This is a genomic window from Brachybacterium sp. FME24, from assembly GCF_014897705.1.
Classification (GTDB): domain Bacteria; phylum Actinomycetota; class Actinomycetes; order Actinomycetales; family Dermabacteraceae; genus Brachybacterium.
In genome coordinates this window covers 1-57,671 of record NZ_JABUXV010000022.1, presented here as the reverse complement: position 1 = coordinate 57,671, position 57,671 = coordinate 1, and the positions used below count along the sequence as shown (strand labels likewise).

Annotated in this window: 45 protein-coding genes and 3 pseudogenes (1 of these 48 running past the window's edge); 25 read left to right on the top strand and 23 right to left on the bottom strand. The window is 65.8% G+C overall.

The window, feature by feature from the left end:
• The 5 genes from INT51_RS19360 to INT51_RS19340 all read right to left on the bottom strand — a co-directional run.
• Nucleotides 1-533: the 5' portion of a carbohydrate ABC transporter permease gene (locus INT51_RS19360; RefSeq protein WP_193107027.1), read on the bottom strand. 418 nt of this gene lie to the left of the window's left edge; only the first 533 of its 951 coding nucleotides appear in the window; it begins with the start codon at nt 531-533; the stop codon falls past the left edge of the window.
• Complete coding sequence (locus INT51_RS19355; RefSeq protein WP_193107026.1) at nt 530-1,834, bottom strand: ABC transporter substrate-binding protein; 1,305 nt, start codon at nt 1,832-1,834, stop codon at nt 530-532. Before INT51_RS19355 ends, INT51_RS19360 begins: the two co-directional genes overlap by 4 nt.
• Nucleotides 1,835-2,030: 196 nt before the next feature.
• Nucleotides 2,031-4,118, bottom strand: a complete 2,088-nt coding sequence (locus INT51_RS19350) for an alpha-amylase family protein (protein ID WP_193107024.1) — start codon at nt 4,116-4,118, stop codon at nt 2,031-2,033.
• The gene (locus tag INT51_RS19345; protein WP_193107022.1) at nt 4,115-4,981 is read right to left on the bottom strand and encodes an NAD(P)-dependent oxidoreductase; all 867 of its coding nucleotides are present in this window, start codon (nt 4,979-4,981) and stop codon (nt 4,115-4,117) included. The genes INT51_RS19350 and INT51_RS19345 overlap by 4 nt, the downstream gene beginning before the upstream one ends.
• Nucleotides 4,978-7,140, bottom strand: coding sequence for an alpha-amylase family protein (locus INT51_RS19340; protein ID WP_304502261.1), 2,163 nt, complete (start codon nt 7,138-7,140; stop codon nt 4,978-4,980). Before INT51_RS19340 ends, INT51_RS19345 begins: the two co-directional genes overlap by 4 nt.
• Before the next feature lie 69 nt (nt 7,141-7,209).
• On the opposite strand from INT51_RS19340, the gene INT51_RS19335 reads away from it, so the two are divergent.
• The 6 genes from INT51_RS19335 to INT51_RS19310 all read left to right on the top strand — a co-directional run bounded on the left by INT51_RS19335 (nt 7,210) and on the right by INT51_RS19310 (nt 14,190).
• Nucleotides 7,210-8,055, top strand: a complete 846-nt coding sequence (locus INT51_RS19335) for a hydroxypyruvate isomerase family protein (protein WP_193107020.1) — start codon at nt 7,210-7,212, stop codon at nt 8,053-8,055.
• Between the two features lie 80 nt (nt 8,056-8,135).
• Nucleotides 8,136-8,804 carry a GntR family transcriptional regulator gene (locus INT51_RS19330; protein WP_193107019.1) on the top strand — a complete coding sequence of 223 codons (669 nt, stop codon included), beginning with the start codon at nt 8,136-8,138 and terminating at the stop codon, nt 8,802-8,804.
• 646 nt (nt 8,805-9,450) lie between these two features.
• Nucleotides 9,451-11,160, top strand: a complete 1,710-nt coding sequence (locus INT51_RS19325; protein WP_193107018.1) for a hypothetical protein — start codon at nt 9,451-9,453, stop codon at nt 11,158-11,160.
• 328 nt (nt 11,161-11,488) lie between these two features.
• Nucleotides 11,489-12,055 (top strand): hypothetical protein, encoded by a 567-nt coding sequence (locus INT51_RS19320; RefSeq protein WP_193107017.1) that lies wholly within the window; start codon nt 11,489-11,491, stop codon nt 12,053-12,055.
• A gap of 144 nt (nt 12,056-12,199) precedes the next feature.
• The gene (locus tag INT51_RS19315; RefSeq protein WP_193107015.1) at nt 12,200-12,961 is read left to right on the top strand and encodes a hypothetical protein; all 762 of its coding nucleotides are present in this window, start codon (nt 12,200-12,202) and stop codon (nt 12,959-12,961) included.
• Between the two features lie 164 nt (nt 12,962-13,125).
• Nucleotides 13,126-14,190 carry a DNA-binding protein gene (locus INT51_RS19310; protein ID WP_193107013.1) on the top strand — a complete coding sequence of 355 codons (1,065 nt, stop codon included), beginning with the start codon at nt 13,126-13,128 and terminating at the stop codon, nt 14,188-14,190.
• A 109-nt stretch (nt 14,191-14,299) separates the two neighbouring features.
• Here the strand turns inward: INT51_RS19310 and INT51_RS19305 are convergent, their stop codons facing one another.
• From INT51_RS19305 to INT51_RS19295, 3 genes are all read right to left on the bottom strand, one after another.
• A complete protein-coding gene (locus INT51_RS19305) occupies nt 14,300-14,845 on the bottom strand; it encodes a hypothetical protein (protein WP_193107011.1) in 546 nt (181 codons plus the stop codon).
• A gap of 6 nt (nt 14,846-14,851) precedes the next feature.
• The gene (locus INT51_RS19300) at nt 14,852-15,928 is read right to left on the bottom strand and encodes an ImmA/IrrE family metallo-endopeptidase (RefSeq protein WP_193107009.1); all 1,077 of its coding nucleotides are present in this window, start codon (nt 15,926-15,928) and stop codon (nt 14,852-14,854) included.
• Between the two features lie 211 nt (nt 15,929-16,139).
• Entirely contained in the window at nt 16,140-17,405 is a 1,266-nt protein-coding gene (locus INT51_RS19295) for an exonuclease domain-containing protein (RefSeq protein WP_193107008.1), read from the bottom strand.
• Nucleotides 17,406-17,518: 113 nt separating this feature from the next.
• Here INT51_RS19295 and INT51_RS19290 point away from each other — a divergent pair, with 113 nt between their 5' ends.
• Both INT51_RS19290 and INT51_RS19285 read left to right on the top strand, forming a co-directional pair.
• Complete coding sequence (locus INT51_RS19290; RefSeq protein ID WP_226985955.1) at nt 17,519-18,481, top strand: hypothetical protein; 963 nt, start codon at nt 17,519-17,521, stop codon at nt 18,479-18,481.
• A gap of 181 nt (nt 18,482-18,662) precedes the next feature.
• Nucleotides 18,663-18,956 (top strand): hypothetical protein, encoded by a 294-nt coding sequence (locus INT51_RS19285; protein ID WP_193107004.1) that lies wholly within the window; start codon nt 18,663-18,665, stop codon nt 18,954-18,956.
• Between the two features lie 40 nt (nt 18,957-18,996).
• Here INT51_RS19285 and INT51_RS19280 read toward each other — a convergent pair whose 3' ends face one another.
• From INT51_RS19280 to INT51_RS19265, 4 genes and pseudogenes are all read right to left on the bottom strand, one after another.
• Entirely contained in the window at nt 18,997-20,472 is a 1,476-nt protein-coding gene (locus tag INT51_RS19280; RefSeq protein ID WP_193107002.1) for a DEAD/DEAH box helicase, read from the bottom strand.
• Nucleotides 20,390-20,764: a hypothetical protein gene (locus INT51_RS19275; RefSeq protein ID WP_193107000.1), complete on the bottom strand. Its 375-nt coding sequence runs from the start codon at nt 20,762-20,764 to the stop codon at nt 20,390-20,392. Before INT51_RS19275 ends, INT51_RS19280 begins: the two co-directional genes overlap by 83 nt.
• Before the next feature lie 479 nt (nt 20,765-21,243).
• Nucleotides 21,244-21,816 (bottom strand): hypothetical protein, encoded by a 573-nt coding sequence (locus tag INT51_RS19270; RefSeq protein ID WP_193106998.1) that lies wholly within the window; start codon nt 21,814-21,816, stop codon nt 21,244-21,246.
• Between the two features lie 454 nt (nt 21,817-22,270).
• Nucleotides 22,271-22,591, bottom strand: a pseudogene (locus tag INT51_RS19265) (transposase); the annotation flags it as partial.
• A 40-nt stretch (nt 22,592-22,631) separates the two neighbouring features.
• Between INT51_RS19265 and INT51_RS19260 the strand changes: the two are divergent.
• Nucleotides 22,632-24,029, top strand: coding sequence for an IS30 family transposase (locus INT51_RS19260; protein ID WP_226985954.1), 1,398 nt, complete (start codon nt 22,632-22,634; stop codon nt 24,027-24,029).
• 1 nt (nt 24,030) lies between these two features.
• Here the strand turns inward: INT51_RS19260 and INT51_RS22435 are convergent.
• From INT51_RS22435 to INT51_RS22770, 4 genes and pseudogenes are all read right to left on the bottom strand, one after another.
• A pseudogene (locus INT51_RS22435) lies at nt 24,031-25,013 on the bottom strand (IS3 family transposase); the annotation flags it as partial.
• Between the two features lie 567 nt (nt 25,014-25,580).
• On the bottom strand, nt 25,581-26,708 hold the full coding sequence (locus tag INT51_RS19245) for a hypothetical protein (protein ID WP_193106993.1): 1,128 nt from the start codon (nt 26,706-26,708) through the stop codon (nt 25,581-25,583).
• Between the two features lie 129 nt (nt 26,709-26,837).
• Nucleotides 26,838-27,026, bottom strand: a complete 189-nt coding sequence (locus INT51_RS19240; protein ID WP_193106991.1) for a hypothetical protein — start codon at nt 27,024-27,026, stop codon at nt 26,838-26,840.
• Nucleotides 27,026-30,451 (bottom strand): DEAD/DEAH box helicase family protein, encoded by a 3,426-nt coding sequence (locus tag INT51_RS22770; protein ID WP_193106990.1) that lies wholly within the window; start codon nt 30,449-30,451, stop codon nt 27,026-27,028. Before INT51_RS22770 ends, INT51_RS19240 begins: the two co-directional genes overlap by 1 nt.
• Before the next feature lie 1,344 nt (nt 30,452-31,795).
• Between INT51_RS22770 and INT51_RS19230 the strand changes: the two genes are divergently transcribed.
• Nucleotides 31,796-32,026, top strand: a complete 231-nt coding sequence (locus INT51_RS19230) for a hypothetical protein (RefSeq protein WP_193106989.1) — start codon at nt 31,796-31,798, stop codon at nt 32,024-32,026.
• Nucleotides 32,027-32,163: 137 nt separating this feature from the next.
• Here INT51_RS19230 and INT51_RS19225 read toward each other — a convergent pair whose 3' ends face one another.
• Together INT51_RS19225 and INT51_RS19220 are read right to left on the bottom strand one after the other, a co-directional pair.
• On the bottom strand, nt 32,164-33,309 hold the full coding sequence (locus INT51_RS19225) for a restriction endonuclease subunit S (protein WP_193106988.1): 1,146 nt from the start codon (nt 33,307-33,309) through the stop codon (nt 32,164-32,166).
• Nucleotides 33,306-34,778 carry a class I SAM-dependent DNA methyltransferase gene (locus INT51_RS19220; protein ID WP_193106987.1) on the bottom strand — a complete coding sequence of 491 codons (1,473 nt, stop codon included), beginning with the start codon at nt 34,776-34,778 and terminating at the stop codon, nt 33,306-33,308. Before INT51_RS19220 ends, INT51_RS19225 begins: the two co-directional genes overlap by 4 nt.
• Before the next feature lie 40 nt (nt 34,779-34,818).
• Here INT51_RS19220 and INT51_RS19215 point away from each other — a divergent pair, with 40 nt between their 5' ends.
• Both INT51_RS19215 and INT51_RS22865 read left to right on the top strand, forming a co-directional pair.
• Complete coding sequence (locus INT51_RS19215; RefSeq protein WP_370540838.1) at nt 34,819-35,631, top strand: DUF429 domain-containing protein; 813 nt, start codon at nt 34,819-34,821, stop codon at nt 35,629-35,631.
• A gap of 420 nt (nt 35,632-36,051) precedes the next feature.
• Nucleotides 36,052-36,764: pseudogene (locus tag INT51_RS22865) on the top strand (C69 family dipeptidase).
• A 1,177-nt stretch (nt 36,765-37,941) separates the two neighbouring features.
• Here INT51_RS22865 and INT51_RS19205 read toward each other — a convergent pair.
• Nucleotides 37,942-38,883, bottom strand: a complete 942-nt coding sequence (locus INT51_RS19205; protein ID WP_193106985.1) for a GlxA family transcriptional regulator — start codon at nt 38,881-38,883, stop codon at nt 37,942-37,944.
• 107 nt (nt 38,884-38,990) lie between these two features.
• Between INT51_RS19205 and INT51_RS19200 the strand changes: the two genes are divergently transcribed.
• From INT51_RS19200 to INT51_RS19190, 3 genes are all read left to right on the top strand, one after another.
• Entirely contained in the window at nt 38,991-39,302 is a 312-nt protein-coding gene (locus INT51_RS19200) for a putative quinol monooxygenase (protein ID WP_033107114.1), read from the top strand.
• A gap of 107 nt (nt 39,303-39,409) precedes the next feature.
• The gene (locus INT51_RS19195; protein ID WP_193106984.1) at nt 39,410-40,735 is read left to right on the top strand and encodes an ISL3-like element ISPfr2 family transposase; all 1,326 of its coding nucleotides are present in this window, start codon (nt 39,410-39,412) and stop codon (nt 40,733-40,735) included.
• Between the two features lie 30 nt (nt 40,736-40,765).
• Nucleotides 40,766-41,521 carry an IS3 family transposase gene (locus INT51_RS19190; protein WP_193106983.1) on the top strand — a complete coding sequence of 252 codons (756 nt, stop codon included), beginning with the start codon at nt 40,766-40,768 and terminating at the stop codon, nt 41,519-41,521.
• A 229-nt stretch (nt 41,522-41,750) separates the two neighbouring features.
• Here the strand turns inward: INT51_RS19190 and INT51_RS19185 are convergent, their stop codons facing one another.
• Nucleotides 41,751-43,022 carry an MFS transporter gene (locus INT51_RS19185; protein ID WP_226985953.1) on the bottom strand — a complete coding sequence of 424 codons (1,272 nt, stop codon included), beginning with the start codon at nt 43,020-43,022 and terminating at the stop codon, nt 41,751-41,753.
• A 353-nt stretch (nt 43,023-43,375) separates the two neighbouring features.
• Between INT51_RS19185 and INT51_RS19180 the strand changes: the two genes are divergently transcribed.
• The 5 genes from INT51_RS19180 (at nt 43,376) to INT51_RS19160 (ending at nt 47,613) form a co-directional block, all read left to right on the top strand.
• Nucleotides 43,376-43,987 carry a PadR family transcriptional regulator gene (locus INT51_RS19180; RefSeq protein ID WP_193106982.1) on the top strand — a complete coding sequence of 204 codons (612 nt, stop codon included), beginning with the start codon at nt 43,376-43,378 and terminating at the stop codon, nt 43,985-43,987.
• Nucleotides 43,988-44,064: 77 nt separating this feature from the next.
• A complete protein-coding gene (locus tag INT51_RS19175) occupies nt 44,065-45,822 on the top strand; it encodes a sulfatase (protein WP_193106981.1) in 1,758 nt (585 codons plus the stop codon).
• A gap of 125 nt (nt 45,823-45,947) precedes the next feature.
• Nucleotides 45,948-46,895 carry a formylglycine-generating enzyme family protein gene (locus INT51_RS19170; RefSeq protein WP_193106979.1) on the top strand — a complete coding sequence of 316 codons (948 nt, stop codon included), beginning with the start codon at nt 45,948-45,950 and terminating at the stop codon, nt 46,893-46,895.
• Entirely contained in the window at nt 46,892-47,254 is a 363-nt protein-coding gene (locus tag INT51_RS19165) for a YidH family protein (protein WP_193106977.1), read from the top strand. The genes INT51_RS19170 and INT51_RS19165 overlap by 4 nt, the downstream gene beginning before the upstream one ends.
• A complete protein-coding gene (locus INT51_RS19160; protein WP_193107078.1) occupies nt 47,251-47,613 on the top strand; it encodes a YidH family protein in 363 nt (120 codons plus the stop codon). Before INT51_RS19165 ends, INT51_RS19160 begins: the two co-directional genes overlap by 4 nt.
• Nucleotides 47,614-47,723: 110 nt before the next feature.
• Here INT51_RS19160 and INT51_RS19155 read toward each other — a convergent pair whose 3' ends face one another.
• Together INT51_RS19155 and INT51_RS19150 are read right to left on the bottom strand one after the other, a co-directional pair.
• Nucleotides 47,724-48,164 (bottom strand): IS3 family transposase, encoded by a 441-nt coding sequence (locus INT51_RS19155; protein WP_370540837.1) that lies wholly within the window; start codon nt 48,162-48,164, stop codon nt 47,724-47,726.
• Nucleotides 48,165-48,471: 307 nt separating this feature from the next.
• The gene (locus INT51_RS19150) at nt 48,472-49,779 is read right to left on the bottom strand and encodes an exo-beta-N-acetylmuramidase NamZ domain-containing protein (protein ID WP_193106973.1); all 1,308 of its coding nucleotides are present in this window, start codon (nt 49,777-49,779) and stop codon (nt 48,472-48,474) included.
• 586 nt (nt 49,780-50,365) lie between these two features.
• Here INT51_RS19150 and INT51_RS19145 point away from each other — a divergent pair.
• From INT51_RS19145 to INT51_RS19125, 5 genes are all read left to right on the top strand, one after another.
• Nucleotides 50,366-51,091, top strand: a complete 726-nt coding sequence (locus tag INT51_RS19145) for an SDR family NAD(P)-dependent oxidoreductase (RefSeq protein WP_193106971.1) — start codon at nt 50,366-50,368, stop codon at nt 51,089-51,091.
• A 275-nt stretch (nt 51,092-51,366) separates the two neighbouring features.
• A complete protein-coding gene (locus tag INT51_RS19140) occupies nt 51,367-52,884 on the top strand; it encodes a DUF4127 family protein (protein WP_304502260.1) in 1,518 nt (505 codons plus the stop codon).
• Nucleotides 52,885-53,077: 193 nt separating this feature from the next.
• Nucleotides 53,078-53,806, top strand: a complete 729-nt coding sequence (locus INT51_RS19135) for a TetR/AcrR family transcriptional regulator (RefSeq protein ID WP_193106967.1) — start codon at nt 53,078-53,080, stop codon at nt 53,804-53,806.
• Nucleotides 53,803-54,588: an SDR family oxidoreductase gene (locus INT51_RS19130; protein ID WP_193106965.1), complete on the top strand. Its 786-nt coding sequence runs from the start codon at nt 53,803-53,805 to the stop codon at nt 54,586-54,588. The genes INT51_RS19135 and INT51_RS19130 overlap by 4 nt, the downstream gene beginning before the upstream one ends.
• Before the next feature lie 372 nt (nt 54,589-54,960).
• Nucleotides 54,961-56,697, top strand: coding sequence for a helicase (locus tag INT51_RS19125; protein WP_193106964.1), 1,737 nt, complete (start codon nt 54,961-54,963; stop codon nt 56,695-56,697).
• 356 nt (nt 56,698-57,053) lie between these two features.
• Here the strand turns inward: INT51_RS19125 and INT51_RS19120 are convergent, their stop codons facing one another.
• Entirely contained in the window at nt 57,054-57,431 is a 378-nt protein-coding gene (locus tag INT51_RS19120) for a PH domain-containing protein (RefSeq protein WP_193106963.1), read from the bottom strand.
• Nucleotides 57,432-57,671 lie beyond the last annotated feature (240 nt).

Below are 57,671 nucleotides of genomic sequence, written 5' to 3'. Positions count from 1 at the left end.
AGGGCGCTGTCCGGGTTCTGCAACCAGTTGGTGCCTTGAATGCCGATCAGGGCGAGTGCCTGATTGACCAGTCCGTCGTGCCCGAAGATCTGCTTCCAGAGCACCGCCACCGCCACGCTGGTACCCAGCAGCGACGGCAGGTAGTAGGCACTGCGGTAGATGGACAGACCCCGCAGGCCGCGATCCAGGACCAGCGCGAGCATCAGCGCGAACACCAGCTGCAGCGGCACCGAGACCAGCACGTACAGGGAGGTCACGCGAGTGGAGGCCCAGAACCTCTCGTCCCCCACCATCCGCTCGAAGTTGTCGAACCCGACGAACGTCGGGGTGGACATGATGTTGTAGTCGGTGAACGAGAGATACAGGGAGGCCAGCATCGGTGCGGCCGTGACCAGGACCAGCCCGATCAGCCACGGCGACATGAACGCGTGCGCCGCGAGCCCCTGACTTCGCCGGCCCCGCCGACGCGGAGGAGACGGGCCGACGGACGGCGACCCGGGCGGTCGCTCCTTCGCGCGGAGGGCGGCCGTCATGCGTCCTCCTCGCCGCTGGCGGCGCGGTCGATGCCCTGGTTGATCTCCTCGATCATCGCGGCCGCTGCCTCCGAGATCGTGGAGCTGCCCGTGGTGACCTCCTCGAGGGTGCGCGTCATGACCGTGCGCCAGGTGCTCGACCCCGGAGGAGCCTCGAAGCGAGGAGAACGATCCGCCTCGCGGTCCTCGGAGACCACCTCGAGCATCGCGGTCTCCGCGGGGGAGGCGAATTCGACGTACTCCTCGGCCACGCGCGGATTCACCGGGGCGCCCATGGTCAGGCCCACGACCTTCAGCATCTCGACGTCACCGGTGGTGAAGTTGAAGACCTCTCCGGCGAGCTCGGCGTTCGCGTCACTGGCCTCGGCGTAGATGGCCTGGCGCGGGAAGTACAGGAACTGGTGACCGTCCGAGGCCGACGGGTCGACCGGCAGGTGGGAGAGCGCGAACTCGAAGTCGGGAAACATCGTCGCGTCGTCGACGATGTGGTTGGAGTTGCTGAACCAGGCCAGGCAGCGGTCGCCCACGTCCTCCCAGCTCGCGCCCACACCGTCCTGCTCGCCGATGGTCGGGGTGGCTCCCGCTTCGCGCAGGTCCTCCCACCAGGCGATCCAGCTCTCCAGGCCTTCCTGGGTGTATCCGATGCGGCCGCCCTCGCTCCACAGCTGCTCTCCGCGCTGGCGCAGCCAGCCCTCGAAGGGCAGGTCCGCATCCGCGGCGTACGCCACGCCCCAGCGGTCTTCGCTCTCGGCGGTGTACTCCTTGGCGAACTCCGCGAAGGCGTCCCAGTCCCAGGACTCCGGCCAGTCCACGCCGTCCTCCTCGACGAAGGTCGCGTTGTAGCGGATCACGGGGACGAAGACGCCGAACGGCATGGTGTTGTGCTCGCCGTCCAGCAGGAAGTCCTGGATGTCGGCGTCGGCGTAGTCCGAGAGGTCGAGGCTCTCCACGCCGTCCAGCGGACGGTAGAGCCCGTTGGAGTAGTAGGTCATGACCTGCGCGGAGGGTATCCAGAAGATGTCCGAGACGTTCCCGGCCGCCATCTGTGTGGTCATCCGTTCCTGGAAGGCGGAGTATTCGGCGAACTCGACCTTGAGGGCGAGATCCTCGTTCCCCTCCGCCATCAGGTCGAAGGCTTCCTGGTAGTTCTCCTGCCTCACGTTGTTGCCCCAGAAGGCGTAGCGGAGGTTGCTGGCGGAGTCACCGCCTCCTCCTCCCACACCGCCGCAGGCTGCCAGGGCGCCGGCCCCGGCTGCTGCTCCGGCACCCATGAAGAGACGTCGTCGGCTCAGGTGACGCATTGCTGTACTCCCGTCGTTGGAAGGAACGGGGGCCTCGTAGCCCCACGCTGACAATCCTCGCTACTGTCAGATTGTCTGTCAAGAACACATGCCTAGTTGTTATCTTCGTATGCATGGGGCGGGCCGGTGGTCGCTCCGGCCGACGAGAGGACGACCGCGCGGGACGGACGTTCCCTGCGCGCTGATGTCCCGTCTCTCAGAAGCGGATGGCGATCGCTTCGAAGACGTCGATCTGCGGCGTACGCAGGTGCACTGTCCCTGCGGACCAGGACCATTCGAGGGCGTGATCGGCGACCAGGGCGTGCACTTCTCGGGGCTCAGCAGGGCACGGGATCTCTATCTCTGCTGGGGCGGTGGGGATCGGGTCCACGAATCTCTGGGGGCGCTCCCCGCTGCGATTGAGCAGGTGGACGAGCAGCCCGCGCGCGGAGCGCCCGGGGACGATGCGCAGGTGCGGGGGCAGGGTGGTGTCCCATCGCAAGTGCGATCCGCCGGTGCTGGTGACCAGTTCGGACAGTGCCTCGCCGACGGCGGACAGTCCCAGCTCGCGCAGGGCCTGTCCGGGCAGCCAGGGCAGCACGGTGACCGTGCCGCCAGTGGGTTCCTGCCAGGAGACGCGTCCGGGATGGCCGGTGTCCTCGTTCCCGTAGCACTTCTCCGGTGGCCCGTAGAGCGCGCGCCCCAGCACCGGCCAGTCCGTCGTCGGCCCGCCGTCGGCTCCCGGAGCACCACTGGTCCCGAGCACGCGGAACTCGCCCAGGGCCGGGACGTGCACCGGCCCGCGGGGCCCGGCTGCCGTTGTGTCCGTCGCGGGGCCGGGGAGGCTGGCGCCGATGTCCAGGTGCAGGGAACGCAGCGACTCCTCGGTGTCGAACACTGCCTTCAGGGTCACCCGGTCGCCGTCGGGGTCGACCTGATGGACGCCGCCGGACCACGCGGAGCTGCCGGTCGCGATGACCGCGCCGCCGTCGGCCACGAAACGCCGGAGCGTGCGGACGGCCGGGTCGGGCAGGGCACCCAGATCCGGCAGGATCACCAGGTCGAAGCGGGCTCGGTCCAGGGTCGCCAGTGCCGAGGCATGGAAAGTGGCAGCAGGGATGTGCGCCTCGGACAGCGCGGAGTGCCAGCCTTCGAATTCGGCGCGGCTGCGGGCGGTGCCTGCGGGCCGCACCAGCGCGGTCCGCGCGATGGAGACGAGCCCGGCGTAGTCCTGCTGGTGGTCGCGGTGGAAGCGGGTGATGCGCCCGCTGCGCTCGAGCGCCGGGAAGGGGCTGTGCGCCGGGGTGCCCATGATGTAGGTGGAGGGTTGGGCGCCGTGGGCGATGGATTGCACGGCGTACTGCTCCAGGTGGCGCGGGTCCTCGCCGGCCCAGCGGTAGGGCATGTCGACGAACGCCACGGCATTGACGAAGACCGGCCGGGCGGGGTTCTCCGAGCGTGCCGCGTCGACAGCATCGGCGGTTCCTTGGTGCCAGAGGTCGCGGCCCACGGCGTTGTTCGCTTCGTGGAAGGTGATGTCCGCGCGGTCGCCCTGGATGAGCGCGGCGTCGGGGGCGAGGTGGCGCACGTGCGCCTGCATCCGGTGATGCAGATCCGAGAGCACCCCGTCGGAGAACTCCTTCCACCGTGCGTAGCCGGCATCCTCGGGACCGTGCGGGAGGGACAGTTCGGGCGCGAAGTGGGCGAAGCCGCGCAGGCAGGCCTCGCAATGGCAGACGCCCCGGTACTGGCGGCTGTAGTCGACCTCGTTGAAGGACATCCAGTTGAAGAAGAACCCGGAGATCGGGTACTTCTCCAGCACCTCGGCCACGATCTCGAACATCTCGCGCTGGTAGTAGTCCCCGCTGGGGCACACGCTGCGATAGCCGTTGTAGATCTGGGGTTCGCCGCGTGGGGAGACGAAGCACCATTCCGGGTGCCGCTCGGCGCGGGGGGCGTCGATCTTGGAGAAGTCCATGCGGGCCAGCACCCGGATCCCGCGGTCGTGGGCGGCGCGGGTGGCGTCCCCGATCAGGTCTCCGGAGGGGCGCTGCGCGAGATGCGGGTTGACGGTCTGGGAGGCGAGGCGGCTGGGGTGGTTGGCGATGATGCCGCCCACGCTCAGCAGCCAGGTATCGGCGCCGTAGCCCTGGATCGCGTCCAGCGCGGCCTGGACGTCCATGCCGGCGTCGATCTCCCGGAGGTTGGTCTGGAAGGTGCGGAACGGGGAATCCCACCAGTGCTTCAGCGCCGAGTTGTCGGGTTCGGCCGCGCCGGGGGCTGACCGAAGATCATGCGCGGTCATCGGGTGTCCTCGATCAGCAGGCGGAACAGGGCCGAGTGGTCGAGGTCCTGCCACTGGCGGGAGAGCGCCTCGTCCATCTGCGCGGCGACGGTCTCGGTGCCCGGCAGGGCGATGCCGCGATGGGAGGCGGAGTCCTGCGCGAGGCGGAGGTCCTTGCGGTGCAGGCGGAGGCGGAAGCCGGGGTCGAAGGCGCGCTCGACCATGCGCGCGCCGTGCAGCTCGAGGATGCGGGAGCTGGCGAATCCGCCGTCGAGTGCGGCACGGACCCGCTCCGGGTCGATCCCGGAGGCCTCGGCGAGTGCGAGCCCCTCGGCGACCGCCTCGATGGTGAGGGCGACGATGATCTGGTTGACGACCTTCGTGGCCTGCCCGGCGCCGGCGGCGCCCATGTGGGTGATGCGGGCGCCGAGGATCTCCAGCAGCGGCATGGCCCGCTCCACGGCGGCGTCCTCTCCCCCGACGAAGATGGTCAGGGCGCCGTCCCGCGCGCCGACCTCCCCGCCGGAGACCGGGGCGTCGACGTACTGGCCGCCGGCCTCGGTGACGGCTGCGGCGAACTGCTCGGTGCGCACCGGGGAGATCGAGCTCATGTCGATCACGAGGGCGCCGTCCTTCAGCGCGTCGAGCACGCCGCCCTCCCCCAGCAGCACCGACTCGACGTCCGGGGTGTCCGGGAGCATGAGGATCACGACGTCGGCGCCGGTGGCCGCCGCGGCTGCGGAAGGTGCCGCCGTCGCTCCGGCGTCGACGAGGTCCTGCGAGCGGTCCTTGACGCGGTGGATCTGCAGCTCGTGCCCGGCTGCGAGGAGATTGCGGGCCATGGGCGCACCCATGACGCCGAGTCCGATGAATCCGATTCTCATGCTTGTCCTCCAGGCTGTGTCGCGGCGGTGTCGGTCGGGGTCCAGGTCACGTGGACGACTTCGAGGTCGTCGATGCGGTCGATCGGGATGTGCAGCTGCCGGCCGCGCACCTCGGTGCGGGCGGGGGCGCCGGCGATGACGAGTGCGGCGCTCTGCAGCTGCGCTCCGTCGGGGATGCGGAGGGTGACCTCCTGGTCGTGCAGAGGGAGAGCGTCGTGGCGCTGGCCGCGCATCGCCATCGGGTCGGTCAGGTTCACCACGGTCACCGCGATCTCGCCCTCTCCTTCGCGCACGGCGAGGTCGACCAGGCCCTTGCCGGTGACCTGCACGCGCGCTGCCCGGTCGCCGAGGGCCCAGGTGACGGCGCCGGCGATGAGGCGGCCGTGATCGGATTGCAGGGCCCGCCAGTAGACCTCGCCGATGTCGAAGGCGATGTAGGCGGTGCGCCCACCGCCGGAGTGAGTCCGGGTCACGACGGCCGGCGGGGTCTCGCCCGGTCGCGGGTAGACCTCCTCCATGGGGAGGTCCGGGTAGTCCGGCACGAAGCGGAAGGCGACGTCGGCGCCGGGCAGCGCCTCGATGTCCAGCACGTGGGCGCCGGCGAGGATGCGCTGCGCGCCGTCATACCCGACCGTCAGCGGATGCCCGGATTCGAGGGTCATGTACTTGTTCTTCAGCGGGCCGCGCAGCCCGCCACCGGTGAGGCGCACGCCGTGCAGATCACCGAAGGCGAGGGCGGGTTCTCCGTCGCTGCTGTGGGTGAGACCGGCATCGAAGGCGGTGACGAGGCTGCCGCCGCGAGATACGTAGGTCTCGATCGTGGTGATGGTTGCCGGATCGAGGTTCGCGCCGGACGGAATGGCGAGCACCCGGACCTCGTCGAGGCGCTCGAGGGTCAGGGCCTCTTCGGCGATGTATTCGAAGGGGATGCGCGCTTCGACGAGGGCCTGGTAGACGCCGTCCTCATGCGCCCCTCCCCCGTGGCCGTGGCCGAAGGGCGTCGCGGCCGCGCGGTTCACGCAGTCCAGCAGCGCGACCTCGGCGGTGTGGCGCAGGTGGCCGGTCGTCTCGTCCACGCGGGCGTGGAGCTGGAAGGCCTCGGCCATGGGGGCGACCCAGCGGTCATCGAAGCGTTCGGCCTTGAACTTGGTGAACCACGGGAGTGCGCCCTGGGCGAAGCCGTCCACGACGAGGCCCCGAGTCTCGTGCGGATCGGCGACGGAGTCCTTCCAGCGCAGTTCGTGGTCCTCCGGGCCGACGGAGGTGATGAGGGCAACGGGCCGATCGGGGTACAGGCCGCGGGCGCGTTTGCCGATCCGGCCCGAGGTCCAGGACGGTTCGATGCCCGAGCGCCCCTGCTTGTCGACGAAGAACATCGGGTAGCGGTCCTCGACCAGGTCCCGGTCGAGATCGCGGGTCAGGGCCGCGCCGCGGTTGGGGATGAAGCGCACGTGCGGGCGGATCGCGCGCACGGCGTCGTCCCAGTGGACCACCAGTTCGCTGAGCCGGCGCTGGCGCCACGTGGTGAAGGCGGGCCAGGCGGGATCGCTCGGATCGGTCTCCACGGGGAGGTCCTGGCCGGTGTCGGCCTGGAATGCGGCGCGGGTGACGGGGTTGTAGCTGACGCGGCGGCGTCCCTCCCACCGGTTGGCGAACACGGCGTCGATGTCGTACTCCCGCACGATCTCCTGGGCGATCTGCGTGGTGAACTCCCAGTGCGAGGTGCTCATGGGGTCGGTCCACCACAGCCCGGGCATGGATTCGTGCTCCACCGGCTTGCCATCGAGGCCGTGGTCGAGCCATTCGGGGTGGGCCTGGGCGGCGTCGGCGTGGACGGCGTGCGGATCCACGCGCGCCATGACGTGCATGCCCAGGCGCCGAGCCTGTTCGACGAGTTCTCCGAAGGAGTCCCGGTCCCCGAGCTGGGCGCTGCGGTAGTGGTACGGGATCTGGGTGGGATAGAAGGCCATGTAGCCGCCGGCGCTGAGGCACAGCGCGTTGGACTTGGTGCGCTTCATGACGTCGACCCAGAAGTCGACATCGAGGACGGGCGGATCGTCCTCGGTGAAGGTGAGCTGGGTCCAGCGGGTGGCGCTGAGGAACCATTCCGGGCTGCGGGTGCTGGGGGTCGTCTCCAGCAGGGCGTCGTCGATCGTCACTGATCTCCTCCAAGGGGATGAATTGTCATACATGCTGACATGTCTAGCGTCCCGTGGCAAGATGTCGCCATGGACTCTCATGGATTCAGCTGGCACGGATACCCGGTGAGCGCGAACGTCTCGCTCCTGTTCACAGAACTCCCCTACCTCGAGCGCTTCGCCGCCGCAGCGGCCGCGGGCTTCAGGACCGTCGAGACCTGGTGGCCCTTCGCGGCGGCCAACCCTCAGCAGGCCGAGCTCGACGAGCTGGTGCGCGCCCTCGACGGCGCCGGGCTCTCCCTGACCGGCATGAACGTGTTCGCCGGGGACATGGCCGCGGGCGAACGCGGCATCGCCTGCCGCCCCGAGCGCGCCGACGAATTGGAGGCGTCACTGGTGGCGCTGCGGTGGATCGCCGAACGCACCGGATGCCGGGGCTTCAACCTGCTGCACGGACAGGTGCCGGACGGCGCAGAGGCCGAAGCGCTCCGAGCAGCGGTGCACTCCTATCGGCGCGCCGCGGAGGTGATGGCGGACCTCGAGGGCGGCCCCGGCGTGATCCTCGTGGAGCCCTTGGCTCGCGGACTCAACGGGGCATACCCCCTGGAGACCGCGGAGGATGCGCTGTCGCTGATCGACGAGGTCGGCGCACCGCACGTGAAGCTGCTGCTGGACACATTCCACCTGGCCAGGAACGGCGAGGATCTGACGGGGCTGATCGAGCGCTCGAGCGGCCGCATCGGTCACGTGCAGCTGGCCGACGCTCCCGACCGCGGCGAGCCCGGCTCGGGAGTCGTGGACTTCGAGGCGATCGGAACCGCGCTGCGCGCCTCGGGCTACACGGGCACGGTCGCCGCGGAGTACAAGCCCACCGGCGAGACGCTCGGCACCCTGGAATGGTTGCATCACTCGACGGCGGCGGAGCCCCTGGCATGATGTAAGCCCGGACAACATGTCCGACATGTTGACCGCAGACGACGTCGCCGGGGATGGCGGCTTGGACGGAAGGAGCTGCCATGGCGACAGCGACAAGCCAGTACAAACTCGGACCCGCCTCCCTCACCGAGGCACTGTTCGCCTCGTTGCGCGAACGCATCATCAACGGAGAGATCTCCCCGGGCGAGAAGGTCACCGAGCAGCGCGTCGCCGACGAGTACGGGGTCGCACGCCCCACGGCGAAGGCCTGCCTCGAGCGGCTCACCTCGTTGGGCCTGCTGCGCCGCACCGCCCACCGCACCGCGTCCGTTCCCCAGTTCGACGCCACCGAGATCGACGACCTCTTCTTCAGCCGCACGACGTTCGAATCCGCGGCCGCCGCGCACCTCGCCCGGGAGAAGACCCTCACCGACGAGATCTCCCGCGCGCAGTCGGCGATGAGCCAGGCCGCGGACCGGGAGGACTTCCGGGCCCAGGTGCAGCACGACATCGACTTCCACTGGGCACTCGTCAACGGCGTGCACAGCGACCGCCTCGCCCGCATGTACGAGATCATCGCCGGCGAGATCCACCTGACGATGGGCCAGTTCGCCGCCCACCGCCGCACCTCCCCCACCACCGTGGTCAGCGAGCACGACTCCATCATGGACGCGATCCGGGCAGGCGACGTGGACGGGGCGCAGGCGGCGCTGACGGAGCATCTGTCCCGGGCGCATGAGCGGGTGCGGGGGCAGATCACGGGGGGCTAAATCTAGTTCATCAGCCGCGGGTCCGGAGAACCAGGCGATCCCGCGACGTACCAGTAGGCAATAGAGCGATCTAGCACATCTCAACGCAGGCCAAGGGCGGACTACGCCCCCTTCTGACTAACGGGTCGGGCAAAACCAACAGACCCGTTGACCCTTTCCGTGCTCGCGTTCTTGTGCGGCGAGCAGCGCATCGGCCTCGTCGAGAGTCGCTCCGTACAGGAAGGTCTCGCGTACCCAGGCAGCGGCCGCGCCCGCGGGAGGGCGGCGGAGATGCGAAACTCGTGGTTGCCGAGGGTGAGACGGTGGGAGGCGTCTACAACCTTTGGGCGCTAGTCATCCTCCGCGCGGATGCTCGTGATACAGCCGCTCGTGCCGACCACTGTCCTGCCCCCGTCCCGAAATTCACCAAGACTAAAACCTACGTGCTGGTCGTCGCCGAAGTCGGATCCTCGGCTTCCAAGGCGAATAGCGCCCCTGAGTGGAGAAGCGGGCGACTACTGCGCAATAGTTCCTGGGGTGAGCCGAGGTGCAGGTCCCCCTCACGCTAATCGCGTAGTCTCGTTCACTGGAAGCCTGCCGCCCAGGCCATCCCCGCAGACCGTCCCACACACACGGGAGTTTGCTTCACGTCAGAAGGGAATGACGAGTGGAACCTGCATGGCGGAAGATCGAGCCCCAGGGATTCGACATGCGAGGCCAGCTCGACGCGGTCTCGCACACGCACTTCCGCTTCGCGAGCAGGCGCGTGCGCGATATCTGGAACAAGTGGGCAGATAGAGTCTCCGAACGAGACTTCGATCTCGCAGACAGCCTCACCCCGGAGATAGACAGCGAGGTGGACATCGCGTTCCAGGAGCTCATGAGAGCCCTTCAGCGCACCCATCCACTGGCCTCCACTTGGATCCTCTTCGGCGAACGCACAGATCCCTTCGATCTGCAGTCCTACGCCACCCCTAAAGGCGGCGAGACCTACTCGCTCGCTCGGGGTGCGTGGATTATCGGCGCCTTCGGCAAAGGGGAGCACGCCGACCGCATGACGGCCTACGCGACCTTCAACAAGTATGTGCGCTGGTGCGCAGCCTTTCTCGCTCAATGGAACCTGAGGTCGCACCGAAACGACCCTGCACAGCATCATTACCTCGGAGAGAAGATTGCGGCTCATCGGATCCTCGGCAGCGAGACCCGCATGCGATGGATCGCGGAGGAGATCTGCGACGCCTTAGGCACCTGGGTCGACGCCAGCCTCGGCGAGACGAAAGAAGTCGTCGGCGCCCACATCATGCACAACATCTCGAGAAATGTGGTGTCGACCCTCCGCAGGCTCGGCTCACTGGCCAACGCACACAGAACGAATCCGGCTCAGATCACTCGACTCGACCGTACAGCGAGCGAACAGCTGCTCCTGGAATTGCCCGAAGAGACGCTAGCCACCGTGACAGCGCCCCCACAGGAGCTCTCGAATCGGTCTCTTACCCTCGCCCTCCAGGGAGAACTCTCGGATCTGTGCCCCTTAGTCCAGGTCGGGGATCGCACCCTCGTTCTGAATCGATCCGCCTGGATCGTCGAGCGCGATCGCTCGATGCTGAATGCTGTCATGGGGATGGCCCCCTCGGACCGCGAGGGGGAGCCTCTCGAGGAGATCAGCCGGGCACTGCTGGAAAAATGGGGGCCCTCCGACCTCGCGTGGTCGACCGGTGACGTCATCGCACCGCGCGGTGGAGGTAACGGTGACGAGACTGACCTCTTCGGCCTTGGCGCGCAGGCGGTCGTGATCGGAGAATGCAAGGCTAATAGGCTCTCAAAGAACGACCGCAGTCTCGATGCCAACTTCGAAGGGCGAATCCTAGACAAGGCCGCTTCTCAGGTCGCTCTGCGGATCTCCCACTGGAAGGCGGGATGGCGTCCCCCGGAGCACCTGAACGCCCCGGCTGAGGCCACGGGACTCATCGTCACCCTCTCAAGCTACGCGGGCGGTGTCTGGTCGGAGCCCCACTTGCACGTTAACGACGAGGTGGTTGACGTCGCGGTGCTGCCGCTCCATTCCCTGATCTTGGCGGCGAGCGTCATCCCGGACGCCGCATCCTTCACGGAGTACGTGAATTGGCGCACCCGCATACTCACGATCGGCCTCGTGGCCCCCGACGAGCTCGAGCTCGCGCTGACTTTCGCGAGCCAAGGATCGACCGTTCCGGAGCAGGCCGCCGAGAACGAACGCCTGACCTTCCGCGGGTACGAACTATCTGCTAACGCAGTCGCGGAACTCGATCCGCGACTCTTCGCAGGTGATGCCAACTGGAGGGAAAGATACTTTACTGAGATCTGGAAACACTCGACCCCCGCGTCCCCTCCGTGGTGACCTGTCTGAGGTGTTCTAGGAAGTCTGATCCAGAGGCCGATCCACCGGTGAGGATTCATGAACGCGAATGCCACAGATGCGCGCCACGGCGTCGTAGAGCGCACGACCCCGCATCTTCGAGATCCTCACCGAGAAGACACAGATCGTCGACGACTACGCCCGCGAATCCACTGCCAAGGGCCTCAACCGCGAGGCGATGAGGACCCAGGCATCTAGGTCGTCGGAGCTGGCGAAGATCGCTCGCAGGAGCACCGCTCCGACGTACAACCCCGTTCCATCACTGTTGCGCCGCTCGTCGACTGTCGGTCCTGGGGTTCAGAATCTGGTCATGGAGATATCGATACCGCCGGACGAACTGTTCCTCACAGTTTCAATCAGCCCCGCAGACGGGGACGATTACGGCGCGCTCCGGCGACTCACTACAAACATCGAGTGCATGCACGACGAGGGATATGCCCGACATCATGCTGGCCGGGTATCCGGCTGGCTCACCTGGGATGCCTACGCCACCGACCTGATAGACGCGGGTGATGCGATCAGCCATGACGCCGTGGTCCTGGCCACTACCGCACGCGAGTTGGTCGACTCTCCCGCCGCCCCGTTCATCGACGCCGTGCTCCTGATCGATCGCATGACGCTCGCCGTTGACCACCGCGGGCACCAGCTGACGGGAACTCTAGTCAATAAGCTGGTGGAGCTCCTGCAACTCGAGCCCGAGGAGACGCTAGTGGTCCTTCAGCCCGAGCCGCAGACAGATAACGGCCCCTACCCCGATGGTCCAGCGAAGGATCGTGCCATGGCTCGTCTTCAGAATTCCTACCGAGTCGCGGGTTTCGAACCATGGGGCTCCTCGGACGTGTGGTGGCGCCCTCTTGGTGACTTCGCGGCATCGTGACCATGGTGTCACTCAGCTCCAGCTACTCGCACCGGGTGGACACTGTTCCGGGTAGCCACAGCCACTTCTTGCCCGGCCCAGGCTGTTGTGCGGGGGTGCCCCGCAGACAAGTGACTTTCGCGAAGCCCACCGAGGAAAGGCCCCATGGAGAACATCCTGAGTCTCATCGGCGCGTTGACCGCCCTGGTCGGCGCATGCATTGCGCTGTCCGCGTTCACCCGGGAATCGAGGTTGCATCGGCGCATCACCCGATTGCACTCCACGATCGAGCTGATGAGGCCGGCATCCAGCCCCATCCTCGAGCGATCGCTTCGCAACAGCCTGGCTGAGCTGCAATCTCGGGAAGCTCTTCAGGAGCAGCAGAAATCCGCACGCCTGCTCAGCACCACTTTCGTGCTGGCGACAGCTCTGCTCGCGTGTGCTCTTGTGACGGCCCTCCTCGCTCGCGCGCTACCAACGCTGAGCGTCGTTGATCCCACATCGCTGCGCGCCCTAGTTCCTGTTTGGGCGGCCATCTCACTAGTCACCGTCGTGGCGCTCGAGTACGGATATCTCCTTGAGTTCAAGAGGAAAGACTTCGAGAGAGCTTTCGCCCTCGGCATAGGACCACCCGACGACAAGGTTGTCCTCGAGTCACTCCGCGACGTCAGAGACAGCAATGTTCGACGCTCCATCATTGCCGCCGTGATGTCCACAGCAGCCGCCGGCTCCGCGGGAGCCTCTCTCAGCTTCATGGCGTTCGCCATCGCAGCCCCGGAGTACGTCATGTTCTTCGTTGCCGTGTCAGGCTCACTGGTGGCCACCGCCGCGAGTCTCTATATGCAGGGGCGCGCTCCGCGTTTCCGCGGCAAAGATGCCATGTTGTCGCCCTGGCCGTCGTCCTCCGACTTCCCAGGCAGGGGATGAGGCGACGGTGCGTTTCCTGTAGCACTTCTGGCATCACCCCATTTGCCTCTGCCCTCAGCGGGGCCACCCTGCCGGAGTAACGGCCACCGCCAGGGAACCCGGCTAAGGTCTGCTTGAGGGCTGCTCTGGAAATCTGCCCAAACCGACAACTGAGGGAGACTTCCATGGCGCACCTTCTCCGCGTCGACCAAGCATCATCACTCCGGGTACCGGTGACGTCGATGTCAGAACAGAACCTCTATGAGGCGCAGCACCTCGAGCGATGGATCGTCGAGCACCCCGAAGTGATCGACGACGGCCTGAAGGTAGTCACGACCCAGTTCAGCAAGTGGGCGTCGCAGGACGGCGGGACGGCTCGCGAGGCTCTGGACATACTGGCGCTATCTTCCAGCGGACAGACCGTAGTGGTCGAGTTAAAGCGCGGTGGCGACCGGAAAGTGCATCTCCAGGTGATTACCTATGGCGCCCTAGTCGCAGGATTCGACCGTGTGATGTTGGCTGAAGCGTATGCCCAATGGCGCCGACGCCGTGGGGCGGTAATCACCGACGAGCAGGCTCTCGACGAGCTCACTGAACATCTCGAGTCCGGGTGGGACGACGAGATCCTCAAATTCCCGAAGCTTGTATTGGTTGCAGAACGCTTCCCGGATCAGGTACTCACAACTGTCGATTGGCTCACATCCACGGTAGCCGAGGCGTTAGAGATCGAATGCCACGAATACACTTTGTTCCAAGATGACACTGGAATCTTTGTGTCATTCCAGAAGCGTTTTCCGGTCGAAACTATCGAGGGGAGCCTCCTTCGTCCGCTCGGAGCGGCGGATTCAGGAGAGGTTAAACAGCGAATCGCGACGATCAAACGCCGCGCCCGTTCCGTCGCCGTAATCACTCAACACCACGGCATCCCCGATGGCGCAAGCATGGATCTCGACGTCGCCACTCTTGTGAAGCCTGCAATCGTCGCGGAATTCGAAGAATGGTTCGACGCCGATCCGGTGCGTAGCGACATCACCTGGGTCACCGATCCGATTCGACCTTTGCGGTGGGCCGCCCACGAGGATCCCTCCGCACGATGGACGCCAACAGCTCTGCGCAATGAGCTCTTTGCGCAAGCAGGTGTCCCCCGCGGAAGCTTTTCCGCAGCTGACGCCTTTCGGTACCGAGGGCGGAACCTGTACTCCATCGCGGCAGAGCTTCACGAGGAAGCCAGCGGTACCGAAGAGGACTAATCCTCCCAGCTGGCACTAAAGTGCGAAAGCCACAGGGGATTCTCTGCCGAGACCGCTGTCGCAGCGTCCAAGGACGACCCTGCTGACAGACACCCTCATCGACGAGGCGTCATTCGAGACCGCCCTCGAACGACGCCCGCGTCGCGATCTCATGAGGTGGTCTTCCGCCTGCATCGACGAACGCCTGCCAGAGCCGCATCGCCTGGCTCGGCGTGACGAGGTCGAGCCGACGCGCGAGCCGGATGAGCTTCCACGTCCCGACGCACTCGATGGGATGTGCCCAACCGATCGCCGCACGGTCATCGGTCACGAACACCGCACGGAGCATGCGCTTCTGGATGAGTGTGATCGACTCCGCCTCCCCCAGATGCTGCTGAGGGTGATCGCCGGGTGGCGCCATCTGTCGGCGCAGCTGCCTGATCGCGGTGTGCTCTCCAGCTTCCGGATAGAGCGGCTCACCGAGCAGCTCGTCTGCGGCATCGACCAGGCCCGGGAGGTCGAGCTGGTGCTGCTTCCGCGCGCATTCGGTACGGATCGAGCCTGTCCACCGCACGTTGTCGCGCAGGAGTGGCCCGAGCACCGGGATCAACCCGGGCCGATGAAAGTTCACAAGGACCGACGTGTCGTGGAAGAACAGAAAGGGCGCGTCAGTCATCGCCGATCACCCGAGCAGCGCGGCGAGCGCGTCGTCGGTGAGCTCCTGGGCAGCTTTCGGCTCGTCCACCTCCAGGGAGTCCGCAGGGACGCCGAGCATCCAGGCGAGCGTCCCCTTTCCGACCGCCCCCTCAGCGATCCGCTCAAGGTGCGCCTCCTGGAGCCAGGCCGGGAAGCGACGCTCGCCGGCCTCCGTCATGCGCCTAGAGATCGGATCCCCGACGTTCGCTCCCTTCCAGTGCCGTCGCAGGAGCTTCTGCGTGGTCCAGGACAGCGCGGTGCCGACTTCGTCAGACGGCTCGAGCGCGTGCGCGTTCAGTCGGCGACGAAGCGCGTCCGTCGAAATCCCCCAGTCCCAGACCAGTTCAGCGAGGGCGGGCAGCCTGATCTGATTCCATGCCGTCTGTCGCAGCTGCGTCTCGGGCAGGAGGAGCTTGGCGGCGAAGGAGTTCGCCGCGCTCTCCTTCGCCTCGAATCCGCTCGAGCCCTCGATGACGCCCTCGTGGCCGAGCGCCAGATGCCCGAGCTCATGGGCGAGCGACCAGTTCTCGCGGAACCAGTTTCCGCTCTCCGGCAGCACGATGACGGGCCGTCCCTCGACTGTGAGTGAGTAGGCCGCGCTGAGGCCGTCGAGGCGCACTACATCCACTTCGATCTCGGCGAGGTGGTCGATGAATCTCCAGACGAACCCCTCAGGGAAGAGCCCTCGCATCTGCTCGACGTCGGAAGGAAGCTCAACACCAGGTCGGGCGGTCCCGGCTTGCGCGAAAGCGAGGCGGACATCATCGAGAAGCGCGCTGTCCCCGCCAAGGCCATCAACGGTGCGGGAACCGGTCTCGTGGTCGAAGGTGTGGCGCGCCGAGAGCACGAGCCGATGTGGATCAGGCGTCCCGGTGATGAGCTCGTGCACATCGGCACGGAGCTCCGTCGCGATGGCAGCAAGCTCGACGGCGGCGAAGCCGCGCTGGTCATTGAGTGCGCGGGACAGCGAGTCGGGGGTCATCCCGACTCGCTCTGCGAGCTGCTTCTGCTGCATCCCGGCACTGCTCATCGCGGTGCGGACGCGGTCGCCGATGGTAGCCATGCCTCCAACGCTACTCGCTGCTTGGGATAATCCCAAGAGGTGTGGACGAACTGCCGCACACCTCACGGAGACGATTCTTCAGCGGCCGGGTGTCGTGGCCAGTTCGCGCGTCCTTCCGGTGCGCTCCTCGCTCGACGGGCAGGGTGAGCACGAGAGGGCGTTCAGGGGGCGAGGGCAGCGGACGCCAGCACAGACGTCGCAATGGTGACGCTCAGCGACGCCCGTACGACTCTGCGTAGGCGGGCGCCTCGGGCCGAGCAATGCCGAGCTTCGACCATTCGCTCTTGGCCTTTCGCTTGAGGGCTTCGTTGCAGTCGCCGGAGCAGACGCGACGCTCGAGGAGCATCCAGTACGTGTCGGTCTCGAAGATCCCTCCGCACCGGATGCACATGTCATCGCCAGATGCCCTCCCCGCCGGGTGCCGCAGCGCCGCGCGGAGCCACGTCTGATAGGTGCTTGCCCCGTCGAGGGCGCGGGCTTGGTCGATGACGTAACTCGGCAGCCATCCGGGGTTCGACAGCACTCGTTGCTCACGCGTTGCCGCCTCGAGCTCGTCGCGGCCCACATCGAGTCGCCGATGGAAGTCGTCCTCCGTCCAGATCTCGACGGGCTGGCCGCCAGCAGCGAGGAGCATCGCCTTCTCCAGCTTTCGGGAGAGCTCGACTCCTGGCCGCAGGCTGCGTGGGTCGAGCTCTCCGGAGACCAGAATCGTCGTCGCCTTCGTGACTCCGGCCTGGGCAGTGCCTCCGAAATGCGTGACCAGTGCCTGCGCCTCGGCCCGACTCGACAACATCAGCGTGCCGGTGAAGACGACCTTCTCGCCTGCGAGTACATCCGTCGCGACGAGCCCGGAGAAGTCGCCTGTGGCGCGAGCCGGCCCTGCCGACGAACCCGTTCTCGGCGTCCGCGCACCGATCTGTGTGCCGGCGTGGAGCTCGGCAAGAGTGCTCATTCCGGCTTTCGCGCAGAGAGCGATGAGGATCTGAGCGGCCTGCAGCGCATCCTCGGAGGCCTCATGGTGGACAGTCTCCGCAAGACCGAGCGCCTGGGCGACGAACGGCAGGGAGTACGAGCCGAGCGTCAGCATCCTCCGCGCGAGCGGAAGGGTGTCGATCCACGTGGATTCGGGCCAGTCGAGGTCATACGCGCTGCACGCCTGGTGGACGACAGAGCGGTCAAAGGGCGCGTTGTGGGCTACGAGGGCATCCGCGCCGACGAACTCCATCATCTGCGGGAAGACCGTGGCCCAGGACGGAGCATCTGCCACGTGTTCCGCGGTGATGCGATGGATCGCAACATTCCGGGGCAAAAAGACATCGTGACCCTCCGGCGGCGCGACGAGCCAGGAGGCGGCCTCCACCACCTGGCCGCCCCTCACCTTCGTGAGCCCGGCGGCGCAGACCGAGGCACGCGAGGAGTTGGCAGTCTCGACATCGATGGCCGTGAAGTCGATAGTTGGAGCAAAAGTGGAGGTCATGACCCGATATTAGAGGACGGTTCGGACAATCCTGCGCCCGGGCACGATTGTCAGACCAGCCGGAAGTTCTGATACCACCCTCCACTGTCTGCCCTGCCCCATATGGTCTGCGCATGACCGCAATCCCGGAGTCCCTCAGTGAAGTCTTCCGCCGCTGGGAGCGCGCAGACTTCCCTTCCCAACCCCGATTCCGCTGGCAGCCGGCCAGCTGGACGAATCGGTTCCAGCGAGTGGACGCACCCGCGATCGCCGGCATCAATCTCGTCGAAGCCGTCGACACCATCGCCAAGACCGCAGCTTCTGTCGCCAACGGCGACCGTGAGCGCATCGACCGCGAGCTGGTCACGAAGCTTCACAGGCCAGAAACGCTGCGGCCTGTAGGCGGTACGTGGGACCGTCAGGCTGTGGTCACCGCATTCCTCGCTGCGATGATCTGGGGGTACGGGACAAGCGGCTACGGGCCGTACCGCACAGCTCGCGTCCTGAAGTCCGACCCACATGCCGTCGAACACCTTGCAGACATAGCACAGACTGCTCAGGTGTCCAACGGCGGGCTGAAGGCGTTCGAAGAGATCGCCACGGCGAAGGGCGCCAGCTATCTGAAGTACCTCGGGCCTGCGTTCGGCACGAAATACCTCTACTTCCTCACGGCTGCCTCCGAGGACGTAGAGACAACTCCCGTAATGGACGCCGTGGTGCGCAGGTGGTTCCGATCTGAGCCCGGTATCTCGCTCAAGACGGGCACGTGGCACGTCCCGAGCTACCGGACGTATCTGCGATACCTCGACGCGTGGAAGGACCTGCTGCCCGCGGGAAGGAATGGCGAGCCGCTGACTCGAGAGGATGTGGAGCTGCTGATCTTCGCGAGTGCCCGAGGCGACGACATCACCTGGGAGAACCCCGGAGAGTCCCCCACTGTCGAGGAGCTGCTCGATCTTCTCCAGTCAGACATCGATCAACTCGCCGACAGCAGCGGGTCCACGAAAGGGCCGGAACTCCTGAACCAGCTGACCGACTGGGTGAACGGCATCGACCCGACCATGCCGAAGATGGTCGATCGCTCCGTTCATCTCTGATGGCTGAGACACCGTCGTCCGCAGCGCGCAGCGCACGCGAAGAAGTTGTCGACACTGTCGCGGTGTATGCGACGGTTGCACGAGAAGTACCGATGAGGAGAAGGGCGGCGCACCGATGCTGGCGTACACAGGCTTTGTAGAGGACGCGACGACAGGGGAACACCTTCCGTCGATCGGTACGTTGCGCGAGATCCCTGGCGTCGGCGAACTCGTCCGGGAAGGCCACCTCGAGCAGACCAGCTGGAGCGGCTACCCGCTCACCTATCTAGGACCTGCCAGCGTTTTCGTCCAATGGCTCGAGACTCTGCGCGAGCACTACTTCAGCTCCCAGCAGGTGCCCGTGGCACGCTCTGCCGAGCACCCTCGCGGGATTCGCACAGCCCCGGCGCTCGAGAGCAAGACGATCGTGCTGGACCAACTGCGAACCCTCGATCCTGGCCGAGTGGTCCAGGTGGATCTGTGGGACCAGAGCTGACGCATTCCCTAGCGTCGTCCCCAGCATCTTCGTGCAGACGTCAGAGACGCCCGTCCCGATACAGCCCCAGCAGCAGCTCCTGCATCTGCGGCGTGTACTCCAAAGAGTTATACGTGCTGCGCTCGACCTCCAGCACGCCCAGCACTGCGGCAAGCCGCGTCGGCGCCCATTCCCCCGGTTTGCCGACGAGCACGCCTGCGTCTGCGAGGCGCAGGTTGAGGGCCGGGGTGCTCAGGTCGGCGTCGTCCCCACGGAGCTCTCCCGCCTCGCGCCACCTGCCGAGCACCGTGGACAGCGTGCCCTGCTGTGCCGCTGCGGTCGCGGTGGCCTGGGCCGGTGCATCTGGGCGGGTCGCTTCGGGTGCTGAAGTGGATGCAGGCTCGGAGATCAATTCGGGCCGCTCGGGGTCCGGGGCGGCGATGCTCGACACCTCGCCCTCGGTCGGGTCCATGAACGTTACGGGCTCCTCCACGTCGGCAGTTTCGGTTCTCACCGCCCTCGCCGTCCGCGTCGCGAAGCGAGACATCACGCTGAATATCTTGCCGTTGTCCCAGCGGATCGGTGACGCGAAGACGACGAGCAGGTCTTTCGCCCGGGAGACGGCGACGTTCATGAGCTCGGGGTTCGCGTCGATGAACCCGGCCTGAGGACTGCCGCTGCCGTAGACCGCGGAGAACAGGATTATCGGGCGCTCGGCCCCCTGCAGGCGGTGCGCCGTGCCCACGGTGATCTTGTCCGCGAGATTCGTCGGGAGATCCGCAGAGGCGTCTGCGTTGCTGGCCGCCTTCCGGATCTCGTCGCTGATGACATCGGCCTGCGCGCGGAAGGGCGTGACGACGCCGATGAGAGCTGCCGCGTCGACCTTCTTGTCTGCCTCATTCTGCTGGTGGTGGTAGAGGTCGTAGAAGCTCGCGAAGTTCTCGACGATCCAGGCGGCGATCGCCTTCGCCTCCGGCTCGTTGACGCGGCTGGAGCCCCGGCGGGAGTCCTCCGAGCCGGCGACGTCGATCCATCCGAACGCCGGACGTATCCCGTCGAGCAACGACTTGTCCGCAGGACGCTTGGGCTCCAGCAACCCGTCGTAGAGCAATTCGTTGTTGAAACCGATGATGCCGGGGTGGCAGCGGAAGTGCTCGCGCAGCAGGAGTCCGGGCTCGTCGTCGCCGAAGCTCCACCGTGAGGCGTGGCTCGCGGCCCGCATCAGGCTCGAGGGCGCGGAGGCGGTCACTCCGCGCTCGCGCAGATCCTCTGCCCACTCCCCCATCTCGATGCCGGCGCCCTCGGCGATCTCCCGGTCGGTCTCCTCGTCGAGGGCCCACACCGGTGCCAGCTGCTTCTCACCCCCCCCCACCACGAGCGCGCGCTGGGCGAGCGCGATTACCGCCAAGCCGAGCGGAGTGTCTACCTGCCCGGCCTCGTCAACGATGAGCAGGTCAATGCGTCCTACGTCGAAGCCCTTGGGCTCGCCCGGCTTCGTGTAGCGGCCGAAGTACTTGGGAACCTGGTACAGGGTCATCACGAAGCAGGGGGGCTGCGGCCTGCGGCCAGACGCGTCGCACCACGCCCCAGGTGTTCTTCCACCGCTCCTTCTCGTCCAAGTGCTCGGCGAGCAACCATTCCACCTCGAAGTAGTGCATAGCGAGCCAGAACTCGGCGTAGCGGAGGGTCGTGTCGAGCGCTTCGTCGAGCTCCTCGAGGCTCGTGCAGTCGCGAAGATCTGAGAGGGCGCCGAGCTCGCGCAGATGCGTGCACTCCTCCGCCTCGGCGCACAGCTTCAGATAGTCCTCAGAACGGCCGTCGGCATTCATGGCTCCCAGCAGCGCGATTCGATAACCGTCGACCTCAGTCAGCGCGTCGTGGAGCCGGTCCTGGACGCGGGCAGGATCCTCGATGCTGCCAAAAAGTGGTGCACCTGGGCCAAGAAGTGATCTCGAGCGGCGGCGAGGTAGTCCGGGCTGCTGTAGTCGGCGTAGAGCTCACTGCGGTCCTACTGCTCCATGAGGTGCTGCTTCTTCGCGGCTGAGAGCTTCGCCTTCGAGGGGCAGTACGCGGCGAGGGAGCGTAGCGGGTCCTCTGTCGCTTCGCCGTCACGCTCCTGGGGCAGCCAGCGCAGATCCAGCGTGCCGGGCCGCTCCTTCGTGACCGACGCGAACGAAGCGATGATGTTCGTGACGGCCCGGTTGTCGATGGAGGTCGATTGACCCCCATCGAATACGAGACCATCACGAACCCGACCGTCTGCCTGGCGGTCTAACCCCAGCTGACATCTGATCGCACATCAGTCCCATCAGCCTCGGAAGTAGGTTCCGCTCTGGTTGATTTTCGGGACGGAGCCTCGGTAGTCCTCGATCTCCACGTCGGTCATACGGGTCACGACGAATGCCTTCCTGAGGCTGAGGGGGTGGACCATGGCGATGGCCTCGATCCAGGCCCCGTTGGTGACGAGACCGCCCGTAACGCCGAGGATCGGGGACCGCTCCTCCACCAGGCGCTCGGCATTGTCGGCATGGACGTTCCACCATCCCGTGAGGAGCTGGCCATCAGTGAGAGTGATCCCCTTCTGCTGGATCGCCTGTCGGGCGAGGCCCGCGTCGTTGGCGTTGGTCAGTTCGAGATCGGGACTGAGGTCGGGGTTGGTGAGCGGGACCGCCAGGCCGAGCCTGTCGATGCCGTCGCGGATGTTCTCCTTGCCGGTGACGAACTCCTTGTGCGTCCAGCTCTCGAGGAGGAGGAGGTCGCCATAGTCGGGATTCTCCTTGATGACGCCCGCCCTCTGGAGCGCTTCCAGTGCGTAGCGCTTGATGCCGGTGAGGCGCTGGATGGCGGCGGCGGAGACTCGCTGTGCGGCTGGTCTCGTCATGTCCTGTAACTCCTTGCGTCCGGGAAGTAGTCTCAGTCAGCACTTTACAGTCAGCAGATTGCAATAGTCAATCTACAGTCAGCACAACTGACTCTCTTCCCGCTCGCCCCGATGTCGATGCACCGTCCCTGAGCAAAGTCGGTATCGCCTCCACCCTCCCGGACGGAACCGGGGGCCAGTCGCGCCCGAGGGAGCGACATCAGATGTTCCAGAGGTCGCCACGACGACCGGCCCGCCAAACAACTCCGAGACCGAGGATGAACCGGCACAGGCTTGATGCCGCTGCCGTTTGAGTCCGAGAGGATAGGCAGCAGAGGCATCAAACCCGTGCCAGTTCAGATCAGAGTTTCACTATGCCCGCTAGGTCGACATGTATGAATCCATGGAATGGCTGATCGCGCGGTAGGGCTTCCGGAGGGGGCGCTATCAGTGAACCGGCCCAGGTTCTCTGCCGCTACTTTGCGGGTTCGGGCTCTCGGGTGAGGGCCTCGTAGTGGAGCGTCTCGAACTCTATCGGCGTGAGCATCCCAAGGGTCCCGTGGAGGCGCCTGTTGTTATACCAGTCGACCCAGCCGGCCGTCGCGAACTCGACCTCAGCGAGGGTCCGATAGGGGCCAGCGTGGAACACGGTGGTGCGGATGCACTCGGCCTTGAACAGGCCATTCACCGTCTCCACCAGTGCGTTGTCGTACGCGTCGCCGACGGTCCCGATCGACGGGGCGATGCCCTCGAGGGCGAGATGCTCGGTCAGACGAATAGCGGTGTACTGGCCGGGCTCAACCGGTGGTCGCAACACCCGAGGTTGGGAGGGTGTTATGGGCAGGACATCGCAGTGGGAGAAAGAGGTCACGAGACGGGCTCCGATGCCGTCTCCGGGGCGCCCGAGACATCGCCGCGTGAAGGAGCGCGAATTCTGGATCGAGGTGGCTACGGGCAAGCTCCCTCGTGAAGCCGCAGTCGCAACAGGTGTGGCGGAAGCTGTCGGACAGCGGTGGTTCCGCCACGCTGGCGGCATGACCCCATATTCCTGGCCGGCTCCTTCTGGCCGTTACCTCTCCTTCGCCGAGCGGGAGGAGATCGCGATCTCGAATGCCCTCGGTAACGGGGTTCGAGAGATCGCCAGACAGCTCGGCAGGAGCCCGTCGACGATCTCGAGGGAGCCGCGTCGTAACGCCGCGACCCGGAGCGGGAAGCCGGACTACCGTGCGTCCGTGGCGCAGTGGAAGGCCGAACTGTTCGCCCGTAGGCCCAAGACTGCGCAGCTCGCGAAGAACCAGCGACTGCGTGAGTACGTCAAGGACCGCCTTTCAGGCCAGATCTCTCTGCCCGGTCGCCCTCCAGTAGACGGCCCGACGGTGCGTACCTGGAAAGGCCAGAACAAGCCTCACCGTCAGGACCGTCGATGGGTCACCGGGTGGAGCCCGGAGCAGATTTCTCACCGACTCAAGCTCGACTTCCCCCGGTCTAAGACCATGAGGATAAGCGACGAAGCGATCTACCAATCTCTATTCATCGAGGCCAGAGGCGGACTCCCGCGAGATCTCATCCTCTGCCTGCGCACCGGGAGGGCTCTGCGAATGCCTCGAGCGCGCTCCAAGCGAGTGGCGTGGGCACACGTCACCGCGGATGATCTGATCAGCGCGAGGCCAGCGGAAGCGACGGGCTGGGCGGTCCCAGGTCACCACGAAGGTGACCTGATCATCGGCATCAACCGGTCCGCGATCGGCACCGTCGTGGAGCGCACGACGGGCTTCACCACTCTCGTCCACCTTCCCAGAGAACAGGGGTGGCGCGAGCAGCCGATCATCAAGAACGGCGTCTCCCTCTCGGGCTTCGGTGCGTCCTCTATGAACTCGGCGTTGGCCGCAGCAATGGCAACGATGCCCACGGCACTGAAGAAGTCCTTGACCTGGGACCGCGGCAAAGAGATGTCGGCACACGCTCAATTCACCCGTGACACCGGTCTGAAGGTCTATTTCGCTGATCGCCGCAGTCCCTGGCAGCGCGGGACTAACGAGAACACCAACGGGCTGCTACGGCAATACTTCCCCAAGGGCACGGACCTCGCCCGATGGGGACCAGATGACCTCGCCGTGGTTGCCCACGCCCTCAACAACCGGCCGCGAAGGCGACTCGGCTGGTGCTCTCCCGCCGAAGCGTGGAATAAGCACCTACACTCACTCGGACACGATCGTGTTGCGACGACCAGTTGAATCCGCCTTGAGACCCGGCGTCGCTGTGGTGGATCAAATTCCCTGGTGAAACGGGGTTCCCTTCCCTCTCGCGCTGCCACAGGGCGATCCGTAGCGGGGTCATCACCAAGTCGACCTTCTTGCTGGTCGACGCGTGCCAGCCCACGATCCGCTGGGCGAACGCGTCCAGGACGAACTCGACGTAGACGAACCCCGCCCAGGTGCGGACGTAGGTGAAGTCGGTGATCCACACCAGGTTCGGAGCGGCCGCGGTGAAGTCGCGATTTAGGAGGTCGCCAGCCCGTTTCCCATCCGGATCGGGATTGGTGGTGCGCAGTTTCTTCGTCCGCCGCACCCCTTCGAGCCCGAGGCTTCGCATCGCCCGGTCCACCGCGCCCCGAGACGTGCCGGCGAGGCCGTCTTGGCGGCGGAGCAAGGCGACCCACTTCCGCCGCCCGTACAGACCTTCCGGGGTAATGTGGATCTGTCCGGTGGCCTCGTTGAAAGTCCAGGCCAGGGCGCGGATCTTGTCTTCAATCAGGGCATCGGTGACGGTGCGGGCTGCGATACGGGCCGGGCGCTTCCACGATCGGTAGGTCCTTGCAGCGATCTTCAGGCCCTGCTGGCGCAGGACGCGGAGGATCGACTCGACTGCGAAACCCTCGGCTCTCATCTCGTCGATGAACGCGATGATCAGCGGTTGCGGGGGTCGAGCTCACCCGCGAAGAAAATCGACGCCTTCCGGAGGATCTCGTTGTCCTCCCGCAACCGCTTGTTCTCGCTCTTCAGGCGTTTGACCTCAGCTGATTCCTCGCTGGTGACACCGGGACGGGTACCGTCGTCGACGTCGGCCTGGGCCAGCCACCGTCGCACAGACTCCTTCGAGACGCCTTCTTGGCGGGCGACCGCGGTCACCGCTGCGAACTGGGAGGGGTACTCCTGCTGGTGCTCGCGCACGAGCCGCACGCATCTCGCGCGCAGCTGGGGATCGATCTTCTTCGGCATGCTGTCCATCCTTCCGGACTCAAACAGCAGCGGCATCAAACCTGGGCCGGTTCACTACTTACGAAGTAGTAGCGCACCATCAGGGTTAGGGAAGCCAACTTTGGACTTGGGTGACGTCGCCCACCTCAAAAGAACTGGCGTCACCGTTGCCACTAGTTCGCCGGGGTCGGCGCGGTTCTCACCAAATCGAACTAGCTCCGCGACGCCACGAACATATCTTTCGAACTCTGTCGACGACCGGACCGAATCTACTGCGATAAGCATTTCTGACCGAAATGCTAGCTCCACAGAGAGCCGATCCAAATTCTCTACGGAACCCCCCACTCCACGATGCATTGCAACCCCAAGCAGAGCCGATGAATAATCCTCAACCAGGTCCATCCGTCGAGCCCTCTGCCTCGCCCTCCCGTCTCGCACAATATTGACTACAAGACTTAGGACTGTTGCGATAATGCCAAGACTCAAAATGACTTCACCGACCGATCCAGCGACCAGCCAGACATGTCCCAGCGCACTACTGAGCCACTGCAGCAATTTATTCACTCCAAATCGTGTACATAGTCGACCCTATATAGTCTCCGCGCAAAGCCTCTCCGAGGCCTCGTCCAATACCGATACCAGATGATGCGAATCGCTCAGAACTTCCCACATTTTCAAATTACCAACGCTTCGGTAAAGGCCGTTCTGTGGATATTTCACCCACCGACGCATCGCGCTCGAATCCGACGCCCAGTTTTGGCTATTCAATTCATCTGAACTCGAAGCGGTAAGACCCAGATGCTGAATCAACAACGCTATCTCTGACAAATGCCCGACGTTCTCGAAACGATTCTCGTACGGTCGCGCCCTAGCACCTGCCGATGAGCCCGCCAATTTCCCAGATGGCACGCGCAAGAAGAGCGACCCCTGGGCATTCAGCAACAATAGATGCGCCTCGCTTTTGAGATTAAGCTCAGCATTAGATTTAACAAGCTCCCGTTCAAGACGCGGATCCAGCACCGCATCTGGCGCCAGGGCAATATGCGAGGAAATGATTCGCCGGCGTTGCGCGGATAAAAATTTTGTCATTCGCGCCCCGGACCCTTCGGACTCAGAGCTACCGAAGTCTATCTCCAACATCGTATGGCGACGGGGGAATTTCAGGTGTTTTAACCCGCTAGGATCATTCAACTCGAATGCCATTCGGGCCACATTGGCTAGTCGCTTCGATGCCCATTCAAAGAAAGATCTGACTTCACTTGCGGACCTTTCCAAAACTTCATCATAATCATCACACTCGAAGGAGAACTTCATTCCAAGCGTCGGGATGACAACATTGTCGCCGTAAGCGTGAACTTGGGGCCTTACTGAAACCTCGCCCCGATTGCGAGAAAACGAGTATTTTTGCAGGCCGGGATTTCCGGATTCAAATCTTTTCTCAAAAGCGCTAGCAAACTGGTTACCGGGACCCATTAGCATCGGATACAAAGCGTGACAATCGGGAAGCGTGAGGTCCGAATTGATGCGGCCATAAGGCTTTGCTGGCTTTAAGAACTTTCCTCGATCGCGCAGCGAAACTGGCGATTCGTGGGAGAATGCACTCGAAACGGTCGTTGTAATATTTACGCTTACTACCGGAGAAGGGCGAGGAGGTGGCGCGGCGGGGAGTTGCACCCCGTCAAAAAAGGAATCTTTTCTGCCAGTCTCACTGGCCACGCCACGTCTCCGCACAGTGTCCACTGTACCCTAGTATTTCACGTGGCCACGCGCCTGACACCTTCGCGAGCCCGCGCGACCCTTCGGCACCTCGTAGCAAGCCCTCGACGTAGAGTCATTCATATCGCGTCAGTTCGCATTGAAGTTACTTATAGCCCCTGGCATCGGCACCAAGATGACGCCTTGAAACGATCCGGACATTTTCTCCAACAGGGTACGTCCGCGCAACTTGTGCAGGTGCATCAACCAGAGCAGCCCTCCTAGTTCGCCTCCGTTGAGGTTGTCGACGATTGGCGCAAGGCGGATGGCCAGCGACATTAGGCTTGCGACTGTAGATCGTCCAGCAAGGCCGGCGTTGCCGTCCGTTCGATGTCGTGCAGAACCGTCACCAGGGCGTCCGCTTCGACCTCGTTAGGAAAGGCGAAGTCGATGCGGGTCGCCGCCCTGTCCTCATACGGCGACTCGTACAGGCGCGAGGGCTTCATCTCGCCGCGCCGGGTGAGTTCGTCGATCACCATCGACAGGAACTCCATCTGTGTCGCGTTCAATCCGCCGAACACGATCTTCTCGGCGAAGGCCGCTTCAGCCGCTGAGCGGTCGAGACCGACAAGGGACCGCACGAAGATGCCCAATCCACGCTCGCCACTCACGGTGGCCAGCGCCTCCGGGGTTCCGTCGCCCTGCTCGATGAGAATGCGTTCGAGCTCATCGAGGTCAGTGTCTGTCAACGGCATGTTCCGGCGCAGCCGCTGGATCGCAACGTGGTCGCGGTGCTCCCTGATGTATGCGGTCACCTTGTCGCGGAACCGCGCCTGGTCGACGCCGACCGCCACGAGCGGAAGGTCGGCCGAGCGGGCTTCGCCGAGGTCGTCTTCGAAGTCGGTGATGACGATCGAGCGCTGGCGCTTATCGAGGAACTGCACGAGCATCCGGATGCCGCGCCGCGCCCGTTCGAGCATCGACAGCGTCGCCCCGTCCCACCAATCGTCGCCCGCGACCTCTTGGAGCAGTTCGGCGGCCGCGGCGACCTGAGGGATCGTCTGCTTCTCGAGCAGCCGAGTCGCGACGCCTTGCATCGTCTTGCGGGTCCGCGCTGCGATCGGATCGTCGCCCTCGAGCTGGGCGAGCTCGCGCTGCAGCACGACTAGGTCGAAGCGCTTGGCCTGTTCGTCGTCGGCGGAGGCCGAGGACGGGAGGGCACCCAGGGCCGCAGCGGCGTCGTCGGCTGCGACGGCTGGTAGCGGGGCGGCCCACCCCGTTCGCGAGGAGTACCTGGAGATAAGTTCACCATGCGGGCGGGCGAGGAAGGAGTCGGCTGGGATGCCGGCGACGAAGGAGGTCAGCCAGTCGACTGCGTCGGAGCGGACGTCGGCGTCTTCTGTGTGCAAGTCGATGCCCGCGACCAGCCGCGCCCGCACCGCGAACAGCCGCTGCGACAGCGGCACCTGCACGTTTGCGGCACGGTCGGCGGGGTCCTGCGCGAAGTAGTCGACGTTTCCGCAGAAGTCGAACACCCGGAAGGAGTCCTTGTCCCGGTCGTTGAAGATGCCGGGAGAGAGCCGGGTGCCACGGCCGATCATCTGCCAGAACTTGGTCTTCGAGAACACTTGTTTGAACAGCATGAGGTTTAGGACCTCCGGCACGTCGATGCCGGTGTCGAGCATGTCCACGCTGATGGCGACGTGGGGCGACCGCTCCGGCTGGGAGAAGGCGTCGATCAGCTCCTGCGCGTAGGCAGACTGGCTGGTGATCACCTGCGCGAAGTCCCCACCAAGGTGGGGATACTGCGCATCGAAGCGCTCCTTGAGGAACTGGGCGTGGCGCTGGTTCATCGCAAACACGATGGTCTTCCCGAGCCGGTCACCGCCGGCGACCTTGAGACCCTTGAACATCAGTTCGGCAAGGGCCTTGTCCGCAGTATCCGCGTTGAACAGCGAACGGAAGACGCGCGGAGCCTCGACCTCGGTGGGCATGCCCTCTCCGGCATACTCGTCGCCGTCGACGCCAGCCCAGTCGATTTCCTCCCACGCCTCGCGCTCCTCCTCCGGGAGATCGTCGTAACGGATGCCACGGCGATGGAAGCCGAAATCGTAGACCAGGTTCTCGGGGCCGACGAGGTACTTCTCGGCTATGGCCTGATCGAGTGGGTAAGAGTAGGTAGGGATGCCCGGCTCCAGTTCGAAGAGCCGGAAGGTGCTGCGGGCGATGTCGTCGACAGGGGTCGCGGTGAGGCCGAGTAGCAGTCCGTCGAACCAGTCGAAGAGGGTGCCGTACTTCTGGTAGACGGAGCGATGCGCCTCGTCGATCACAATCAGGTCGAAGTATCCCGGACCGAAACGTCGGCCGTCACCGTCTCGCGCCGCATCGACGAGGTTCATCATCGTCGGGTACGTCGAGAGGTAGACCCTCGCCTCGGTCTCCTTGTCAGCGGTCAGGTTGACGCTTGCGACATCCGGCAGCAGGTTCGAGAACGCCCGGTGAGCCTGCTTCACGAGCGCCGCACGGTCCGCGAGGAACAGCACGCGCTTGGCCCAGCCGCGCTCCATGAGCTGCTTAACGAGGGCGATCGTGGTGCGGGTCTTGCCGGTGCCGGTGGCCATCACGAGCAGCGCGCGGCGCTGTCGGGCATCGAAGTGCTCGCCAACCTTCGCGATGGCCAGTTGCTGGTAGGGCCGTCCTGCGATGACAGGGTCAGCGTCTGCCCCGGTGAGCGGCGTGCGTAGCATGCGGCGCTGGATCAGCTGATGGAGCTCGCTGCGCGTGAAGAATCCGGCGACGTCCCGGGCGGGGTAGCCGGGGGCGTCGTCCCAAATCCGGTGCTGGTAGCCATTGCTGAGGAAGATCACCGGCCGTTGCCCGAACCGCTGCTCGAGCGCGTCAGCGTAGAGCTTCGCCTGGGGGCCGCCAACCGCCGGGTCCACGAGGGTGCGTTTTGCCTCCACAATGCCGAGCGGCAGGCCATCATCTCCCCACAGCACATAGTCGATGCGGCCGGTGCCGGTGTCGTTCTTGCCGGGGATGATCGGCAAGCCCGCGATGGGGTATTCCCGATCTTCAGGTGCCTCGAGCGCCCAGCCAGCGTCGCGCAGCATCGAGTCAATCAGCGCGGTCCGGGTCTCGTCCTCGCGGTAGTTGCGGGTATCCGCGGCGTTGTCCGCGTCCTTCGCGGCGGCGATCTTCTTCCGCAGCTCCTCGAGCTCAGTCTCCTGGGCGGCGAGCCTCTTATCGCGCTCGGCGATCTCCCGACGGGACGTCTCCTGTTGCTCGGCGAACCGCTCGGCGAGCTTCTTGAGCTCGGCCGGGCCGAGAGGAGAACGCTTCTTCGCGATCGTGACGTCGAAGGCGGCGCCGAGTGGCGCGGCCTCAGGAAAGGTGGACTGGTGCTTAACCGTCCAGACGACCACGTCGAAGAGGTCCCGTAGCGTGGTGATGCCATCCTGCGGGGTGAGGTGGCGGTTGCCGTGGGCGGCGTCGTTTCCTCGCCGACGGATCAGGTTCAGCTGGTTGTTGATGGGCGCCGTGCGGTTCTTGAACGCCGGGTCATTCATCCGAGCGCTGAGATCGGAGCGGTAGCCCTCGGGGAGCCCGAACACGTCCACGAACAGGTACTCGACGATCTTCTCGACCGCGATACGCGCGGTGAACGCCGCCGTGTCCGGATCGGAGAGGGCGTACGACTCTGCACGTTGGCATGTGTCGTAAAGCTCGGGCCATTGCGCCCGGATGAATCCGAAGTTGCTCACTTCGCCTCCCCTGTCGTTTCGCTGGCCAGTGTATCGACTGCACCAACGTACACATCCGTTTCAGCAGCGGTGCATCCGAGGCCAGGAACGGGCTGTGAGCGAGCGTTTCTGGACATGGGCTGTTTTGCATCATGGGAAAAACGCCCTGTATGGAGAGATACAACTGATCGATCGCTCTCCGCGGAGTACCGATGTTCTGCTGCCCGGCGCAAGGCGGATCGACGTCGAGATGCCCCGACCGGCGCGATTGATTCGTGCCGATGCGGTCGCTGTCCTGACCAGACTTGACGGGTCGGCCGCGGAATTTCATGTCGAGTGCCGGAGGTCAGGGACGTCGACCGAACTATCGCATGCGAGACGGCGGTAGCTGGCGTCAGCATCCGAGCTGCCGCTGCTGTACGTCACGGACTACTTCGGCCGCACTGTGCGCGAGACGCTGGCCGCGGCGGGAATCAGCCGAGCCGATGAGACCGGCTGGGCGGTCGTCAACTCCGTTGCACCTCTCATCCTGTAGATCGGACAGCGAGCGGCGAAATCGCCCCGCGCCCGCGAGCCGGCCGCGGTGGCGCGGATCAACGGAATCGCGGCGAGCCGCATCATCCGTGCTCTCTGCGCGCAGGATCTGCCGCTCGGCGTCCCGGCCTTGGCCTCCCTTGCCGAGGTCTCACCCGGCTCGGTGTCCAAGGTGCTGCCGACTTTCTCCGGCGAGGATCCTCGACCTCGCTAAACGCGGGACTGTCACGGCGGTCCGACGCCGCGCGCTGGTCCGGCGATGGGTGCAGGACTATTCCTTCTCCAGGACCAACAGATCGTTCCGCCACTACCTCGCTCCCTGTGGCCTCGGCCGCGCTCTGGATCAGTTGACCGATCACCCGTTCCCGGTGCCGGTAACCGGGCCGGTTGCAGCCCGGCAATGACTGTCGGAAGGAGCCACCTCAGTCGCGCCCCTGCGGCTGCTTGAGCTCCATGCCGATGACCCCGATTCCCTCGCTAACGCACCGAGCCCGACCCCCGGAGATCCCGCGACCGCGAACATCGTCGGCGCCGTACCTCAGGACCTGGAGGAGCGCACCGATCATCTCGCGTCTGCAGCGCCCGGGCTCGCCGGCATGCTGACCCCCATGGAGGGCGGATGCCGGTGCGGGAAAGCTCATGGATGCCCTGGCCCGCAGAGACCCCGCATGGAGCGGATGATAGGCGTCTCTCCAGAATTCGTCGTCCCCCGTCGCGTACTAATCAGTCGGCATCGCACAAGAAGTCGACGGCCCATATCGCCCGTGGCCCGGTACCGGCGTTCGTCGACCCCAAGGTGGTGTCCATCGCGGCGCTCGATCCGGCCGCTCCGTGTATCTGCGGATAGCAGGGCCCGCGGCCCTGCCGGCGACCAAGGCAATCAAGATCAGCGAGGGTCTGGAACGAGCCGATACTCAGCGCGACCTACTCGAGGAGAAGGGCTCCCTCGACGCCTACCGGATCCTCCAGGCCATCGACACTGCTGACCTGGTCGCGGGGTTCCTCATCTACGGGATCGACGAACACGCCGCGACGATCACGGCCGAGGCCGTCGAAATCTAACTTGGCGACACCTCGACCGCTGATGGTCGCGTCGCACAGCTCGTTGGTGCCGCCGCTCACGGCGACTCGACGGCAGTGCCTTCGTTCGCTGCGCTTGTAAGGGAGCTCCTGGCTACTCTCTGACCGGCACGTCCCTTTCAGAGCTCCCCGCGGAATGCACGGTGCTGGAGTGCGGCGAACAGCTCGTCGTCGGCTTCGAGGGCGCGCGCGACGCGGTCACGCTCAGTGTGGATTGAGGTGACCTTTTCGGCGAAGACCTGCTGGTCCGCGAGAGGTGGAACCGCGAGTACGAGAGGAGCCAGATCCTTCTTGTTCAGTTGCGGAACGCTACTTCCTGATGTGATCGTGGACAGGTCGAACGAGCAGAACCAAGCAAACAAGTACTCGGTGAGTAATACCTCGCTGTTCGGCATGACGCCCATGAGATTAGGGTCGAGTGACGATCTTCGCGTCGATATGCGCTTCTTATTTGTAGCAATGGCTGCTCCTCGCTTCGGGAGAATCACCGCGCCACGATCCATGGTTGTTGCACGTGCAGTAAACTTGTCTGTCCAGAGTGCGGTCCGGTGAATATGTTTCTCGTTCCCCGCTAGGTTCATGTCCGACACCTTCGCGAGCAGTGTGCCTCCTGCCTGCCCCTCGAACGGGACACCCTCGGGCAGGGTGCCACCACCAAAGAACGTAGCAACGTTCGCAAGTGCTTCCTCGCTGCGATATGCGCTGGACGTTTCGTTGAACAGTGCCTGCGGGAGCTCGTCTAGGTAGACGAGCTGGGCGCGGCGCTTCGCGCGGATCGAGTCGGTCTCGTCGAGGATAGAGGCGATGCGGCGCTGCTCCTCCACGTCCGGCACAGGCAACTGCAGATTTGCCACGACGTCTCGCGTCACGCCCTTAATGGTCGCGCCTCGGGACTCGCTCTGAAGCACTTTTCCCTTGGACTCGAGAAAGTGGACGAGGTACGATCTATCGACTCGCTCTGATGGCACAATCGCGGTGATGTCCTGACTATACGCCGTCCGCTCGGCGAACACCCCGACTTTGCCGACTGACGTGCGGGTTACAAGCGCGATGGTCCCCGCGGGCATCGCGTTCGTGGCAGTTTTGGCAAGGGCTTGCTCCGTCACCCGGATGCGGGCGTGGACTCGTCGCCCTGCGAAAATGTCGGCGCCAGTAATCCATGGAACGGTTCCCTCAGCGTAATATTCCGCAACCTTCTTTGAGGGCGTAGCTCCGCTTGTGAAGGTAGCGATGTCCCCGAGAGTAATAGTCTCCCACGTGCTCATCCCAGCACCTCCCACAGCCGGGCGACACCTTCTGTAATCTCCCCGTTCAGCTGCTCCACATCAGCGAGTATGTCTGCCGTTGGGCGGTATTCGACCTCCTCGCGCACAACCTCCTTGTAACGGTTGATCGACAGGTCGTAGCCCTCGGCGACTATGTCAGCCTTCGGCACCAGGAAACTCTTGTCAGTGCGGGCGCGATCTCGCTCGCCCCCGCGGTTCTGCCAGCGAGCCAGGACATCCGGCAGGTCGTCGTCGGCGACCACGGCGCGCTTGTCGTCGAGCGAGAAGCCATCGGCCGCGACGTCATAGAACCAGACGTCATCGGTGCCGCCAGCGCCCGTCTTCGTAAAGAACAGGATCGCAGTCGACACCCCCGCATACGGTTTAAAAACCCCGGAGGGGAGCTTGACGACGGCATCGAGCTTGTGGTCCTCGACGAGCGCACGGCGCAGCTCCTTGTGCGCCTTCGACGAGCCGAACAGCACCCCATCCGGAACAATGACCGCGGCGCGGCCGCCTGTCTTCAGCAGGCGAAGGAAGAGGGCGAGGAACAGCAACTCGGTCTTCCTCGTCTTGACGACGCGCTGGAGATCTTTGCTGGTCGACTCGAAGTCGAGGGACCCTGCAAACGGCGGGTTCGCGAGGATCATCGAGTACTGCTCAGCGTCTCCTGCGGCGCCTTCTGACAGGGAGTCACGGTAGCGGATGTCCGGCGCATTCACGCCGTGCATCAGCATGTTCATGCTACCGATGCGCAGCATCGTCGAATCGAAGTCGAAGCCGTGGAACATTGAGTGATGGAAGTGCCGGGACTGCTTCTGGTCGACAAGGGTGTCTGGATGCTTCTCGCGCACGTACTCGCTCGCGGCCATGAGGAACCCTGCCGTACCGCATGCCGGGTCACAGATCTCGTCACCCGGCGTCGGCTCCAACATCGCGACCATCAGCCGGATGATGTGGCGCGGCGTGCGGAACTGCCCGTTGGTACCGGAAGTAGCGATCTTCGACAGCAAGTACTCGTAGAGGTCACCGTTGGTGTCGCGATCAACGAGCGGGATCTCGTCGAGCATGTCGACGACTTTGCTGAGTAGGGCGGCGCTCGGGATCGCGTACCGCGCATCCTGCATGTGCGCGCCGTACGTCGTAGCCTCGCCAGCGATCACATCACCCAGCGAACGCAGGAATGGGAAGACCTCGTCGGCCATGAGTCGGTGCATTGTGGTGGTGTCGTTCAGCTCCCGCAAGCGTGACCAGCGCAGGTGCTCCGTGTCGGGAGGGAACGGCATTGGCTTGCTCGTCGAACCGAGCCGATGCAGCTCACGCTCTGCTGCGATTTGCTGCTCGTCGAGCCGGCGCAGGAACAGCAGATACGTCACCTGCTCGATCACCTCGAGCGGGTTCGAGATGCCTCCCGACCAGAAGGCGTCCCATACGCGGTCGATGCGGCTCTTCAGTTCTCCCGTAATCACGGCGCCGAGTCTATGTGGGAGTTCTGACCGTCGAGGACCAATCGGAGATCAGTGTCGTCGTACGGCAACCATCTCACCCGATACCGAGCCAGTCCCTCCACTATCGTGGCGCGCGATACCCATAGGCACCGCATCCGTCGGCATTGACCTCGCCGAAGACCCTAAACGCACCGGGATCGCGCACCTGCGCGACGAGGGCACGAAGGTCGTGGTCGAGAACGTCGGGGTCGGCGCAGACGACGACGCGATCGTCACCGCGATCATGACGTCACGAAAGACCGGGGTCGACGTTCCCTTCGGCTGGCCCCGGCCGTTCGTCGAACTGGTCGAGGCGCATCGGACGGCGGCCCTTCCTCCCCCGCCGAGCACGGGCCCGGAGTGGAGGCGGGAGGTCCTCTTCCGCGCGACCGACCTCGAGGTGAAGCGCCGGGTGGGAAAGACCCCGCTGAGCGTCGCAGCCGACAAGATCGCCTACCCGGCCATCCGCTGGGCGGGCATCGCCGCACGGCTCCGGGAGCAGGGAGTCCCCGTTACGCCCGACGGGCACGGCGTCGCCTGCGAGGTGTATCCCGGCGCCGCCCTCGTCGCATGGCAGCTGGCGGACCTTAAGCACAAGGGCACGAAAGGTACGGAGGGCAGGTCGGTCCTCGTCGAGCAGCTGTCCGCGCGGCTCCCCTGGCTCGACTGGGCAGGTCACAAGGACGCATGCGTCGACGACGACAACGCGCTGGACGCGGTGATCGCTGCGGTCGTCGCCCGTGACGTCGACCGTGGGCGCGCAGTGCCGCCCCCTCCGGAGCTCGCGGACCTGGCCGCCGAGGAGGGCTGGATCTGGTTGCCCGAAGGATCCTGACGTCTCCGGCAGCAGCGGACAGATCCTCCTGGTCGTCGCCGCACGGCGCCCATCCCTCAGGTACGGGCGTGGGCTGTCACCGTCTTGAGCGCTTCCATCGCCACTGCTGCGGCGCGGACACCGGACAGGGGCGGGCGATCCCAGCCCGCCCCTCGATAGCCCCGCGGGGTACCCACCCACTGCCGCTCCAGGACCCGCCGCCGCAGGTCCTCGCACCAGAAGGGAACGAGTCGGTCGGAGCGGTCGCCGCCGTTCGTCGGCCCGGGCGGACGACTCTGACCCGGACAAGCAGTGAGGTGTCGCGGGAGCTCCGAAAATAGGCGGTGCCACACCCGAGTACTGCCGCCCACGGTCATAGGCTGGCGATGTCGCCGCCCGTGTACACCACGCTCACCTCTCACTCACCAGGAGCCCCCGCCCATGCCCTGCACCACCCTCCTCGTCGGCCGCCGTGCAAGCGCGGATGGCTCGCCCCTGGTCGCCAGGACCGAGGACTCCGGCAACGGAAGCTTCGACCCGAAGCGGGTCGTAGTGGTGTAGCCGGCCGATCAGCCCCGCACGTACACCTCCGTGATCGGCAAGCGCACGATCACGCTGCCGGAGGATCCCCTGCGATACACCGCGATCCCCAACGCCCTACAGGATGAGGGGATCTGGGGCTGCGCCGGGATCAACGCGGCGAACGTCGCGATGGGCGCCACGGCGACGATCACGAGCAACCCGCGAGTGCTCGGCGCCGACCCGCTCGTCGAACACGATCCGGCGATAGGCACGCCCGGCGGCTTCGGTTAGGAGAACTTCGTGACCCTGGTCCTGCCCTACAGCCGCTCCGCACGAGAGGGCGTCGAGCGGCTGGGGCGCTGCTCGCGAAACACGGCACCTTCAAGATGAACGGGATCGCGTTCAGCGACGAGCAGGACATCTGGTGGCTGGAGACGGTGGGCGGGCACCACTGGATCGCGCGACGCGTGACGGAGGACTACTACGTAACGATGCCGAACCAGTTGGGTGTTGCTAATTCACTCCATATTGTGAGCGTAATCCTGTTGGCATCGAAGATCCTGTGGAATCGCCCGCGAATACTCAACCTCTCAAGTCGGATCGTCCGCGTTACATCTATGTGGGTTCGGTGATGCTCGTATGCGTACTTTTAAACGCGTTCGGCTACGCATTGGTCGGGAAGCTTCATCTTGCCCTGTACCTCGACATGGTCGGGACAGCAGCGGGAGCGATCATGCTCGGGCCTTGGTATGGAGTCGCAATTGCGGTCCTGGGAAACGCAGCCGGCATGACTATTCACGGACCCATGGCGCTCGTGTTCGCAGTCGTTAACGCGGCTGGCGCGCTTGTATGGGGCTACGGTGTGCGACGGTCTGCTTGGGCCGCAACCTTCACACAATTCTTCCGGTTGAATCTTGTAGTCGCTGTTGTGTGCACTCTCGTCGCGGCCCCACTTCTGATGTTGGGCTACCACGGCGGATCAGGCCATACCTCTGATCAGTTGACCTATACGTTCACGTTATCTGGCCAAAACCTTGTGAGCGCAGTCCTTCTTTCGAACGGCATAACGTCGATACTTGACAAGTTGGCCACTGGGTTTATTGCTCTCGTCGTGATTCAGTGGTGCACGCATCGAATCAAGTCCGTCGATTCAGAGTTCGTCAGTCCAGTCGACAATTTCTTCCGGTTTGCTCTGCGTCCAAAGGCTCAAAACGTGTGGACGCTACGTGACTACTCTGCGTCTGCGGTCGTAGCCCCTGCTTCTTGAGCCTGCACATTCCCGCGTCGTTGCGGTGTTCTGCCGTGAGACCGCTGTCTACTGCCGCTCACGCATGATCTACAGGCGACATCGCAAAAGCGACGTTGACCCGGTGTAAGTCACCCTCCCGCCAGCCCTACTAGCGCTGGCGCAAACAGGCTCTTCCCAGATGAAGGTGTAGGTCGGCCGGGCGCGTCGGTCCGCAGATAGACGTCGAGGTCTCCCGACGATGGAGGTTCCTACGCCATCCATCCGAAAGACCTCGACGTGCCCGACGCTACCCCGCCGGCCGGCTTCGGCCGCCCTGACCTAACCGCCTTCGCGGCTCATCCCAATCGGCTCTGATCGGGTCTGCTGACCCTCTCGACGAGAACGCAGCGACATCACAGCCACCCAACCCCGACCGTCCGGGAAGCCGGGGCACGTCACATGGGCTGTGCTGCGGGCGTGTCGAGTGGGTAGTCCAGGGGCGACGCAGGAGCGTCGACGCGACGTGCTGAGAGGTGGTTCCAACCGAGCGCTAGGACACAAGCTACAGGCATGGCGATAGGTCAGGAACGGCGTCGCTCCCTGCGCAGGAGGGAGCGCAGAGTCTCGGCGTTCGCGTAGCCGACCCGTAGCGCGATCTCGGCGGAGGTGAGGTCCGTGGTTGCTGAGAGGTGCCGAGCTCGTTCGGTGCGAAGCCGTTGGACGAAGCCGAGCGGAGTGAGGTTGAGCGCCGCACGGACTCGTCGTTCGAGGGTGCGCCGGCTGGTGCCGAGCGACTGCGCGACGAAGGCGACGTTGAACGGTTCGTCCAGGCGGGCGCGCACGAAGCGTTCGAACTCGACGACGATCGGGTCCTCGTGCCGGAGATGTTCGTAGGCGACGAAAGCCGCCTGCGACGGGCGCTCGTCGATGATGAGGAGCTTGGCGACATGTTGGGCCAGGTCGGGGCTGATCGATCGCACGAGTGAGAGCGCGAGGTCGATGTGGGCGAAGGCGGCGCCGGCGGTGACGAGGTTCCCGTCGACCACGACCATGGTGTCGAGATCGAGGGCGACGGTCGGATAGCGCTTCAGGAACTCCGGCCCCAGGAACCAGCTGGTCGTCGCCCGCCGATGATGCATCCGTCCGGTCTCGGCGACGGCGAACACGCCGGTGCACGCCGCGGCGATCCGGGTGGTCGCGTCGTCGAGGCGCCCGAGTGAGGCGATGACCGAACGAGCATCTCGGCTCTGGAGGGCGTCGTTGGTAGCGGCGGCCGTGAGGGTTCCAAGCGCAGGGACGACGACCACGTCGAACTCTCCGGACTCCGGCAGCGGGTGGTCAACCGACAGGGTCATCGATGCCGTCGTGGTCACTCGCCGTTTCGGTCCGAGGATGGCGAGTTCGATCGGGTCGATCCGCGGGTCGATATCGCCGCGGGCTCCGTCGGCCACCCGCACGATGTCGATGATCGACGCGATAGCCGAACCGAAGCAGCCGTCGATCGCGATCAGTCCGATACGCATGACGTAAACAATAGCAATACTGTCGTATACGCCACTCCCCATCGGCCCTCGCTCGTCATACGCTGAACTCGTCCCACGAAGAACCCCGACGTCAAGGAGAGTCCCTCATGTCCACACCCGCATCACTTCCGTATGCCTTCGTCGCCAAGATCGTCGCGGCCGATGGACAGCACGACGCGGTCGCCGATCTGCTCGCCGGCGCTGTCGCACTCGCCAACGAAGAAGTAGGAACGATTGTCTGGTTCGCGGTCAGGACCCACGCCGACACCTTCTGGATCTTCGATGCATTCCCCGACGAAGCCGCTCGCGACGCCCACGCCAACGGCGCCATCGTCGCAGCCCTGATGGCCAACCAGCACCTCCTCGGCGCAGCACCCGAGATCCTGGCGGCCGACGTCCTCGCGTCCAAGCTCCCGTAGTCCGCCAACGCACGAGACGATCGCGCCCCGCCGAGTCGGTCCGCAGATAGACGTCGAGGTCTCCCGACGATGGAGGTTCCTACGCCATCCATCGGAAAGACCTCGACGTGCCCGACGCTACCCCGCCGCCCGGCTTCGGCCGCCCTGACCTGACCGCCTTCGCTCGACTCGACGGCCTCGGTCTGAGCGTGATCGGGCAACGACTTGAACCGGATCGTGCGGTCCTCGCGTGCCGCGTGGTGGAACCAGATCAGTGGTGCCGACGGTGCGGCAGCGAAGGCGCCGCTCGTGACACCGTGATCCGGCGGTTGGCCCACGAGCCGCTGGGCTGGCGACCGACCGTGCTGGAAGTTGTAGTGCGCCGCTACCGCTGTGCAGACTGCGGACACGTGTGGCGCCAAGACACCAGCGCCGCGGCGGAGCCACGCGCGAAGCTCTCGCGCACCGGGCTGCGGTGGGCGCTGGAAGGGATCGTGGTCGCACACCTCACCGTCGCCCGTGTCGCCGAGGGACTCGGGGTCGCGTGGGACACCGCCAACAACGCGGTCCTGGCCGAAGGCAAGCGGCTGCTGATCAACGACCCCACGCGGTTCGAGGGCGTGAAGGTGATTGGCGTCGATGAGCACGTCTGGCGCCACACCAGGCGTGGCGACAAGTACGTCACCGTGATCATCGACCTCACCCCGGTCCGCGATGGCGCCGGCCCAGCAAGGCTGCTGGACATGGTCGAGGGCCGGTCGAAGGCGGCGTTCAAGACCTGGCTCGCCGACCGCGACGACGCCTTCCGTGACGCGGTCGAGGTGGTCGCGATGGACGGCTTCACCGGGTTCAAGACCGCCGCTGCGGAGGAGATCCCGGACGCGGTCACGGTGATGGATCCCTTCCACGTCGTGCGCCTGGCCGGTGACGCCCTCGACAGGTGCCGGCGCCGGGTCCAACTCGCGATCCACGGGCACCGTGGGTTCAGGGACGATCCGCTCTACAAGTCGCGGCGCACGCTGCACACCGGCTCGGACCTGCTCACCGACAAGCAGAGCGACAGGCTACGCGCGCTGTTCGTTGATGACGCTCACGTCGAGGTCGAGGCGACCTGGGGTGTCTACCAGCGGATGATCGCCGCCTATCGCCACGAGGACCGGCAACGTGGCCGCGAGCTCATGGAGAAGCTGATCACCGACCTCAGCGCCGGCGTCCCCAAGGTGCTCACCGAGCTCACCACCCTGGGCCGGACCCTGAAGAAGCGAGCCGCCGACGTGCTCGCCTACTTCGAACGACCCGGCACCAGCAACGGGCCGACCGAGGCACTCAACGGACGGCTCGAACACCTGCGCGGCTCCGCACTCGGGTTCCGCAACCTGACCAACTACATCGCCCGAAGCCTGCTCGAGACCGGCGGCTTCGGACCCCAACTCCTACACCCCCGATTGGGATGAGCCCGCAAACACCAGGTCACCAGGGCTGAGTTGGTCGAGGCGTATCGGGCCAACGCGCTGCTGGACGCCCACCTCGACGATCCCGAGTTCAGCTACCGGTTCCTGATCGGCGAAGCCGCCGAGGCCGGCGAGGTGATGTCTGAGCGGACCGTGTGGAGGATGTGCCGGGACAACCAGTGGTGGTCCGTGTTCGGAAAGAAGCGCGGCAAGAACGGGAAGCGCTCCGGCCCGCCGGTCCACGACGACCTCGTGAAGCGGGACTTCTCCACCGATGACGTCAACGAACTGTGGCTGACCGACATAACCGAGCACCGGACCGATGAGGGCAAACTGTACTTCTTCGCAATGAAGGATGTGTTCGCCGGCCGCGTCGTCGGCAACTCGATCAGCGACAGGATGAAGGCCCGGCTCGCGGTGAACGCCCTAGACAACGCAGTATCCCGGCGTCGCGACGCGGCCGTTTGCATCGTGCTATCGGTCCGAGGATCGCTGTTCAGGTCACGGAAATTCGTGCACGCTCTGAACCGTCATCACCTCATCGGACCGATGGGCCAGGTCGGTGCCGCCGGCGACAACGCCACGATGGAGTCGCTCTTCGCACTGCTCCAGAAGAATGTCTCGGACGGCAAGCGATGGCGGACCAGAGAGGAGCTTCGGATCGCGATCTTCGAGTACATCGAAGTGTTCTACAACCGTCGCCGCCGGCACTCCTCGCTCGAGTACGCGACACCCAACGACTACGACCTCGCCCGCACCCCGCGGGCACTCACCACCACCGGAAGCTAGCGACCAAGAGTGGAAACCAGGCTGTAGGTCAGGTCAACCTGTCACCTGTTCGTACGGCAGTCCCGGGGGCTACGGTGGGCACGTCGAGGTCTCCCCGAAGGCGAGCCGTCAGAGCTTCCCTCATCGGGAGACCTCGAGCTCCACACCGTCACGATCGCCCTGTCACCGGCCGCGACACCGTCTTCTGGAAGAGCCGACCTGTCACTCCGGGCTCAACACTCCTCTCGGATCAAGCGTCCGCACTGCCGAGAGAATCAGCCCGATCACGCTCGCGCTTCGCTCGTGCTTCCGCGACATCCCGGGGATACGTGAAGTGCAGTAGTCCGAGCACGAGGGCGTTCACGACCATGAGGATCACCAGCACCCACAGGAAGACCGCCTGGATGCTATGCGTCGCCGCGAACTGACCGGCGCCGATCGAGAAGATTGCCCAGCCGATGGTCTCGAAGACCGTGATGAAGATGGCCATCGCCTGCCCGCGCAGCTGGGGCGGGATCACGGCGGCGACGATCGGGCGATTGACCGGAGGGTTCAGCCCCTGGGCAGCACCCATGAGGCCCCAGAGGACGACATACAGCCCGATACCACCGAGGTCGAACTGCGAGGCGACCAGCGCGGCACCGGCGAACGCGAACTGGGCAGCCTGGATGTACCAGACGCGGCCGTGATCGGGGGCAATGCGGTCCAGCACCCCGACCAGAGCGCCACCCCCGAGGGTGCCGATGATGTACCCGATGCCGAACGGCGCCAACACGATGGCGGCTGTGGCGTTCGTGAAGCCTCGCTCATCCACCAGGAACGTCACTCCGAATACGGAGATCAACAGATGCCCGGAGAGGAGGCGCGAGAGCATCATGATCGAGTAGGTGCGCACCCGGAAAAGTCCCAGGATCGACGAGAGCGACGTCTTTTCCTGCGGTCGCTGCTTGGCGGCGATATCGGAGAACTCCGGCTCCGAAGCACCGATCCCCGGATCTTTGATCAATGCCCACTGGGCGAGTCCGGCCAGGATCGCGATCAGTCCCACGGCCATCAGGCCCAAGCGCCACCCGTCCTCGGAGCGGGTGAACAATCCGAGCAGCGGGCCGACGAGCGAGGTGATGCCGTTGACCGCACCGTAGAAATAGGACACGGCGCGGGCCCTGTCCTTGTCGGAGAACGAATCCAGGATCAAAGCGTTGCCCACTGGAGAACCGCCAACCAGCGAGGCCGCCATGAGCACGTTCAGCACCAGCAGCGAGATATAGCCGTCGCTGAAGCCGGAGGCCACACCGAAGGCCCCGCCCAGCAACGAGGTGATCACGAGAACTGTCTTGCGGGAAGTGACCGCGGCGAGCCAAGTCCACAAGGGGCCGGCCGGAGCGGAAGCGACCTTGCCGAGCGCAGCCATGGTTCCCAGATGACTGCTGTTCAGGCCCAGCGATGCGGCTATGGTCGGGAAGAGCGTGCCGACCACACTGCCTTCGGTGCTGTCCACGGCTGTGGAGCCGGTGAGGGTCATCAAGTTCCGCCAGCGATGCGGCACTTTGCGACCGGCTGCAGAATCTGGCTTCTGCAGCGGCGGAGCAGTAGATGCGGGGGCAGGGTTCGTCAAGACGTGCTCCTGTCGTCGTCGTCAGGCGTGAGGTGGCGGACATCGTTGGCGGTCGTGGCAAGCGCTGGGTGGAGTTCCGGAAACATCCATGACACTTGAGTCATGCCGAGCTGGCAGAACGATGACACAAAGCGAATGGGTGGTCAACCCCTCGTGGCTCCGCATAGTCGGCGAAGGGCCACCGCATGCCCAGAGGGCCACTTGCTTTAGCATTCCACATGTGTCACGGTATTTCCGGGCACTCACTGAGGAGGTACGCGATGAAGCTCGAGCATCTGCTGCTCGGCGTCCTGGCCATGCACCCACGCACCGGGTACGACCTGAAGAAGTACATGGATACCCATGGCCGCTTCCTGCGCTCGAATACGCAGATGAGTCAGGTCTATCGCTCCCTGGCGAGCATGGAGCGCCAGGGCTGGGCCGTTCATGCGCTGGAACCGCGCGCCGGTGCGACCGACGCCAAGCGCTACACCCTGACAGAAGCAGGAGCCACCGTCTTCCTGGACTGGTTGACCGGGCCGTACAGCCCCCCGTCCAGGCACGTCGACCCGGAGCTCCATGCACGGCTCGCCTTCGCAGGATTCATGTCCCGCGACGAGGTCATCCGTCTGCTCGATACCGAGCTCGACGCCCGCACCCGGGAGGTCGCCAGGTACCGGGACCGGGATCGCAGTCATGACCTCACGCCTGCTCTCCCTTATGACGCCGACTTCGCGGGAAGAGTCGAGGAGTGGTCGCACCGGGCCGGTGCGGCTGCGATGGACGCACACATCACTGCGGTGGCGAACCTGCGAGAGAGGTTGCTCGATGCGCCGGAGCCGCGTCCTCGCCAGCCTGCCGTCGGCGTCGCGCAGGGCCCCGAGCCTCTTTGACGCCGAACCGCAAGGCGCGGTAGCTCGCCATAGCCCGCCGCAGCCTCTCCATTCCACGATCCCGAGGAGCCCCTCTGATGAAGGCCATCATCCTGATGTTCGACAGCCTCAACCGGCACATGCTCGAGCAGTACCGCGACACCATCGTGGAAGCACCGAACTTCGCACGGCTCGCACAGAAGGCCGCGACCTTCGACAACTTCTACGCCGGCTCGATGCCCTGCATGCCGGCCCGCCGCGAGATGCACACGGGACGCTACAACTTCCTGCACCGCTCCTGGGGCCCCCTCGAGCCCTTCGACGACTCCATGCCGCAGATCCTCAAGGACCACGGCGTCCACACACACCTGGCTTCGGACCATCCCCACTACTGGGAGGACGGCGGGGCCACCTTCCACACTCGCTACTCGACCTGGGAATTCTTCCGCGGGCAGGAGGGCGACCCGTGGAAGGGAGTGGTCTCCGAGGTCGACCCAGAGGCCTCCCTCGGCCACCGGATGGTCAGCCAGGATCGGGTGAACCGCACCTACATGGCCACCGAGGCTGATCACTCTCAGACACGGACTGTCGACGCAGGGCTGCACTTCCTCGAGACGAACGCCACCGCAGACCAGTGGATGCTGCAGATCGAACTGTTCGATCCGCATGAGCCCTTCTTCTCGCATCAGGGCTACAAGGACCTCTATCCGCATGAGTACGACGGGCCGGAGTTCGATTGGCCCGGGTATCAGAAAGTCACCGAGTCGGAATCACAGGTCGAGCACGCCCGGCGCGAATATGCCGCGCTGGTGTCGATGTGCGACAGGTCCTTGGGTCGCGTTCTCGATGCGATGGACGAGCACGGCCTGTGGGACGACACCATGCTGATCGTCAACACCGATCACGGCTTTCTCCTCGGGGAGCACGGCTGGTGGGCCAAGTCCGTCCAGCCGTGGTTCAACGAGCTCGTGCACCTGCCGATGTTCCTCTGGGATCCGCGCAGCGGCGCCGCCGATGCACGCCGCGGCGATCTCGCGCAGACGATCGATATCGCCCCTACCCTGCTGAAGTACTTCGGGATGGAACCGACAGCCGACATGCAGGGCCGCGACCTGGGGCAGCCACCCGCGCCTGACACTTCCGACGGGGAGCGCTCGGCACTGTTCGGCATCCACGGGGGGCACGTCAACGTCACCGACGGTCGGTACGTGTACATGCGCTCCGCATCCACCCCGCAGAACTCCCCACTCATGGAGTTCACCCTGATGCCGACGCACATGCGGTCGCGCTTCAGCCCCGAAGAACTGCAGGACTGGATCCCTGCCGAGCCCTTCGGGTTCACCAAGGGCCTGCGCACCATGAAGATCGAAGCTCTGGCCGGATGGATGAACCCCTGGCAGCACGGGACGCTCCTGTTCGATCTCGACCACGATCCGAACCAGCTCTCACCGCTGATCGATGACGCGGTCGAACTCTCCATGGCGCAGCGCCTCGTCGAGGCGATGCGGGCGACGGAAGCCCCCACCAGCCAGTACGAGCGCCTCGGGCTGCCGCTCGAAGGCGACGTGACCTCGGTGCATCTGCTCGCACGCGAGCACGCGCAACGGGGACAGGAGATGGCCGTCCCGATGCCCGCGGCCGAGGAGCTTCCCGCTTCCGAGCTGCTCACCGCTCCTCTGGTGGAGCTCGCCGGCACTACGAGGGGTCGGGCGATACTCGAGAGCGAGGTGCCAGCAGTTGTCCAGACCGAGCCGGTCTCCCTGCCGTCCGGGATGAGCCTGTACGACCTGGCCGTCAGCGGTGCGATCAGCACCGCCCAGCTGCGCCGCGTCGGCGAGGCGTTGGACGCAGTCTGACCGGTCGGCGAGAACCCGGTGTCAGGCGAGGGAAGGAGACGAACGAAAGGATGAACGTGTCGACAACGCCTGGGCTTTCAGGAAGGGCGGGGTGCGGCTGCGGAACCCCCACCCGTGAGCAGCTCATGGAGGTCGGGCCGACGCCGACCACGGTTGGGGACCATCCGTCACAGGTCGAGAACCGCCATAAGGTCGAGCAGGCACGGATTCCTGCCGGCACGTTCACCATGGGCGATTCCTCGGGGGACCGCAATCGCGCCGACGGGGAGATACCTCGTCACGAGGTTGCGGTCAGCGCCTTCGACATCGACGTGACCACGGTGTCCAATGCTGCTTTCGCGCTGTTCGTCGATGACACCGGATACCGTACCGAGGCGGAGCAGTTCGGTTTCTCCGCCGTATTCCACCTCGCCATCGCCGCCGAGGACGCTGAGGTGATGGGGCCGACCCCCGGCGCGCCGTGGTGGCGCGGTGTGCAGGGCGCCGACTGGCGCCACCCCGGCGGCTCTCGGTCCGACCTGGACGGCCTCGACGATCATCCTGCGGTGCACATCAGTTGGAACGACGCCACCGCCTACTGCAGGTGGAGTGGGCGCCGACTGCCCACCGAAGCCGAATGGGAGTATGCCGCTCGCGGCGGGATCGACGGCGCGAAGTACCCGTGGGGTGATCAGGAAGTCGATGACGGAGGCTGGCGGGCGAACATCTGGCAGGGCGATTTCCCCCGCCACAACTCGCTCGAGGATGGCTTCCTCGCGACTGCGCCCGTACGGAGCTTCGCTCCCAACGACTACGGTCTCTGGCAGAGCGTGGGGAACGTGTGGGAATGGTGTCAGGACTGGTTCCATCCCGCCACCTACCGCCGTCTCGCTCCGAAGGAGTTCCACACGACCGTGACGGACCCTGCCGGCCCCCAGGAGGGCCAGACACGCATCCTCCGCGGCGGGAGCTACCTCTGCCACGTCTCTTACTGCAACAGGTACAGGAACTCTGCCCGATCACAGAACACGCCGAATTCCTCGATGGGCAACGCAGGCTTCCGCACCGTCTCGCGCGAACAGATTCGAGCATGAGCGCCTCTCGCCGGTTCCCCAACGGCGTTTATCGCGAAGGAAACGAGCCCGATCCTCGCTTCAGCCTGGCCAATGAGCGCACCTTTCTAGCGTGGCTCCGTACCGCACTGGCAATGTATGCAGGGGCGTTCGCACTGGAGGCTCTCGCCCTACCCGAAGCCGTCGGCTGGCGCATCTCGGCAGCGACAATCTTCCTCCTGCTCGGCACTCTTGCGGCGGTCCAGGCCTGGTTCGGATGGCGCTCCACCGAGAAATCCCTAAGGCGCGGGACACCGCTGCCGGGCCTGGCTGTCGGCGCAGTGCTCGTCGTCGGCGTGGTGATCGCGGCCAGCTTGGTCACCATCGGGCTATACGCGTGAGCACGGAGCGCAACGACCACGAGTCCGTCTTCGACCCCGGCCTGCAGCCTGAACGCACCCTGTTGGCCTGGCGCAGAACCTGCTTGGCGTTCGCGGTTGCCAGCCTCATCGGCATGCGCTTTGCCCTCCCTACCCTCGGGCTGCTCTCGGTGCTGGCGGGCACTCTCGGTGTCGGCCTCGCAGCACTCACGTACTCGCTTGCCTCGGCCGGCTACGAGCGTGCACATCGCTCCCTAAATGACGATGACACTCTGCCACGCAGCGGCCTGCCGATTCTCACCGCCACGGCCGCAGTGCTCGCGATCGGCGTGCTCTGCGCGGCGTACCTCGCAGTCGGGACCTCCAGCACTCATATGTAAAGCCGGGTGAGCGCCACTCTCCCCAAGAGCAGCTACGAACCGGAAAGCAGAGCCGGCCCAGCTCAAGCAAACTCTCGTAGACGAGCTGAACTGGCCCAAGTTCTCTGCCGCTACTTTGCGGGTTCGGGCTCTGGGGTGAGGGCCTCGTAGTGGAGCGTCTCGAACGCTATCGGGGTGAGCATCCCGAGGGAAGCGTGGAGACGCGCCCACCCCAGCACGCGCCGTGAGTGGCCGTCACGCACCGCGGCCAGGTATAGCCATCCCTCGCCGGTGCGCAGGTAGGTGATATCGCTGGCCCAGACCGCATCGAGTCGTCCTTTGTCCCACTGCCGCTGCGCGTGATCCGCGAAGCCGCGGGCTGCGGGGTCCTGGATCGTGGTCACCGGGGTGAACATGCGCGGGCCGATGCCCTCCAAGCCCTGCCGACGCATCGAGGCAGCGACCGTCTTGCGATCGACCACCACGCCCTTAGCGCCGAGCTCGCGGGCGATCCGCGGTGCCCCGTAGACGTCATCGGAGGCACGGAAGGCATCGCGCACCGCCTGATCGATCTCGTCCCGGCGCCGGGCCCGCGGGCCAGAACCGATCTCCCGGTGCTTGCGCCAGGCGTAGTAGCCCTAACGCGTCACGCCCTCGCGGAGCACATCTCCACTGTCATCGCCCCAGAATTCTATAAGATGGCGTTCTGAATAACCCTCCAGATCCGAGAACCGGCGATCCGACTCCGTCCATCCCACACGTGGCACGCCCCAAAACTAAACAAGTGTGGTTTCATTTGAACGATATTATCGTTAGGCGTGCCGCCCTTCGGCCACTCATAAGACGTGTATCCGGTGAGTGGTTGGTCGAACCGGCCAATCACGTCCTGCTGTACAGCAGGTACGGTCGACGCCGGCGTTCGAAAGCCCGCTCGTCAGCCCTCCAGGAGTTGATGATCTGCTCAGCGCTCGTCCCACTCTCGAACAGTCTCTGGAACAGACCTGAACCGGTGAGCAGGCCGATCCAGCGTCCAGGAGTGTCGCCGTCGAGTGCCCGCCATCCAAAGTCGTCGTACAGGTCGCGTGCCGCAGTCATCATGTGTGTCGCGACGTCGATCGAGGAAACCTCGTGGGGGTCGGTGATGTGCACCTGAACCCCTGCGCACACCTCCCCCTCGTGTTTGGAGAAGGTCGGGTTGAAGTACGCCTCACGGAACTCCACGCCCGGCAGGCCTCGATCGTTCAGCTCGGCAGCCCAGCGGTAGTCGGCATACGGTGCCCCGATCAGCTCGAACGGTCGGGTGGTGCCACGGCCCTCGGACATGTTGGTGGCCTCGAACATCCCGGTTCCGTAATAGAGCAAGGCGGTGTCCGCCGTCGGCATGTTGGGACTCGGCATCACGAACGGCAATCCGGTCTCGGAGAACAGCATGCGCGGCTCCCAGCCCGCCATTTCGACGACCTGCACTTCGTCGAGGGTCGCTCCCCCGGCTTCCTCGAGGAGCTCGCCGTTGAAGTAGCGGGCGAGCTCGCCGGCCGTCATCCCGTGTGCCTGCAGAATCTTGTCCTTGCCGACGCCGGACGTGTAACCATCTCTCATCATCGTCCCGTGGGGCGTGCCGCCGACCGGGTTCGGCCGATCCAGCACGATGAAGTCCTTGCCGGTCCGGACCGCGGCGATCATCGCCTCGTACATCGTCCAGATGTAGGTGTAGAAGCGCACCCCGACGTCCTGGATGTCGAAAACGATGGTGTCGACCCCGGACTCGGTGTAGAAGGTCTCAAACTTGGCGGCGTCCGCACCGTAGGCGTCGTACACAGTGATGCCGGTGCGCTCATCCACATAGGTTCCTTCGGAATCGCCGGCCTGCGCGGTGCCGCGGAAGCCGTGCTCCGGACCGAAGACCGCACCGATGTCCACCTTGCCGGAGGCGTGCATCGCGTCCACGATGCTGATCAGGCCGTCCCGGATGATGCCCGTCGGGTTGGTGATGATGCCGATCCGGCGGCCGTCGAACACCCGCCAGCCGTCGGCATGGGCGACGTCGACGCCTGGCAGCACCGTCCCGCTGCCGGTGGGCGGAGTGGCATGGGCATTGCTGGCGCCAGGCAGCACGGTGGCGGCTACCGCGACCGCGCCGATGCCAGCACCGGCCACGAGGCCACGGCGGGAAACTGGAGAATTCATGGTCAGTTGCTCCTCATCATTGTGTGAAAACCGCTGCGACCGGCTTCATCGCCACACCGCGACGTAAATTCTCTGCTCGTTGACGGACGATGCCGTAAGTCATTTGCGTTGTCAAGGTCCCGCGTTGACTCATCCAGATTGCGCGCGTAGGCGGGTTCGTTGCCTATTCTAGGAATCCGCACGTAGAGCGCTCCCAGAGCACCGGAAAGATCTATTTCAGTACGTGAGGACGAGGCTTGTGGGCTCTGTTGGGTGTCGTGAGTGTCTTCGGGGGCGGCGGCGATGGGGGTGGTGGCGTCGCGGCGGAGGAGGCTGATTGAACCGGGCCAGGTTATCCCGCTGTTCATCCCGTTCGCGAGGATCGGGCTCGCCCCCGATGATTGACCTACATCGCCTACGAGACGATCATGAGCCTGGCCGAGATGCTCGCGGCTCCACCCCAGTAGACGCAAGGTCTCGCACCGTTCCTCTCCTCCCGGCCGACCGTCGCCCGGACACCAACCGTCGTGTCGGTCGGGGACCTGTTCTCCCTTCTCCACCCCGGTAATCACCACCTCACGACCCGCACCCTCCAGGAGTTCGAAACATGTCAACGATCGTGATTGTCGGGGCCGGACCCCAACTGGGCTACGCCATCGGGAAGAAGTTCGCGGAGAACGCCGGCTTCAACGTGGCGCTGGTAGCGCGGCGCGAATCGCAGCTCGCGGCCATGACCGAGAGGTTCCAGCGCGCAGGCGTAGCGGCCGCCGGCTTCGCGGCCGACGTCACCGACCGTCCCGCTCTGGAGAAAGCGCTGGCGGATGTCGAGGAGCGCTTCGGGCCCATCGACGTCCTGGAGTACTCGCCGGCCCCGACCCTGACGGACCTGGAGGAGCACCCGCTCGTCTCCGCCGTCGACCTCACCGTCGAGGCTGCCCTCCCCGCCCTCGAGACCAACTTCTTCGGCGCGATCACCGCGATCGGTCAGGTGCTGCCCGGCATGCTCGAGCGGGGCACCGGCACGATCTTCGGGACGACCGGGGCCGGATCGGGTCCGATGGTCGTCCCGCAGGTCGCCAACGCGAACGTCGCGAACGCCGCCCTGCGGAACTGGCTTCTGGCCTTGAACGACTCCGTCGCGGATCGGGGAGTTCACGTCGCCCACGTCGCCCTCGGCGCACGGATCGGGAGCGGCAGGCCGGCGTCCGAGCCCGACGTGATCGCCGATCTCTACTGGAACGCGTATATCGCGCGCGATGCCGCGGAGATCTTCCACTTCGACCTGCCCGATCCGTCCGATGTCGAGCTCGCCGACAAGTTCAGGACCAGCTGACCCAGGGGTCGCCACCTCGACGAGGCCGTCCATGAGCGCCAGGGACTGCTGTTGTGCCGGAGGGCTGCCGGCGGCACGAGACACATTGCGCAGGGGCGCATCGAGGCGTCGACCATCGCGGATGAGACCCTCTACAGCCCCGTCCATCGATACCCCTAGGCTCGGCGGGTGCGCGATTCCCGCACCTGCCCGGGCAGGTCAGCGTCGTCCGTCCCTCGCGTCGGCCCGCACTCCCCTACCTCCGCCTCCCACCCTCCAGGAAGGGCACGATTCCCGTGTCAGAGAAGCTCCCCGAAACCGTCGCGGGGCGACCGCGCATCGCGCTCCTCCCCCTCGATGATCGACCCGTGAACGTGAGGCTCCCCGGCGACGTCGCCACGGTCGCCGGCGTGACGCTGGACGTCCCGCCGGCAGAGCTCCTGCCCTCCTACCGCCGCGCAGGGGCCCCTGAGGCGCTGGGCGCGTGGCTGCTCGAGCGGGTCGCCGACCCGGCGACCGGGCACGTCGTCGTCTCGTCGGACATGCTCCTGTACGGAGGCCTCATCGCGAGCCGGATCAGCCAGGACAGCACACCGGAGGTGCTCGCTCGGCTCGACGTGCTCCGCGAGGTGCGCCGGCTCCGTCCGGAGCTCCCGATCTCGGTGGTCTCCCTCGTGACCCGGGCGAGCAACTCGTATTCCGCCGCGGAGGAGCCCGAGTACTGGGCGGAGCACGGGAAGGAGCTGCACGCGCTGGGAGGCGATGCGCATCGTCTGCTCGGCGACGCCGAGGTGCTGCCGCTCGAGGACCTCACGTCCGTACAGGCGGCCATCGTGACGGACTATTCCCGCCGCCGGCTCCGGAATCACCTGGCGAACTTGTCCCTCCTCGATCTCGTCGAGTCCGGCACGATCGACGTCCTGGCGATCACCGCCGACGACACGGCACCGTTCGCCGCGGGGAGCGCGGAGCAGGTCTGGCTGCGGCACTGGATGAGGATGCTGCCCCGTGGCCGCGAAGTGCTCATGTACCCGGGGGCCGATGAGGTCGGTGCCGTGCTCGTGGCCCGCGCCCTCGCGTCGATGCACGGCGCCCGGGTGACATTCTCGGTGGCCTGCGCGGATCCCGAGGGCATGACGCGGGTCCCGCCCTTCGAGAACATGCCGCTCGCCGCCTCCGTCAGCCGGCAGATCCGTGCCGCCGGAGCCGCCGAGATCGAGGCGGGCGGCGACGTCACCCTGGTGGTCCACGCACCGGATCCCGAGCGGCACGACATGTTCCGGGGGCGCCCGGAGACCGTCGATACGGCGGCCGTGCAGGGCACCGTGGCGCTCCTCAGTGCGCGCCTCGAGGCCGGGGAGAGGGTTGCGCTGGCCGACGTGCGCTACCCGAACGGAGCCGACGAGGCCCTCGTGCGGGCGCTCGCGGAGGCGGATCTCCTGGGCCGCTTGGAGGCGTTCGGCGGATGGAACACGGCGGGCAACGCCCTGGGCAGCGTCGTGGCCATCGCCGCGGCGGGAGCCGTCGGACGCACCGGGGGCACCTTCGACCCGCGCGCCGCTCGCCGCGCACTTCTGACCCGACTGCTCGACGACTTCGCGTACCAGTCCGTCGTCCGTACCGACTCCGGCCCCTCGCTGTTCCCCGACCGCTTCCCAATGACGGACGACAAGCACGTCGCCGACGCCGAACGCGTGATCCACCGCGAGCTTGAGACGTTGCTGGACTCGGTACTCCCCGGCGACGGCGTGCGGATCGCAGAGCTCACGCTGCCGTGGCGACGCTCCTTCGAGATCGGGCTCGTCCTGGACTGAGGCGCCTGCGGCCTGGTTTCCCGATCACGTCGCTGGTCGATGGTCACGCCACGCCGCCTTGGGCGCGTCAGCCGTCACCTCACGACGGGCATCCCGACGCCTTCGGATCCGGTGGCGAGCGGGGGATCGTCACGGGCGCACGTCAGCATCACGCGTTTCTATACAGGTTTATAGAAAGTGTTAGGGTGGGTCCATGATCGCCGATGATCGCCCTGCCCCATCTGGTGAGCGTGCGCCCGACCCACGCCCCGCGCGCTCCCGTGCCGCCGTGTTCCGGGCGGTCGAGGCGCTGAGCGCCCGTCGCACCGAGGAGTCCTCTTTCACGGTGATGGCGATCCTGCGTGAGTCCGGGATCAGTCGTGGCACGTTCTACACGCACTTCCCGACTCTCGAGGATCTCGCCGAGCAGATGTTCGAGCAACGATTCGCACTGATCGGCGAGGCCGACCGAACAGATCGCCGAGCCGCCCTCGCCTCGGCCGCCCGGGATCCGCAGGCGGATCTCCGCCGCCCGGCCGAGGACTCCCAGCTCGCCCTGGCCAGGTTCGTCGAGGACCACCGCCCGTTCCTGCGCGCCACGCTCGACTGGCGGGTGTCATCCCAGGTGCGGGAGAGCGTCATCGCAGCACACGCCACGCAGGTCCGCGAGACCCTGCGCGTGATGGGCCCGTCCGTCCCACCGCACCTCGACCACGAGGCCTTCTCCCTCATGATCGCCGGCGGCACGGTCGCCCTCCTCACCGCATGGCTGCGCGACGAGGACCCGATCACGCCCGAGGCCATGGCTGAGCGGCTCCTCTCCACCATGCCCGACTGGTTCGTCGGCTCCGCCGCGCCCTCGGATCCACCCGTCCACGCCTCGCCTCACCTCGGTCCCGTAACCGCGCCGACCGATACGCACTCCCCAGGAGGAACATCATGACCAGGACCTACGTCGTCACCGGGGCCGCCTCAGGCATCGGCGCCGCAACCACCGAGCATCTCCGCACCGCAGGCAGCACGGTCATCACCGTCGACCTCCATCACGCCGACATCGAGGTGGACCTCTCCACCGCCGAGGGCCGCACGGCACTCGTGGATCAGGTGAGTGAGCGCTCCGGTGGCCGGATCGACGCGATCATCGCGGTGGCAGGCCTCGTCGCCGCCTCCCCCGTCACCGTGGGCGTCAACCACTTCGGAGCGATCGCCACCCTCGAGGGCCTGCGCCCCCTGCTGGCAGGCTCGGACGCCCCACGCGCCGCAGTGGTCGCTTCCCTCGCCGCCCTCGAGGAGACGGATCCCGGGCTGCTCGATGCGCTGGAGCGGGGCGACGAGCCGGCCGCCCTGGCCGAGGCCGAGCGGATCGGCACCGACACCAACGCTGCCGGCAGCAGCCCGATCTACACCACCACCAAGCTCGCCATCGCCCATTGGATTCGGCGCGCCGCCCCGACCCCGGAGTGGGCCGGCGCCGGGATCGCGCTGAACGCGATCGCACCGGGCGTCATCGAGACCCCGATGACCCGTCCCGCGCTCGACTCCGCCGAGGGCAGGGCTGCGCTGGATGCCGGCGCACCGAGTCCGCTGAACGGTCCGGCCGCACCAACTGCCGCGCCCGCTGCCCTGCTGGCGTGGCTGACGAGCGCAGAGAACACCCACGTCACGGGCCAGATCGTCTTCATCGACGGCGGCGCCGAGTCGATCCGCAGGCCCGAGCTGGTGTGAGGCAGGGGTGGGCCAGTTCTCGCCCTTGCACAGCGCAGTGACTGCTCCGTGGACCGAGCCAGGTCCTTGCTCGGCTCCCTCACACGTCGTCGGCGGTTGATCGAGCTGCAGGGGCCTGGATGCGTGAGCCCGGCACCGCACGGAGGAGACACAGCCCAGCCCTGCAGAGTGCTTCGGGGAGCTGCGCCGGGGCGGAGAGGAGCTGGGGCTTGATCGAGCGGGCTGACTGAGAACCAGGCCGTTGACGGGGCGCTCGAGCCGTCTCGCTGCCAGCCAGGCCCAGGCGGGCGTCACCGGTGATCACGCACGCATTCCCGTCAGCCACAGGCGAGTCATCCCTGCTCCCTGCCGCAGCCCCGATAGCCTCGCGGGATGCCCACCCCTCGCCGATCCAGTGCCCGTCGACGCAGTGGGTCTTCGCGCCGGAAAGGCTCGCAGCAGTCGCAGCGGCCGCTGCCGTTCGTCGGCCCGAACGAGCGGCTCTGGGTGCTCGACGTCCCCTACGGCACTCAGGTCGACGGTGCCGCCTGGCACCCTGCGGTCAAGATGCACCTTTATGTCGGGCGCGCGTTGCCCGAGCACCTCGCGCCCTACGCCCCCGGCCCGCACACCCTCGGGCGTTTCCTCGAGAACACGCTCAACCCCGATGATCCCGCGTCCAGCCCCGAGCCGGCCGAGGACCTCGAGCCCCGCCAGAACCAGTACGAGGCGGCCGACGCGATCGCCGAGCGCGCCGCGGCCGGTGGGCGGCAGTTCCTGCTGGCCGACGAGCCCGGCGTCGGCAAGACGATCTCCGCCGTCCTCGGCGCGAGCGCGGTGGGGGACCTGCGTGGCGCGCAGCGCGTGCTCGTCGTCGCAGACCGTCCCGCCGCGATCACGATCGGGCATTGGTGCCGCACCATCACGGCGCTGGGCGACAGCGGTCTGGAGTGGGTGGTGATCACCTGGGACCGCCTGGAGAAGGTTTTGGGCCATGAGTGGGACGTGATCATCGCGGACGAGGCCCACGCGCTGCGTCGCACCACGACGAAGCGGTGGAAGCTCTGGGCGCAGCTCGCGGGCTACAAGCAACCGCACGACAAGGCGCCGTTCCTCATCGCGACCACCGCCACGCCCGGCCACACCCCGCTCGAGCTGCCCTACCTCGCCCCGGCCTACGCACAGGCCCACGACGAACCCATGAAGGACTGGATCACGGCGACCCAGCCCGCCGCCACGTTCACCACCGCGCTCGAACGCCACGGGGTCGGCGTGGAGCGGGGCGGGCGCTATGGCGCGACCTGGACCACCGACGCGAACCGGCGCGCCACGGACCTCTCCCTGGTGCGCGGCTGGCTCGAGAACGAGCAGCCCACCGCCATGCTGCATCGCGCGGCGCCGTGGGGGCCGGTGCCGATCTCCGGCATGCCGGTGACACTCACGCCGAGAGAACGGGAAGCGTATGAGGCCGAATGGGGAGAGTTCTGCCGCGACATGGACATCGCCCGGCGCGGCCGCAACACCGCCAAGGGCCGCGCGGCGCTGCTGCGCTTTAGGCAGAAGGCCGGACTGATCCGCGTGGACTCCACCGTCGCCTGGATCGCCCAGCAGGTCGAGGCCGAGCGACAGGTGGCCTGCTCGGTCGAGTTCGTCGGGACCGCCGCCGACCCGATCGCCGAGCGGCTGCGGGATTCCGGCCTGGAGGTCGCGACGATCTACGGCCAGGGCCGCTTCGACGTCGAGGACGAGCGGCTGCGGTTCCAGACCGGGCAGGCGAAGGTCTGCGTCTTCACCACCGTCGCCTCGATCAGCCTGCACGCCGGCGAGACCCTCGAAGGCGGCAGCCAAGCGAGCACCGAGCCCCGGGTGGGCGTGTTCCACCAGGCCCGCTTCTCGGGCATCGCGGGCCGGCAGGTCACCGGCCGCACCCACCGCGACCACCAGGTCTCCCCCTGGCACATCGCCTACGCCCAGGGCACCGTCGAGGAACAGGTCAGCAAGGTGATGGTGGAGCGGATCGCCGCCGCCTCCGACACCGTGGGAGGCGACACCGCCGGCCTCACCGACCTCGCGGAGCTGCTCGGGGCGGACTGGCTGCCGGCGGCGAGCCTGACCGCGGACGGCGCCTGATCGGTGTGGAGCGCCGCTCCAGGTACTCCTCACGCGCCGCGTCATACTGCTCGGCGGGGAGCAGGAGAACTGCGTCCTCGAGGGTGAGCTCTACCAGCAGCTCCCGTAGCTCCCCGGGCATCTCACGCATGCCAAGCCCGACAGCAGCCCGCGCACGCTCGTGCCACGGCGCTCGTTGAGCAAGGCCATCGAGGTGGCGGCGTTCTCCTCATCCTTGAAGGACATCATCCACGGGATCCAGCAACCCTTCTCGCCGGAGCGCTCCCAAGACCGCGTCTGCCTTCAGGCATGCGGGACGCTCACCGGGTCACGCCACGATCGCCAGCACCGCTGAGCTCGGGGCCAGCGGCGCTCCCTCAGGATGACCGGAGCACGGCGTCCGCGATCAGGTGGTCCAGCCGGCGCACGTCGATGTTCTTACCGACGGAAATCTTGATCTGCCCCGCTCGAGTCCACAGCTCGATCTCCGCGTTGAGATCCAGGGATCCCGCATTCTCCGAGGACCACATGTTGATCGACGAGTAGGGCAGAGAGTAGATCTCGACCTTCTTGCCGCGGATGCCCTGTGCGTCACGAACAATGAGCCGCTTCGTCGTGAAGATCGCGGAGTCGCGGAACGTCTTGTACGCCGCGACAGCGCGCTCCTCTGGGACCAGCAGGGCCGTGACGTCTTGCGGAATCGGGCACTCTTCGACGAACGTCCACGACGTGATCGTGGCTACCGATGCATCCATTCGTTGCTCCTTTGGGGTTAGCGTGATCTCGGGAGACCGGCTGCAGCCTCTGCTACCAGCGCATTCGATGAATTCTAGGGGCGAGGGACGACACCCGACCGTCGGCCCTTCCCCCACGGGACGACGACGCGGCGGGGAGAAGCACTCTCCCCGCCGCGTCGTCACCGACCGATCTCTCCCGGCGTCTAGCTGTGATGTCCAGGGAGGTTGTCCCGCCGCGAGGCGGTGAGTCGAGATGAC

Coding starts and splice junctions, on each gene's coding strand:
- INT51_RS19355 (WP_193107026.1), bottom strand. CDS start 1,834: ATGCGTCACCTGAGCCGACGACGTCTCTTCATGGGTGCCGGAGCAGCA.
- INT51_RS19350 (WP_193107024.1), bottom strand. CDS start 4,118: ATGACCGCGCATGATCTTCGGTCAGCCCCCGGCGCGGCCGAACCCGAC.
- INT51_RS19345 (WP_193107022.1), bottom strand. CDS start 4,981: ATGAGAATCGGATTCATCGGACTCGGCGTCATGGGTGCGCCCATGGCC.
- INT51_RS19335 (WP_193107020.1), top strand. CDS start 7,210: ATGGACTCTCATGGATTCAGCTGGCACGGATACCCGGTGAGCGCGAAC.
- INT51_RS19330 (WP_193107019.1), top strand. CDS start 8,136: ATGGCGACAGCGACAAGCCAGTACAAACTCGGACCCGCCTCCCTCACC.
- INT51_RS19320 (WP_193107017.1), top strand. CDS start 11,489: ATGGAGATATCGATACCGCCGGACGAACTGTTCCTCACAGTTTCAATC.
- INT51_RS19315 (WP_193107015.1), top strand. CDS start 12,200: ATGGAGAACATCCTGAGTCTCATCGGCGCGTTGACCGCCCTGGTCGGC.
- INT51_RS19310 (WP_193107013.1), top strand. CDS start 13,126: ATGGCGCACCTTCTCCGCGTCGACCAAGCATCATCACTCCGGGTACCG.
- INT51_RS19305 (WP_193107011.1), bottom strand. CDS start 14,845: ATGACTGACGCGCCCTTTCTGTTCTTCCACGACACGTCGGTCCTTGTG.
- INT51_RS19300 (WP_193107009.1), bottom strand. CDS start 15,928: ATGGCTACCATCGGCGACCGCGTCCGCACCGCGATGAGCAGTGCCGGG.
- INT51_RS19295 (WP_193107008.1), bottom strand. CDS start 17,405: ATGACCTCCACTTTTGCTCCAACTATCGACTTCACGGCCATCGATGTC.
- INT51_RS19290 (WP_226985955.1), top strand. CDS start 17,519: ATGACCGCAATCCCGGAGTCCCTCAGTGAAGTCTTCCGCCGCTGGGAG.
- INT51_RS19280 (WP_193107002.1), bottom strand. CDS start 20,472: ATGACCCTGTACCAGGTTCCCAAGTACTTCGGCCGCTACACGAAGCCG.
- INT51_RS19275 (WP_193107000.1), bottom strand. CDS start 20,764: ATGAATGCCGACGGCCGTTCTGAGGACTATCTGAAGCTGTGCGCCGAG.
- INT51_RS19270 (WP_193106998.1), bottom strand. CDS start 21,816: ATGACGAGACCAGCCGCACAGCGAGTCTCCGCCGCCGCCATCCAGCGC.
- INT51_RS19260 (WP_226985954.1), top strand. CDS start 22,632: ATGGGCAGGACATCGCAGTGGGAGAAAGAGGTCACGAGACGGGCTCCG.
- INT51_RS19240 (WP_193106991.1), bottom strand. CDS start 27,026: ATGTCGCTGGCCATCCGCCTTGCGCCAATCGTCGACAACCTCAACGGA.
- INT51_RS19225 (WP_193106988.1), bottom strand. CDS start 33,309: ATGAGCACGTGGGAGACTATTACTCTCGGGGACATCGCTACCTTCACA.
- INT51_RS19205 (WP_193106985.1), bottom strand. CDS start 38,883: ATGCGTATCGGACTGATCGCGATCGACGGCTGCTTCGGTTCGGCTATC.
- INT51_RS19200 (WP_033107114.1), top strand. CDS start 38,991: ATGTCCACACCCGCATCACTTCCGTATGCCTTCGTCGCCAAGATCGTC.
- INT51_RS19185 (WP_226985953.1), bottom strand. CDS start 43,022: ATGACCCTCACCGGCTCCACAGCCGTGGACAGCACCGAAGGCAGTGTG.
- INT51_RS19180 (WP_193106982.1), top strand. CDS start 43,376: ATGAAGCTCGAGCATCTGCTGCTCGGCGTCCTGGCCATGCACCCACGC.
- INT51_RS19175 (WP_193106981.1), top strand. CDS start 44,065: ATGAAGGCCATCATCCTGATGTTCGACAGCCTCAACCGGCACATGCTC.
- INT51_RS19170 (WP_193106979.1), top strand. CDS start 45,948: ATGGAGGTCGGGCCGACGCCGACCACGGTTGGGGACCATCCGTCACAG.
- INT51_RS19165 (WP_193106977.1), top strand. CDS start 46,892: ATGAGCGCCTCTCGCCGGTTCCCCAACGGCGTTTATCGCGAAGGAAAC.
- INT51_RS19150 (WP_193106973.1), bottom strand. CDS start 49,779: ATGAATTCTCCAGTTTCCCGCCGTGGCCTCGTGGCCGGTGCTGGCATC.
- INT51_RS19145 (WP_193106971.1), top strand. CDS start 50,366: ATGTCAACGATCGTGATTGTCGGGGCCGGACCCCAACTGGGCTACGCC.
- INT51_RS19135 (WP_193106967.1), top strand. CDS start 53,078: ATGATCGCCGATGATCGCCCTGCCCCATCTGGTGAGCGTGCGCCCGAC.
- INT51_RS19130 (WP_193106965.1), top strand. CDS start 53,803: ATGACCAGGACCTACGTCGTCACCGGGGCCGCCTCAGGCATCGGCGCC.
- INT51_RS19125 (WP_193106964.1), top strand. CDS start 54,961: ATGCCCACCCCTCGCCGATCCAGTGCCCGTCGACGCAGTGGGTCTTCG.
- INT51_RS19120 (WP_193106963.1), bottom strand. CDS start 57,431: ATGGATGCATCGGTAGCCACGATCACGTCGTGGACGTTCGTCGAAGAG.